Annotated in this window: 48 protein-coding genes and 4 pseudogenes (1 of these 52 running past the window's edge); 22 read left to right on the top strand and 30 right to left on the bottom strand. The window is 67.5% G+C overall.

Annotated elements, in window-relative coordinates:
• The 12 genes and pseudogenes from AC099J_RS17510 to benA form a co-directional block, all read right to left on the bottom strand.
• Positions 1-415 carry the start of a TRAP transporter substrate-binding protein gene (locus AC099J_RS17510; RefSeq protein WP_479616552.1) on the bottom strand. 575 nt of this gene lie to the left of the window's left edge, so 415 of the gene's 990 nt are visible here — the first part of the coding sequence; it begins with the start codon at positions 413-415; its stop codon lies beyond the left edge, outside the window.
• Between the two features lie 46 nt (positions 416-461).
• Positions 462-4,048 (bottom strand): annotated as a pseudogene (locus AC099J_RS17505) (indolepyruvate ferredoxin oxidoreductase family protein).
• A gap of 102 nt (positions 4,049-4,150) precedes the next feature.
• On the bottom strand, positions 4,151-4,342 hold the full coding sequence (locus AC099J_RS17500) for a 2-hydroxymuconate tautomerase (protein ID WP_326537199.1): 192 nt from the start codon (positions 4,340-4,342) through the stop codon (positions 4,151-4,153).
• 12 nt (positions 4,343-4,354) lie between these two features.
• Positions 4,355-5,146 carry a 2-oxo-3-hexenedioate decarboxylase gene (gene dmpH / locus AC099J_RS17495; RefSeq protein ID WP_479616551.1) on the bottom strand — a complete coding sequence of 264 codons (792 nt, stop codon included), beginning with the start codon at positions 5,144-5,146 and terminating at the stop codon, positions 4,355-4,357.
• Between the two features lie 19 nt (positions 5,147-5,165).
• Positions 5,166-5,948, bottom strand: a pseudogene (gene dmpE / locus AC099J_RS17490) (2-oxopent-4-enoate hydratase).
• A 9-nt stretch (positions 5,949-5,957) separates the two neighbouring features.
• A complete protein-coding gene (locus AC099J_RS17485) occupies positions 5,958-7,421 on the bottom strand; it encodes a 2-hydroxymuconic semialdehyde dehydrogenase (RefSeq protein WP_479616550.1) in 1,464 nt (487 codons plus the stop codon).
• 2 nt (positions 7,422-7,423) lie between these two features.
• Entirely contained in the window at positions 7,424-7,867 is a 444-nt protein-coding gene (locus AC099J_RS17480; RefSeq protein WP_479616549.1) for a GlcG/HbpS family heme-binding protein, read from the bottom strand.
• Positions 7,867-8,811 (bottom strand): catechol 2,3-dioxygenase, encoded by a 945-nt coding sequence (locus AC099J_RS17475; RefSeq protein ID WP_479616548.1) that lies wholly within the window; start codon positions 8,809-8,811, stop codon positions 7,867-7,869. The genes AC099J_RS17480 and AC099J_RS17475 overlap by 1 nt, the downstream gene beginning before the upstream one ends.
• A 1-nt stretch (position 8,812) precedes the next feature.
• Entirely contained in the window at positions 8,813-9,193 is a 381-nt protein-coding gene (locus tag AC099J_RS17470) for a 2Fe-2S iron-sulfur cluster-binding protein (protein WP_479616547.1), read from the bottom strand.
• A gap of 235 nt (positions 9,194-9,428) precedes the next feature.
• Positions 9,429-10,214, bottom strand: coding sequence for a 1,6-dihydroxycyclohexa-2,4-diene-1-carboxylate dehydrogenase (locus tag AC099J_RS17465; RefSeq protein ID WP_479616578.1), 786 nt, complete (start codon positions 10,212-10,214; stop codon positions 9,429-9,431).
• Positions 10,215-10,235: 21 nt separating this feature from the next.
• Positions 10,236-10,724: a benzoate 1,2-dioxygenase small subunit gene (gene benB / locus AC099J_RS17460; RefSeq protein WP_479616546.1), complete on the bottom strand. Its 489-nt coding sequence runs from the start codon at positions 10,722-10,724 to the stop codon at positions 10,236-10,238.
• A 1-nt stretch (position 10,725) separates the two neighbouring features.
• Positions 10,726-12,099, bottom strand: a complete 1,374-nt coding sequence (benA, locus tag AC099J_RS17455) for a benzoate 1,2-dioxygenase large subunit (protein ID WP_479616545.1) — start codon at positions 12,097-12,099, stop codon at positions 10,726-10,728.
• 515 nt (positions 12,100-12,614) lie between these two features.
• Between benA and AC099J_RS17450 the strand changes: the two genes are divergently transcribed.
• The 3 genes from AC099J_RS17450 (at position 12,615) to AC099J_RS17440 (ending at position 17,024) form a co-directional block, all read left to right on the top strand.
• A complete protein-coding gene (locus AC099J_RS17450; RefSeq protein ID WP_479616544.1) occupies positions 12,615-14,468 on the top strand; it encodes a sigma 54-interacting transcriptional regulator in 1,854 nt (617 codons plus the stop codon).
• Positions 14,465-15,727 carry a benzoate/H(+) symporter BenE family transporter gene (locus AC099J_RS17445; protein ID WP_479616543.1) on the top strand — a complete coding sequence of 421 codons (1,263 nt, stop codon included), beginning with the start codon at positions 14,465-14,467 and terminating at the stop codon, positions 15,725-15,727. Before AC099J_RS17450 ends, AC099J_RS17445 begins: the two co-directional genes overlap by 4 nt.
• Before the next feature lie 280 nt (positions 15,728-16,007).
• Complete coding sequence (locus AC099J_RS17440; protein ID WP_479616542.1) at positions 16,008-17,024, top strand: AraC family transcriptional regulator; 1,017 nt, start codon at positions 16,008-16,010, stop codon at positions 17,022-17,024.
• A gap of 69 nt (positions 17,025-17,093) precedes the next feature.
• Here the strand turns inward: AC099J_RS17440 and AC099J_RS17435 are convergent, their stop codons facing one another.
• The 7 genes from AC099J_RS17435 to AC099J_RS17405 all read right to left on the bottom strand — a co-directional run bounded on the left by AC099J_RS17435 (position 17,094) and on the right by AC099J_RS17405 (position 23,929).
• The gene (locus tag AC099J_RS17435; RefSeq protein ID WP_479616541.1) at positions 17,094-17,879 is read right to left on the bottom strand and encodes a 1,6-dihydroxycyclohexa-2,4-diene-1-carboxylate dehydrogenase; all 786 of its coding nucleotides are present in this window, start codon (positions 17,877-17,879) and stop codon (positions 17,094-17,096) included.
• 33 nt (positions 17,880-17,912) lie between these two features.
• On the bottom strand, positions 17,913-19,304 hold the full coding sequence (locus AC099J_RS17430) for an MFS transporter (protein WP_479616540.1): 1,392 nt from the start codon (positions 19,302-19,304) through the stop codon (positions 17,913-17,915).
• A gap of 59 nt (positions 19,305-19,363) precedes the next feature.
• Complete coding sequence (gene antB, locus AC099J_RS17425; protein ID WP_479616539.1) at positions 19,364-19,855, bottom strand: anthranilate 1,2-dioxygenase small subunit; 492 nt, start codon at positions 19,853-19,855, stop codon at positions 19,364-19,366.
• Positions 19,852-21,249, bottom strand: coding sequence for an anthranilate 1,2-dioxygenase large subunit (antA, locus tag AC099J_RS17420; protein WP_479616538.1), 1,398 nt, complete (start codon positions 21,247-21,249; stop codon positions 19,852-19,854). The genes antB and antA overlap by 4 nt, the downstream gene beginning before the upstream one ends.
• Before the next feature lie 47 nt (positions 21,250-21,296).
• A complete protein-coding gene (locus tag AC099J_RS17415) occupies positions 21,297-21,752 on the bottom strand; it encodes a bacteriohemerythrin (RefSeq protein WP_479616537.1) in 456 nt (151 codons plus the stop codon).
• A 12-nt stretch (positions 21,753-21,764) separates the two neighbouring features.
• Positions 21,765-22,784: a benzoate 1,2-dioxygenase electron transfer component BenC gene (gene benC, locus AC099J_RS17410; protein WP_479616536.1), complete on the bottom strand. Its 1,020-nt coding sequence runs from the start codon at positions 22,782-22,784 to the stop codon at positions 21,765-21,767.
• A 200-nt stretch (positions 22,785-22,984) separates the two neighbouring features.
• Positions 22,985-23,929, bottom strand: a complete 945-nt coding sequence (locus AC099J_RS17405; protein WP_479616535.1) for a LysR family transcriptional regulator — start codon at positions 23,927-23,929, stop codon at positions 22,985-22,987.
• A 103-nt stretch (positions 23,930-24,032) separates the two neighbouring features.
• Between AC099J_RS17405 and ilvD the strand changes: the two genes are divergently transcribed.
• Complete coding sequence (gene ilvD, locus AC099J_RS17400; protein WP_479616534.1) at positions 24,033-25,724, top strand: dihydroxy-acid dehydratase; 1,692 nt, start codon at positions 24,033-24,035, stop codon at positions 25,722-25,724.
• A gap of 12 nt (positions 25,725-25,736) precedes the next feature.
• Here the strand turns inward: ilvD and AC099J_RS17395 are convergent, their stop codons facing one another.
• Positions 25,737-25,979 carry a TIGR04438 family Trp-rich protein gene (locus AC099J_RS17395; RefSeq protein WP_479616533.1) on the bottom strand — a complete coding sequence of 81 codons (243 nt, stop codon included), beginning with the start codon at positions 25,977-25,979 and terminating at the stop codon, positions 25,737-25,739.
• Positions 25,980-26,074: 95 nt separating this feature from the next.
• Between AC099J_RS17395 and AC099J_RS17390 the strand changes: the two genes are divergently transcribed.
• The 3 genes from AC099J_RS17390 to AC099J_RS17380 all read left to right on the top strand — a co-directional run bounded on the left by AC099J_RS17390 (position 26,075) and on the right by AC099J_RS17380 (position 27,854).
• On the top strand, positions 26,075-26,377 hold the full coding sequence (locus AC099J_RS17390; protein ID WP_479616532.1) for a c-type cytochrome: 303 nt from the start codon (positions 26,075-26,077) through the stop codon (positions 26,375-26,377).
• A gap of 89 nt (positions 26,378-26,466) precedes the next feature.
• Complete coding sequence (locus AC099J_RS17385; RefSeq protein WP_479616531.1) at positions 26,467-27,180, top strand: helix-turn-helix transcriptional regulator; 714 nt, start codon at positions 26,467-26,469, stop codon at positions 27,178-27,180.
• 59 nt (positions 27,181-27,239) lie between these two features.
• Positions 27,240-27,854, top strand: coding sequence for a glutathione S-transferase family protein (locus AC099J_RS17380; RefSeq protein WP_479616530.1), 615 nt, complete (start codon positions 27,240-27,242; stop codon positions 27,852-27,854).
• 24 nt (positions 27,855-27,878) lie between these two features.
• Here AC099J_RS17380 and acs read toward each other — a convergent pair whose 3' ends face one another.
• Entirely contained in the window at positions 27,879-29,879 is a 2,001-nt protein-coding gene (acs, locus tag AC099J_RS17375; protein ID WP_479616529.1) for an acetate--CoA ligase, read from the bottom strand.
• 145 nt (positions 29,880-30,024) lie between these two features.
• On the opposite strand from acs, the gene AC099J_RS17370 reads away from it, so the two are divergent.
• On the top strand, positions 30,025-30,630 hold the full coding sequence (locus tag AC099J_RS17370) for a TIGR00645 family protein (RefSeq protein WP_479616528.1): 606 nt from the start codon (positions 30,025-30,027) through the stop codon (positions 30,628-30,630).
• Between the two features lie 24 nt (positions 30,631-30,654).
• Here AC099J_RS17370 and AC099J_RS17365 read toward each other — a convergent pair whose 3' ends face one another.
• Positions 30,655-32,229 carry a winged helix-turn-helix domain-containing protein gene (locus tag AC099J_RS17365; protein ID WP_479616527.1) on the bottom strand — a complete coding sequence of 525 codons (1,575 nt, stop codon included), beginning with the start codon at positions 32,227-32,229 and terminating at the stop codon, positions 30,655-30,657.
• Positions 32,230-32,362: 133 nt separating this feature from the next.
• On the opposite strand from AC099J_RS17365, the pseudogene AC099J_RS17360 reads away from it, so the two are divergent.
• A pseudogene (locus AC099J_RS17360) lies at positions 32,363-33,247 on the top strand (sterol desaturase family protein).
• A 77-nt stretch (positions 33,248-33,324) separates the two neighbouring features.
• Here AC099J_RS17360 and AC099J_RS17355 read toward each other — a convergent pair.
• Together AC099J_RS17355 and AC099J_RS17350 are read right to left on the bottom strand one after the other, a co-directional pair.
• A complete protein-coding gene (locus tag AC099J_RS17355) occupies positions 33,325-34,503 on the bottom strand; it encodes an alpha/beta fold hydrolase (protein WP_479616526.1) in 1,179 nt (392 codons plus the stop codon).
• 171 nt (positions 34,504-34,674) lie between these two features.
• On the bottom strand, positions 34,675-35,577 hold the full coding sequence (locus AC099J_RS17350) for a LysR family transcriptional regulator (protein WP_479616525.1): 903 nt from the start codon (positions 35,575-35,577) through the stop codon (positions 34,675-34,677).
• Positions 35,578-35,652: 75 nt separating this feature from the next.
• Here AC099J_RS17350 and AC099J_RS17345 point away from each other — a divergent pair, with 75 nt between their 5' ends.
• Both AC099J_RS17345 and AC099J_RS17340 read left to right on the top strand, forming a co-directional pair.
• Positions 35,653-36,090 (top strand): PACE efflux transporter, encoded by a 438-nt coding sequence (locus AC099J_RS17345; protein WP_479616524.1) that lies wholly within the window; start codon positions 35,653-35,655, stop codon positions 36,088-36,090.
• A gap of 257 nt (positions 36,091-36,347) precedes the next feature.
• Positions 36,348-37,613 carry a GGDEF domain-containing protein gene (locus tag AC099J_RS17340; RefSeq protein WP_479616523.1) on the top strand — a complete coding sequence of 422 codons (1,266 nt, stop codon included), beginning with the start codon at positions 36,348-36,350 and terminating at the stop codon, positions 37,611-37,613.
• 33 nt (positions 37,614-37,646) lie between these two features.
• Here the strand turns inward: AC099J_RS17340 and fumC are convergent, their stop codons facing one another.
• From fumC to AC099J_RS17325, 3 genes are all read right to left on the bottom strand, one after another.
• Complete coding sequence (gene fumC / locus AC099J_RS17335; protein ID WP_479616522.1) at positions 37,647-39,032, bottom strand: class II fumarate hydratase; 1,386 nt, start codon at positions 39,030-39,032, stop codon at positions 37,647-37,649.
• Between the two features lie 74 nt (positions 39,033-39,106).
• Positions 39,107-41,995 (bottom strand): response regulator, encoded by a 2,889-nt coding sequence (locus AC099J_RS17330; RefSeq protein ID WP_479616521.1) that lies wholly within the window; start codon positions 41,993-41,995, stop codon positions 39,107-39,109.
• 24 nt (positions 41,996-42,019) lie between these two features.
• Complete coding sequence (locus AC099J_RS17325) at positions 42,020-43,336, bottom strand: ATP-binding protein (RefSeq protein WP_479616520.1); 1,317 nt, start codon at positions 43,334-43,336, stop codon at positions 42,020-42,022.
• 277 nt (positions 43,337-43,613) lie between these two features.
• On the opposite strand from AC099J_RS17325, the gene AC099J_RS17320 reads away from it, so the two are divergent.
• Positions 43,614-45,167, top strand: coding sequence for a fumarate hydratase (locus AC099J_RS17320; protein ID WP_479616519.1), 1,554 nt, complete (start codon positions 43,614-43,616; stop codon positions 45,165-45,167).
• Complete coding sequence (gene murI / locus AC099J_RS17315; protein ID WP_479616518.1) at positions 45,164-46,012, top strand: glutamate racemase; 849 nt, start codon at positions 45,164-45,166, stop codon at positions 46,010-46,012. The genes AC099J_RS17320 and murI overlap by 4 nt, the downstream gene beginning before the upstream one ends.
• On the opposite strand, the gene AC099J_RS17310 is transcribed toward murI, so the two are convergent.
• Positions 46,009-46,644, bottom strand: a complete 636-nt coding sequence (locus AC099J_RS17310) for a DUF6806 family protein (protein ID WP_479616517.1) — start codon at positions 46,642-46,644, stop codon at positions 46,009-46,011. The two genes, murI and AC099J_RS17310, sit on opposite strands and share 4 nt — an antisense overlap.
• Positions 46,645-46,827: 183 nt before the next feature.
• On the bottom strand, positions 46,828-47,295 hold the full coding sequence (locus tag AC099J_RS17305) for a surface-adhesin E family protein (protein WP_479616516.1): 468 nt from the start codon (positions 47,293-47,295) through the stop codon (positions 46,828-46,830).
• A gap of 269 nt (positions 47,296-47,564) precedes the next feature.
• Here AC099J_RS17305 and AC099J_RS17300 point away from each other — a divergent pair, with 269 nt between their 5' ends.
• The 7 genes from AC099J_RS17300 to AC099J_RS17270 all read left to right on the top strand — a co-directional run bounded on the left by AC099J_RS17300 (position 47,565) and on the right by AC099J_RS17270 (position 54,480).
• Positions 47,565-49,352, top strand: a complete 1,788-nt coding sequence (locus AC099J_RS17300) for a nitrite/sulfite reductase (protein ID WP_479616515.1) — start codon at positions 47,565-47,567, stop codon at positions 49,350-49,352.
• A gap of 23 nt (positions 49,353-49,375) precedes the next feature.
• Positions 49,376-49,768 (top strand): DUF934 domain-containing protein, encoded by a 393-nt coding sequence (locus AC099J_RS17295; protein ID WP_479616514.1) that lies wholly within the window; start codon positions 49,376-49,378, stop codon positions 49,766-49,768.
• A gap of 87 nt (positions 49,769-49,855) precedes the next feature.
• The gene (locus AC099J_RS17290; RefSeq protein ID WP_479616513.1) at positions 49,856-50,668 is read left to right on the top strand and encodes a phosphoadenylyl-sulfate reductase; all 813 of its coding nucleotides are present in this window, start codon (positions 49,856-49,858) and stop codon (positions 50,666-50,668) included.
• A complete protein-coding gene (gene cysD, locus AC099J_RS17285) occupies positions 50,665-51,627 on the top strand; it encodes a sulfate adenylyltransferase subunit CysD (protein WP_479616512.1) in 963 nt (320 codons plus the stop codon). The genes AC099J_RS17290 and cysD overlap by 4 nt, the downstream gene beginning before the upstream one ends.
• Entirely contained in the window at positions 51,627-52,979 is a 1,353-nt protein-coding gene (locus tag AC099J_RS17280; protein WP_479616511.1) for a sulfate adenylyltransferase subunit 1, read from the top strand. The genes cysD and AC099J_RS17280 overlap by 1 nt, the downstream gene beginning before the upstream one ends.
• A gap of 80 nt (positions 52,980-53,059) precedes the next feature.
• Entirely contained in the window at positions 53,060-53,389 is a 330-nt protein-coding gene (fdxA, locus tag AC099J_RS17275) for a ferredoxin FdxA (protein WP_479616510.1), read from the top strand.
• Between the two features lie 29 nt (positions 53,390-53,418).
• Positions 53,419-54,480, top strand: coding sequence for an NAD(P)/FAD-dependent oxidoreductase (locus tag AC099J_RS17270; RefSeq protein ID WP_479616509.1), 1,062 nt, complete (start codon positions 53,419-53,421; stop codon positions 54,478-54,480).
• A 27-nt stretch (positions 54,481-54,507) separates the two neighbouring features.
• Here the strand turns inward: AC099J_RS17270 and AC099J_RS17265 are convergent, their stop codons facing one another.
• The gene (locus tag AC099J_RS17265) at positions 54,508-55,212 is read right to left on the bottom strand and encodes a YceH family protein (protein ID WP_479616508.1); all 705 of its coding nucleotides are present in this window, start codon (positions 55,210-55,212) and stop codon (positions 54,508-54,510) included.
• A gap of 183 nt (positions 55,213-55,395) precedes the next feature.
• On the opposite strand from AC099J_RS17265, the gene AC099J_RS17260 reads away from it, so the two are divergent.
• Together AC099J_RS17260 and AC099J_RS17255 are read left to right on the top strand one after the other, a co-directional pair.
• On the top strand, positions 55,396-56,640 hold the full coding sequence (locus AC099J_RS17260; protein WP_479616507.1) for a serine hydrolase domain-containing protein: 1,245 nt from the start codon (positions 55,396-55,398) through the stop codon (positions 56,638-56,640).
• An 86-nt stretch (positions 56,641-56,726) separates the two neighbouring features.
• Positions 56,727-56,968: pseudogene (locus AC099J_RS17255) on the top strand (3-keto-5-aminohexanoate cleavage protein); the annotation flags it as partial.
• Positions 56,969-57,033: the final 65 nt, after the last annotated feature.

Genomic DNA, 57,033 nt, shown 5'->3' with positions numbered 1-57,033 from the left:
CCACGCCGACGGCCTTGGGCAGCACCTCCAGCATCTTCTTCGCCTCGGGCGTGCGCAGCAGTGCGCCGGCCTGTGCGATGTCCTTGACCAGATAGGGCGCGTACCAGGCGCCGAAGTTGGGCACCCGGTTGGACAGCTCGGCCATGGTCATGAAGGCCATGTCCAGCGCGCCGGTCTGCATCTGCTGCAGCATCTGCGCCTCGTTGCCCAGTTGGGCCGAGGGGAATACGGTCACCGAGTGCTTGCCGCCCGAAGCGGTCTTCAGCTCGGCGGCGAAGTCGTTGGCCGCCAGCGTCCAGCTCTGCGTCGGTGGCGTGATCAGGCCCAGGCGGAAATCCTTGGCCCATGCGGGCATCGCCAGCAGCGATGCGCTCAACAAGGCACCCATCCAGGTGCAAAAGCGTGTGTTCAACATATCAGTGTCTCCATCGGTTTGTCGTGGGGGCTTGCGCCCCCGGGGGTCATGCCGGCTGGCGCTCGGCCTGTGGCGCCGGCTGTGCAACGCCAGTGGCACCGGCGCGCGGCGCCGGCGGTGCGCGGAATGCCTGCAGCCGCTGCGCGCGCAGCACTTCGGCCTGGGCCATGCTCTTTTCCTTCACATGGCCGTAGCCACGGATCTCGTCCGGCACGCTGGCCAGCGCCACGGCTGCGGCGTGGTTGCCCGCGTCGAGCCGCGTCAGCACGTCGTCCAGCATGCGTTCGTAGTCGGCGATGAGTTGGCGCTCCTGCTGGCGCTCGGCCGTCTTGCCGAACACATCCAGCGCCCCGCCGCGCAGGCCCTTCAGGCGCGTCAGCCACGCGAACGCGCTGCGCATCCACGGCCCGAACTTCTGCTTGACCAGATGGCCCGTCACCGGGTCCTTCTTGGCGATGCTGGGCGGCGCCAGGTTGTATTGCACCGTGTAGCCATGGGGAACTGCGCATCGAGCTGGGCCAGGAAAGCCGGGTCGCTGTGCAGCCGGGCCACCTCGTACTCGTCCTTGTAGGCCATCAGCTTGTACAGATAGCGCGCGGTGGCCTCGGCCAGCGCGCTGGACCCCGGGGTGGCCTTCTTCTCGGCCGCCATCACGCGCTGCACCTGGCTGGCGTAGCGGCGCGCGTAGGCGGCGTCCTGGAACGCGATCAGCTCGGGCACGCGCACCTGCAGCAGCCGCTTGAGCTCGCCCGTGGCCGCCACGCTGTCCACGATGGCGCTCGCCTCGGCGGTCAGCGGCGCCTGCACGCTGGCCGTGCCCTTGGCCTTGGCGATCTCGGCCTGCACGAAGCTCAGGTCCACCACGGCCATGCGGCCCCAGCGGAACGCAGCAATGCCCATCTCCACACCCACGCCGGCGTTCTTGATGGCCGTCTCGATGGACGCGGCCTTCAGCGGGATGGTGCCGGCCTGGTAGGCCACGCCTACCATGAAGGTGTTGGTGGCCATGGCGTCGGCGAACAAGCCCTCGGCCAGCGCCTGGCCGTCCAGGAACACGTTGTCGGCCTTGCGCGTCACGCGGTCGATGCCGGCGGTCAGCACGCGCGGGGCGGGGAACAGCACATGGCGGTCGGCCACCATCTGGCCAGTGGGGGTCTGGGTGGTGGAGACCACCGCGATGGTGCGCTCGGGGTGGCACTTGTCCAGGTTCTTGGGGTCGGTGGCGTTCAGGATGTCGAAGCCCAGGTACAGGTCGCTGCGCCCGTCGCTGACCTTGTTGGAGCCGTCGAACGGGGCGTTGGTGACCTTGATGTCGGAGATCACCGCGCCGCCCTTTTGTGCCAGGCCGGTCTGGTCCAGCCCCATCACGTGCTTGCCTTCCAGCCGCGCGGCCGCCGCGATGGTGGCGGTGACCGTCACCGAACCGGTGCCGCCGATGCCCATGATGTGCACCGAGAAGCCGAAGCTGGCGTCGATCTTGAACACCGGGTCGGGCAGCGCCCGGTCCAGCGCCGGGATGCGGCCCTTCTTCTTTTTCTTGCCGTCGGCGCTGGGCTCGGGGTTGGGCGTGATGGTCAGGAAGGACGGGCAGAAGCCCTTGACGCAGCTGAAGTCCTTGTTGCACGAGCTTTGGTGGATGCGGGTCTTGCGGCCGAACTCGGTGGGCACCGGCTCCACGCTCATGCAGTTGCTCTTCTCGCCGCAGTCGCCGCAGCCCTCGCAGACGCGCTCGTTGATCACGGTGACCTCGACCGGTTCCTCGGCCTTGCCCCGGCTGCGGGCGCGGCGCAGCTCGGCTGCGCATTCCTGGTCGTGCAGCAGCACGGTGGTGCCGGGGGTGGCGGCCAAGAGGCGCTGGGCTTCGTCCAGCCGGTCGCGGTGCCAAGCTTCGGTGCCGCCGGGCAGGCTGAGGTCCTTGTACGGCCCCAGGTCGTCGGTGGTGACGATGACCTTCTTGACGCCATTGGCCAGCAGGTCGGCCACCATGGCGGCGACGGGGTGGGCGCCCATGATGGCCTGGCCACCGGTCATGGAGGTGTGGGCGTTGCGCAGCAGCTTGAAGGTGATGTTGCTGTTGTTGGCGGCGGCGTAGCGGATGGCCAGGCTGCCGGAGTGGGCGTAGGTGCCGTCGCCCATGTTCTGGAAGATGTGCGGGGTGTCGGTGAACGGCGCCATGCCGATCCACTGCGCGCCCCCGGCGCCCATGTGGGTGCCCATCACCACGTTGCGGTCCATCCACATGGCCATGGTGTGGCAGCCGATGCCGGCGGAGACGATCGCGCCATCGGGCGCCTGGGTCGAGCTGTTGTGCGGGCAGCCCGAGCAGAACCAGGCGGTGCGGGTGGTGGTCTCGGTGAGCTTGCCGCGCGCGTGCACTTCGTCCAGGCGGCGCAGCCAGGATTCGGCCGATTCGATGCGGGCCTTTTGCGACAGGCGGGCGGTGAGCGCGCGGCCGATGATGTCGGACTCGAACTCGCCGTAGTGCGGCAGCAGCTCTTTCTCGTGCTCGTCGAACTTGCCGACGATGCGCGGGGCGTTGGCCATGCCGTAGAGCACGTTCTTGGCGAACATCTCCAGGAAGGGGCGCTTCTCTTCGATGACGAAGATCTCCTCCAGGCCCCGCGCGAAGTCGCGCACGACAGTGGGCTCCATCGGGAACAGCATGCCCATCTTCAGGATGCGGATGCCGCAGCGCCGCAGGGCGGCGTCGTCCAGGCCGAGTTCCAGGAAGGACTGGCGCAGATCGTTGTAGGTCTTGCCGGCGGTGATGATGCCCAGCCAGGCGTCGGGGTTCTCGAAGACGACGTGGTTGAGCTTGTTCGCCGCCACGTAGCGCTTGGCCACTTCCAGGCGGCGTGTGTAGAGCGACTGCTCCATCTCCAGCGCCTGGGCGCGCACGTTCATGCCCAGGTTCATGTTGGGGGTGAACACCTGGCCGTCGAACGTGAGGTCGGGGGTGGCGAAGTGCATGCGGCCGGGGGAGATGTCGGCGCTGCCCGAGCCGTCGGCCACGTTGGTGACGATCTTCATGCCCACCCACAGGCCGGACAGGCGCGACATCTGGTAGCCGTGCAGGCCGTAGTCCAGGATCTCCTGCACATTGGCCGGGTACAGGCTGGGGATGCCCACGTGCATCAGCATGGGCTCGGACTGGCTGGCCAGCGAGCTGCTCTTGCAGCTGGGGTCGTCGCCGGCAATGGCCAGCACGCCGCCGTTCTTGCCGATGCCGGTGTAGTTGGCGTGCTTGAGCGCATCGCCCGAGCGGTCCACGCCGGGGGCCTTGCCGTACCACAGGCCGGTGACGCCGTCGAACTTTTGCTTGCCCACGGTGTGCAGCATCTGCGTGCCCCACACGGCGGTGGCGGCCAGGTCTTCGTTCAGGCCATCGACGAAGTGGATGTTGCTGGCCAGCAGCGCCTTTTGCTGCTTGATGAGCGCTGCGTCCAGCATGCCGACCGGGGAGCCCCGGTAGCCGCTGACGAACATGCCGGTCGAAAGGCCCCGGCGTGCATCGGTGCGCACCTGGTCCAGCGTCAGGCGCACGATCGCGTCGATGCCGCCGATGTTGATCTGGCCTTCTTCCTGCAAGAAGATGCTGGGGGCTTGTTTTTTTTCGGGCTTGGGGTCTGCCATGGCGGCCTCTCGTGGTTTGTCTCGTGTGGGTGCGGGCAGGGCTGCGCCCGGGCGCCTCGCATGGGCGCCTTGCATTCGCTTTCGCGTTGGCGTCAGGGCTTGCTAGCGGCCCAGGCTCTTGGCGGTCTGGCCGGCGATGCCCCAGTTCTCCTTGGGCAATTCATGGATCCAGACGCGCACGTTCTGTTGCGGTGCGTCGATGGCATCGACCAGGGCCTGCGTGACCTTCTCGATCACGGCGCGCTTCTGCTCTTCGGTGCGGCCTTCGAGCATGTAGATCTGAGCGAATGGCATCGTGGCCTCGGCTCACACAAAGCGCATGCTGACGCTGCCCAGGTCCTGGAACCGCACCGACACGTTGTCGCCCGCTTCCACGCCAATGGCTTCGGTCACGCCGCCGGTCATGATGAAACTGCCTGCCGGGATCTCCTGGCCGCGCGCGCCCAGGTGATTGGCCAGCATCGCGACGGCCGCCAGCGGGTTGCCCAGCACGGCAGCGCCGGCCGCCATGCTGACGATCTCGCCGTTCTTCTCGAGCACCACGCCCAGCGTGCGCAAATCCAGGTCGGCCAGATCGCGCATCAGCCCGCCGGTCACGAAACGCGAGGACGAGGTGTTGTCGGCGATCACGCTCTTGAGGTCGAACTTGAATTCGCGGTAGCGCGAATCGATGATCTCCACGGCCGGCACGACGAAGTCAACGGCGGCCATCACAGCCGCCAGGTGGCAGCCCGGGCCCTTGAGCGGCGCCTTGGTGACGACGCAGATCTCGGCCTCGACCTTGGGGTGGATCAGCGCCGAGGTCTGGATCTCGCCGCCATCGGGCACGGCCATGTAGTCGGCCACGAAGCCGAACACGGGGCTGGTCACACCCATCTGCTTCATCTTGGCGAACGAGGTCAGGCCGGCCTTCAGGCCCACGATCCTGTGGCCACGCGATTCCTTGCGCCGGCGGATCTCGTCCTGGATGTCATAGCAGTCTTCCCAGTCCAGGTCGGGAAAATCGTTGGTGATCTTGGTGACGTCGTGGGCCTGCAGCTCGGCGTTTTCCAGGTGCTCGGCCAGCTTGGCGACGGTGTTCTTGTCGAGGGTGCTCATTGCAATTTCCTTGTGATCTTCAGACGAAACGGACGGACGTGCCGCCCAGGCCGCCCACGCTGCAGACCAGGTTGTCACCGGCCTTGACCGGCACCAGTGGCGACTGCGAGCCCGACAGGATGATTTCGCCGGCCTTGAGCCCGATGCCCAGGCGGCCCAGCGTGTTGGCCAGCCAGGCCACGGCGTTGACGGGCGAGCCCTGCACCGACGCGCCGGTCGAGGTGCTGATGATTTCGCCGTTCTTCTCCAGCACCATGCCGGCCAGGGCCAGGTCAAGCTGGCGCGGGCTGCGGCGCTGCCCACCCAGGGTCAGCACGCCGCACGAGGCGTTGTCGGCCACTGTGTCCTGGATCTTGATCTTCCAGTCGCGGATGCGCGAGTCGACGATCTAGAAGCAGGGCATCACGCATTCGGTGGCACGCAGCACGTCGACCGCGGTGACGCCCGGGCCTTGCAGATCGCGCTTGAGCAGAAAGGCCACCTCGGCTTCGGCCTTGGGCGCGATCATGCTGGCGGCCACGATGGGCTCGCCCTCGTTGAACACCATGCCCGAGAGCATCTGGCCGAAGTCCGGCTGGTCCACGCCCAGCATCTCCATGACGATGCGGCTGGTCACGCCGATCTTCTTGCCCACCACGGTCTCGCCGGCGTCGATGCGGCGCTGGATCATGCGCAGCTGGATCTGGTAGGCGTCTTCGATCGTGATGCCCGGCTCGCGGTCGGTCAGCGGGTCGACAGGCGTGCGGCTCAACAGCGCCTGGTACAGCTCATCGCCGTAGTGTTCGATCTTGGTTTGTTGCATCGTGCTCTTTCAATACTTGACCATGACGTTGCGCAGGTCGGTGTAGAACTCCAGCGAGTGGAGTCCACCCTCGCGGCCGATGCCCGACTGCTTGGAGCCACCGAACGACGTGCGCAGGTCGCGCAGGAACCAGCTGTTGACCCAGCACAGGCCCACCTCGATGGCGCTGGCCAGGCGCATGGCGCGGGCGATGTCCTGCGTGTGGATGGACGTGGCCAGGCCGTAGCGGTTGGCGTTCACCATGTTCAGCACTTCCTCTTCGGTGTCGAAGGGCTGGATGTGGCAGCACGGGCCGAAGATTTCTTCCGTCACCACGGTCGCGGTTTCGGGCAGGCCGGTCCAGATGGTGGGCTGCACCCAGCAGCCGTCCTTCAGCTCGTCGGGCATGTCGGGAATGCCGCCCCCGGTCACGATGGTGGCGCCCTCCTCCTTGGCCTTGGCGTACAGGCCCAGCACCTTTTTCTGGTGCACCTTGCTGACCAGCGGGCCGATCTTGGTGTCCTTGTCGAACGGCCGGCCGGGCTTCATGGTTTCGGCCTTCTCCTTCAGCGCGCTGACGAACTTCTCGAAGATCGGGCGCTGCACATAGACGCGCTCGGTACCCAGGCAGACCTGGCCGGCGTTCTCGAAGCACGAGCGGGTGACGGTGGCGACCGCGTTGTCGAAGTCGCAGTCGGCAAACACCAGGGCTGCGTTCTTGCCGCCGAGCTCCAGCGACACGGGGCGGATGCCGTTGGCACCGGCCTTCATGATCGCGGTGCCGGTCTTGGTCTCGCCGGTGAAGGTGATGCCGTTGACGTCGGGGTGCTCCGTCAGGAACGAGCCGGCCGACTCCACGCCGAAGCCGTTGACCACGTTGTAGACGCCCTTGGGCACGCCCACCTTGTTCATCACCTCGCCCAGCAACGTGGCCGTGCTCGGGGTGACCTCGGACGGCTTGACGACCACGGTGTTGCCGCAGGCCAGCGCCGGGCCGGCCTTCCAGGTCATCAGCAGCAGCGGCAGGTTCCAGGGGCAGATGATGGCGATGACGCCGCGTGGCACGCGCACGCCGTAGCTGCGCGCGGTCTTGCCGTCGGGCGTGCGCATCTCGAACGACTCGGTCGAGGCGTTCTTGATGGTGTCGGTGAAGGCCTGGAAGTTGGCCGCACCGCGCGGAATGTCCACGTGCGAGGCCAGGTGCGCGGGCTTGCCGGTGTCGGCGATCTCGGCCTGCAGGAAGTCGTCGAAGCGGTGGTTGATCTCGGCCACCAGGCCGTCCAGCATGGCGCAGCGCTCCACCACCGACAGCTTGCCCCAGGGGCCGCGCAGGGCCGCCTTGGCCGCCGCGACGGCGGCGTCGACCTCGGGCTTGCCGGCCTCGTGCACCATGCCGATCAGGCTGTTGTCGACCGGATTGCGCTTCTCGTAGGTCTTGCCGCTGCGGTTGCCCACGTATTCGCCGTTGATGAAGTTCAGGATGTCTTTGCTCATGTTCATTTCCTGGTTGTCTCTGTGATTCCCATGGCGGCCAGCCCGGCGCGTGCACAGGCTTCGTCTTCGAGTTCGGAGCCACCCGACACGCCAATGCCGCCGATCAGATGCCCTTGGTGCCGCATGGGCAGCCCGCCGCCGAAGCACACCATGCGCGGGCGCAACGGGATGCCCTGGCGTACAGCGGGGGAGTGCGCGGCCAGGGCATCGGCCCAGGCCCCGGTGGCCATGCCGAAGCCGGCAGCCGCGTAAGCCTTGTCGATAGCGATGTCGATGCTGTGCAGAAAGGCCTGCGGCATGCGCAGGAACGCCGCCAGGTTGCCCCCCGCATCGACCACCGCCACATTGACGGCGATGCCTGCCTCCTCGGCCCATGCCACGGCCGCGCGCACGGCAGCGTGTGCTGCCTCCCAATGCACGACATGCTGAACGGATGCCGTGCGCATCAGGTGAACACCGACAGGAAGGCTTCGTTGAGCTTGCGGTCGTGGTAGAAGATCGCAGGGCCCAGCTGGTCGTCGTGCCAGGTGATGGCCGGCTTGTCGGGGTAGTAGATGTAGCCGCCGGCGAACACCTCGTTGCGGTTGCCCGAGGGGTCGAAGAAGTAGATGGTCTCGCCGCGCGTGATGCCGTGGCGCGTGGGGCCGATGTCGATCGAGGTCTTGTTGCGCGAGAGGATGTCACCGGCGCGCAGCACCTTCTCCCAACTGCCCAGCTCGAACGACGCGTGGTGGAACTTGCCCTTGACCGGCTGGCGGATGAAGGCCACGTCATGCGCCTTGTTCGAGCAGCTCAGGAACGCGCCGATCATGAAGTCCTTGTCGGGCCCGGCCATCACCTGCTCGGCGATGCCGAAGCCCAGCACCTGGGTGAACAGCTTGACCGTGCCGTCCAGGTCGTCGCCATACAGCAGGCAGTGGTCGAAGCGCGAAGGCGCGATGCCCTTCATGCCGTCCGGCCAGGGGTTGGGGTTGATGTTGGGTCCGTCGGTACCGCAGTCGTTGCCCAGCTTTTCCTTCTCGGCAAACAGCTCCATCACGTGCCCGGTCGGAATCGTGAAGCGGAAGCGCTCACCCGTGGCCGGGTGCTCGCCGGCCGGCACCCAGCACAGGTCGGTGCACAGCCCAGATTCCTGGATGTCACCGGCCAGCTTCTTCAAGGTGGCGGGCGAATCCACGCGCCAGCCCATGTAGTCCATGCCGGCCTCGTCGGCCTCGCGCAGCACCACGCTGTGGTGGTCGTGTTCGTCCCAGGCCTTGAGGAACACACGGTCGCCCTTGCGCGCGACCTCCTTGAGGCCCAGCACGTCGATGTAGTGCTTCAGGGCGGGACCCATCTCCAGCACGCGAATCGCCACGTGCCCGGGGCGTAGAACACCGGTCAATGCCATGTCATGTCTCCTTGTTGTCAGATTGTTTGAATTGCATCGCTTCGAAATCGAAACGAAAGCCACCGGCCGCAGCGCCCCTTGGCGCCACCACGGCCCGCACCATGCCGCCTACGACCTCGACCTCCATGTCGCTGGTCGGAAAGGTCTTGCAGGCCAGCGCGCAGGCTTGCGCCTGCTCTTGTTCGCTCAACACGGCGCGGCTCATGCGTGCCGTGCTGTAGCAACCCTGCAGCACACGCACCTTGCACACCCCGCATCCACCGTTGCGGCAGCCCACGGGAATGCCTTTGCGCCGCAACTGCTCCATGGCCGCCAGCAGACTCTGGTCGGTGCGGCAGCCAAAGCGCTCGCCTGTGTTGCTGATGGTCACCTCGAACGGCATGTGATTCCTTGTGGCGCCAATGCTAGGAATGCAGGGGCCGGCGAGCTATCCGCTTCTTGCACAGGGTCTGGCGGCAGGTGTCCGCTTCTTGCGGGTGGCCACGCGCACGCCCCCCGTGCCGTTCCCTTCCCGCTGCGCCGGGCGCTGCCGCCAGCTCCGCCAGCTCCGCCAGCGAGGAGACGCTCAGCTCGGCGCGCAGCTGTCGTCTCCTCGGGCACGCGCATCTGTGAGCGCTTCAGCCCAGGTCGCCGCCGCCGACCGGCAGCACCGTACCGGTGATGTAGGAGGACTCGTCGGACGCGAAGAACAGGATCGGCGCGACCTGCTCGGCGATCGTCCCGTAGCGGTGCATCAGGCTGGAGGCTTTGGTCTGCCCGACGATGCCGCTGTACCAGGCCGCTTCGCGCGCCGTGGGCTTGGCGGTGTTGCGTGGGATGCGACGCACCGGCGCCTCGGTCCCGCCGGGTGCGGTGGCGTTGATGCGGATGCCGTTGTCCGCCTGCTCCATCGCCATCGAAGCCGTCAGCGCGTTGACACCACCCTTGGCCGCCGCGTAGGGCACGCGGTAGATGCTGCGCGTGGCAATGGAGGAGACGTTGACGATCACGCCCTTCCTGCGCTTGACCATGCCGGGCAGCACGGCGCGGCAACACCACAGCGTGGGGAACAGCGAGCGCCGGATCTCCTGTTCGATCTCGGCCTCGCCATAGTGCTGGTAGGGCTTGGTCCAGATCGTTCCGCCCACGTTGTTGACGAGAACGTCCACGCGCTTGAACTGCGTAAGCGCCGCGTCCACGGCGCCCTGGGCACCGGCAAAGGTCTCCAGGTCGGCTTCATGCCCGCAGGCGGTTCCACCGGCGGCGGTGATCGCCTGTGCGACTTCGTGCACCAGCGGTGAACGGTCGACGGCGAACACACAGCCGCCCTCGGCGGCGACGGCCTCGGCAACGCCACGGCCGATGCCTTGGGCGGCGCCCGTGACGATCACGATCTTGCCGACGAAGCGGGGCTCGTGGCGCATCGATGCGGTCATGCTGCGCCCTCAGACGTGGTAGACGTCAAGCATGTGGTGGATGTAGTCGTTCTTCAGAACGATGTACTTCTTCTTGATCAGCGGCTTGTCGCCGCTGGTGTCGATCTCGCAGCGGCAGGTGCCGAAGTACACGTCCACGATGTCGTAGCGAAAGCTGTGCGTCGTCCAGTTGAAGCAGACCACGACGCGCGCATCGTCCTGCTCCAGGATCTCGACGTTGGAGATCGCGCGGTTGTAGCGCGTGTCCGGCGTCGAGGCGCTGGAGCGGTCGGTCTCGATGCGGAACACACGGTCCTCCAGCCCCTGCCGGTTCGGGTAGTAGATCAGCGAGACCTCGTTGTGCGGGTCGCTCGTGAGCTCGTCGTCGTCGTCCCAGGATGGCATGTAGTAGTCCACATCCTGCGCATAGAACGCGAGCCAATCCGACCAGCGCTGCTCGGCCTGCGCACGCGCCTCGGCGTACAGGAAGGCGACAAGGGCTTCGTAGGAAGTCTTCATGTCACCGGCCCCCATTGGCCTGCTCGGCCATGTAGCTCTTCTTCATCGTCTGCAGCCAATACGCGTGCTGGCCGATGTACAAGCCCTCGTCCTCGGTCTTGCTGCAGCTGAGCTCGGGCTTCAGGCCGATCAGTTCGGCGGTCTCGTCCGCCCCCCGGACCCAATGCACGGCGCCGCGCGACAGATCGTTCCATCGCACGGCCCGTGCCTCGAAGCCGCGCTGGCAGGAGCGGAACTCCTCCAGATCGTCCGGCGTCGCCATGCCGGTGGCGTTGAAGAAGTCTTCGTACTGCCGCAGCCGGCGTTCACGGGCTTCGGCCGGCTCGCCCTTCGGTGCGATGCAGTAGATCGTGGCCTCGCTCTTGTTCACCGAGATCGGCCGCACAACGCGGATCTGCGAGCTGAACTGGTCCATCAGATACACGTTCGGGTACAGGCACAGGTTGCGCGACTTGCGCAGCATCCAGTCGGCCCGCGCCTCGCCGAACTTCTCCACCCACTCGGCGCGCCGGGCATACAGCGGCCGGTCTTCGGGGTTGGACCAGTTGGTCCACAGCAGCATGTGGCCGTACTTGAACGAGTAGGAGCCCCCGCCCTGCTTGGCCCAGGCGCCGGCGTTCATGGCCTTGACGTTGTCGACCTTGCCGTCGCGGCCGCGCCGCGAGGTGGTGGCGGCGTAGTTCCAGTGCACGGCCGAGACGTGGTAGCCGTCGGCGCCGTTTTCGGCCTGCAGCTTCCAGTTGCCGTCGAAGGTGTAGGTCGATGCACCGCGCAGCACCTCGATGCCGTCCGGCGCCTGGTCCACGATCATGTCGATGATCTTGGCCGCTTCGCCCAGGTGCTCTTCCAGCGGCACCACGTCGGCGTTGACGCTGCCGAACAGAAAGCCCCGGTAGTTGCCGAAAGCGCCGAGCTTGACCAGGTCATGGCTGCCTTCGCAGTTGAAGTTCGACGGGTAGCCTGCGTCGGGCGTCTGGTCCTTCACCTTGAGCAGCTTGCCCGTGTTGCTGAATGTCCAGCCGTGGAAGGGGCAGGTGAAGCTGGACTTGTTGCCCTTCTTGAAGCGGCACAGGACGGCGCCCCGGTGGGTGCAGGTGTTGGCCAGCGCGTTGAGCTTGCCGTCCTTGCTGCGCGTGATCACCACGGGCTGGCGGCCGATGTGGACAGTCAGGTAGTCGTTGACGTTGGGGATCTGGCTCTCGTGCGCCAGGTAGACCCAGTTGCCTTCGAAGATGTACTTCATCTCCAGTTCGAACAGCTGCTCATCGGTGAAGGCGGCGCGGTCGAGCCGGTAGAGATGCCGGGACGGGTCGTCCTGCAGCATGGCGTCGAGGCGGCTGAGGTGGGTCGCGTTGTCTTGGTGGATCTGGATCACACGTGTCTCCTGGCGGTCGGTTCTTGGATTGGTGCGAGGGCGCTCGCGTCCGGCGCCGGCCACGCGGGGTGGGGCGTGGTCTGCATAAGGCCTCGTCAACCATCGCGCATGGCTCGCTCAAATGCTTGTGGTTGGATGCGCGACAGAGCCTCGAGTGCAAACCGTGTGCCAGTCGACGGGGGCGCGGCGGACGCGCGGAGCGCTGCGATGGAGAGCGGCGGCGCGCTCGGTGCAAACCCTGAGGCTGCCGTGCCTGCACGGCCCGTGGCGAATGCAGCAATTGATGCAAAGTACCTGGCCGAGCGCGACGCCACGATGCATCAATTGATCACGCCCTGGCGCTGCCCGCTGCACGCGTCCAGCCGGACTTCCGCCCGTCGCCGGGAAGCATGCATCGCGCGACGCACCCACGCGGGGTGGCACGCGCCGTGCTCACAACGACGACATTCCACGCGACAAGATGTGGGCAGCAGCCGCCCGGGCTGGTCCACGAACAAGATGACGGAGACACTCAGATGAAATCCACCAACGGCAAGCGTCCCCCGGGGCGAGCCGCCCGTGGCGCGACCATGCCGATGCTGCGCAGCGCGAACGCCGAGATCGACGGCGTGCGCTTTCCAGATCTCACCGACCTGATGGCCAAGCTGCGCTTTTCCACGAGCGACGGCAGGATCTGGCTGGACGATCAACGCATGCTGCTGGTCCATGCCAGGGCGCTGGGCACGATGCGGCACGAAATGATCGAGACGCTGGGGCTGGACGTCGCTCGCCGTCTGTTCACGCGCATGGGCTACCAGGCCGGCATCTGCGATGCGCAGATGGCGCGGCGCGTGCGCGCCAAGACCAATCCCAAGGACATGTTCGTGGTTGGTCCGCAAATGCATTGCCTGGAGGGCATCGGCCTGTCCGAGCCGGTGCGGCTGGAGTTCGACGTCGAGACCGGCCGGCACTATGGCGAGTTCCTATGGACGCACCAGGTCGAAGACGAAGAGCACGCGCGGCACTTTCCGATCGGCACCGAGCCCTCGTGCTGGATGCAGGTCGGCTACGCCTCGGGTTACTCGACCGAGTTCATGGGCCGGCAGATCCTCTACCGCGAGGTGGAGTGCCTGTCGATGGGCCAACCGGCGTGCCGCATCATCGGCAAGCCGGTGGCCGAATGGGGCGATGAGGCAGCGCACGATCTGCAGCATCTGATGCCGCCCGTGCTGACCAGCAAGCCGTTGGCCGTGGCCGCGGCCCCCTCTGCCATGCCTGCCGCACTGCAGGCCGAACCTGGCCACGATCCGGCGCGGCCGGTTGGCATCTCGCCCGGGTTCAACACCGTGATGCACATGGTGCACAAGGTGGCACCCACTAACGCGACCGTGCTGTTTCTTGGCGAAAGCGGCGTCGGCAAGGAGGTGTTCGCACGCATGCTGCACCGCGGCAGCGCACGCCGCGAGCGCCCGTTCGTCGCCGTCAACTGCGCGGCCATTCCGGAGCAGTTGATCGAGTCCGAGCTGTTCGGGGTCGAGCGCGGCGCCTTCACCGGCGCCAGCGCCAGCCGCGCGGGGCGCTTCGAACGCGCCGACGGCGGCACGCTGTTTCTCGACGAGATCGGCACCTTGTCGTACGGCGCGCAGGGCATGCTGCTGCGCGCGTTGCAGGAGGGCGAGATCGAGCGGCTGGGCGACACGCAGACGCGCCGCGTCGATGTGCGGGTGATCGCGGCCACGAACGTGGATCTGCGTGAAGAGGTGCGCCTGGGCCGGTTCCGCGAAGACCTGTATTTCCGGCTCAACGTGTTCCCGATCCGCATCGTGCCGCTGCGCGAGCGGCGCGAGGACATTCCGCTCTTGATGACGCACTTCCTCGCCAAATTCAACCGCCTGCATGGGCGCCGCCTGTCGGGCTTCACCCAGCGCGCTGTCGACGCGGTGATGTCGTATGCCTGGCCGGGCAACATCCGCGAGCTGGAGAACGTGGTCGAGCGCGGCGTGATCCTGGCCAGCGAGAACACGGCCATCGACGCGTCGCAACTGTTCACCAGCGGCGAGCGCTTCGATGCCCGCCACTACCACGTGGGGCGCCATGGCGATCTGGTCTGCGACAACCCGGCCGACCTGATGGACGAGCCGGCCCAGAACAGCCAGATCGAGCGCGTCTCGCGGCACCTGACGCATCTGCTGCTCGGCGCCGAGACCGATGCGCCCGCCGACGGCCAGATCTCGCTGGACGACATCGAAACCATGCTGCTCCGGCGGGCCATCGAGCGCGCCCATGGCAACGTGGCAGCGGCCGCGCGCGTGCTGGGCATCACGCGGCCCCAGATGGTCTACCGGCTCAAGAGCCGGGGCATCGTGCAGCCCGGCGAGGTGGTGCGATGAACCCTGCAGCCCCGGCCATCCTCGAACGACCGGAGCAGGCGCCGCCGACCTGGCGCGAATTGCGCGCAGACATCGGGCTGCGCTATGTGGCCAATGGCTTCATCGGCTGGATGTTTGCCGCCACCGCGCCGGTGGCCGTCATCCTCTCGGTGGCGACACAGGGCGGCCTGAGCGAAGCACAGCTGGCGTCGTGGATCTTCGGCGTGTTCTTCATCAACGGCTTGCTGACGCTGTTGTTCTGCTGGCTCTACCGCCAGCCACTCGCCTTCTTCTGGACCATTCCGGGCACGGTGCTGGTGGGGCCGGCGCTCACGCACCTGCGTTTCGAGGAGGTGGTCGGTGCCTATCTGGCCACCGGCGTGCTCGTGCTGTTGCTGGGCGCCACGGGCTGGGTGCGCCGCGTCATGCAGGCCATCCCGATGCCCATCGTGATGGCCATGGTGGCCGGGGTCTTCCTGCGCTTCGGGCTCGACCTGGTGCGCGCGCTGCATGCGGATTTCTGGATCGCAGGGCCAATGGTGATGGCGTGGCTCGTCCTTGGCGTGGCGCCGCGCATCGGCCGGCGACTGCCGCCGCTGATCGGCGCGCTGCTCGTGGGCGCGCTTGCCTCCGTGCTGCTGGGCCGCATCGATGCGGCGGACCTCGGCGCGTTCGAACTGGCGCGGCCTCTCGTGCAGACGCCGGCGTGGTCGTTCGCCGCGATGGTGGAGCTCGTCATCCCGCTGGCCATCACGGTGGTCGTGATCCAGAACGGCCAGGGCGTGGCCGTGCTGCGGGCCAGCGGCCACAGCCCGCCGGTCAATGCCATCACGGTGGCCTGCGGCATCGGCGCGCTGGCCAGTGCGCTGGTGGGCGCCGTCAGCACCTGCCTGACGGGGCCGACCAACGCCATCCTCACCGCGTCGGGCGAGCGCAGCCGCCAGTACACGGCCGGGCTCTGCACCGGGCTGTTCGCCATCGGCTTCGGGCTGCTGGCGCCCGGTTTCACGCGGCTCATGCTGGTCACACCGAAGGCGTTCATCATGGCGCTGGCAGGCCTGGCCATGCTGCAGGTGCTGCGCACGGGCTTCGTCGCAGCCTTCAGCGCGCGTTTCACGCTTGGCGCGCTGGTGGCGCTGCTGGTGACGGTGGCAGACCTGGCACTGCTGAACATCGGCTCGGCCTTCTGGGGACTGGTGGCCGGCATTGCGGTGTCGTGGCTGCTCGAACGGCCGGACTTCGCGGCCGCGCAGGCCGAGGCGCGGGGCGGGTCACGCTGATGGCTGCGCGCAGGTCAGCCTGGTCGTCACGTGACGGTTCGCGCCGCTGGTGGGCGTGAACAAATGTCCGATTCCGGCAAAACGGATCCTCGCATTCAGCCGACTCTTGCAACGATCGCTCGACAATTACGCCGAACTGCTTGCATTGACGCGCTTCACCCGGGTAATTGCCGAGTCAAGGCGCCCGCAGCCCCGGGAAAATTGACAGGAAGCAAGACCGAGAGCTTGCCGCCTTGCCGCGCGATCGCCACCGCGGCCTCACGATGAAAGAGAAACGACCATGCTGTTGCGACGAGGCTCGGAAGCCCTGCTGCCCATCTACCAAAACCGGCTGTTCCACTCGGATGAACGTGCCATGTCGCACTGGCAGGTGGCACAGGAGCTGGCCGACCACACGCTGGAATGGAAGCGCGGCGCTGCGGACGTGGCCATGTACAAGGGCCAGTTGCGCCGTCTGCACGCGTATGTGTTGCGCTATGGCGCAGAAGTGGAGATCACGCCCCGGCCATTCAACGACTTCGTGCTGGTCCACATGTCGCTGCGCGGCGCGGCCGAGATCGAGTCGGACGGCCACCGGATCGAAGTCGCAGAAGGCCGCGCCGCCGTGATCGCCCCCACCAAAAACATCCGCCTGCGCTGGCATGCGGGCACCGAACAACTGATCCTGAAAGTGCCGCACGCACTGGCCCACGAGGTGCGCGCGCGGCAAGGCTGCGAGGACTTGGGCTTTTCGCCGGGTGGCCTCATCCCCTCCAAGTTGGGGCCCCAGTGGGACATGCTGATGCAGTCGGTGCTGGGTGTGATGCGCCTGCCGCCGGATGCGGGCATCAGCCAAGTCTGGCTCGACGACCTGGAACGCAACATCGCCCTGTTCGCCATGGCGCACCAGTCGGGCACCCGGCACGACGCCACCTCCAGCCTGCTGGCGCCGACCGGCTTTTCCATCGATGGCGAAGGCGGCACGAGTAGCGAAGCGCGGCGCGTGGACGCGGCCCTGCAATTCATGAAGCAGCGCATGTCGGCGCCGCTGTCGCTGGATGACATCGCCACGGCGGTCGGCGTCAGCGTGCGCACGCTCAATTCCCTGTGCAACCGCCACCTGGGCGCCACGCCCATGGAGGTGCTGCGCAATCTGCGGCTGGACAGCGTGCGCGGCAAGCTGCGGCTGAACCCCCACGCCAGCATCACCGAGACCGCACTGGAAGCCGGCTTCGGCAACCTGGGGCGCTTTGCCTCGTACTACCTGGAGCGCTTTGGCGAACTGCCGCGTCAAACGGCCGGGCACCGCGACGACTGAGGCAGCTGAGGCAAGCGAGGGAACTGGGGCGACGAAGGGGAACGCGCGCCTGTTGCAGCGGGCGGGCCCTCAACCCTGGTCGCCACCGCCCACGGGCAGGACGGAGCCCGTGATGTAGGCCGCCGCGTCGCTGGCCAGAAACAAGATGGGCGCGACCTGTTCGGCGACCGTGCCATAGCGGTGCATCAGGCTGGAAGACAAGGTCTGGTCGACCACGTCCTGGTACCAGTCCAAGTCCATCTCGCCGGCAGCGTCGGGGTTGCGTTCAACCCGGCGCGCTGGCGCCTCGGTGCCACCGGGTGCGGTGGCGTTGACACGGATGCCGTGGCGCGCATGCTCCATCGCCAGTGAGGCGGTCAGGGCGTTCACGCCGCCCTTGGCTGCGGAGTAAGGCACACGGTGCACGCCGCGCGTGGCGATGGAGGAAACGTTGACGATGGCGCCGCTGCCCTGCGACACCATGCTGGGCAGCACGGCACGGCAGCCCCAGAGCGTGGGAAACAGCGAACGCCGGATCTCCGCTTCGATCTGCGGCTCGCTGTACTGCACGAAGGGCCGGGCCCAGATCGTGCCGCCCACGTTGTTGACCAGCACATCGACCCGGCCGTGCAGCGACAGCGCCTGCACCACCATGGCCTGTGCGCCGGCCCAGGTTTCCAGATCGGCCTCGAAAGCCACGAGCGAGCCTGGCTGCGCGGCGAACGCCTGCGGCAGTTCCTGCACGAGGGGGCTGCGGTCTACCGCCAGCACGCTGGCCCCTTCGCTCGCCAGGGCCAGCGCGACACCGCGCCCGATGCCCTGTGCGGCACCGGTCACGATGGCCACCTTGCCACTGAAGCGTTGGGCGGGAAGCATGGCGATGCAATGCGAGCGCGTGCGGCCCCGCTGCTACTTGTGGGCCAGGCCCGCGGCGCGGCCCACGGGCACCTGGCTGGCCGCCGCATGCAACGTGGCCTGGTGCTGCACCGCATCGGAACGGCTGTGGTTCACGAACAGGATCGTGATGGCCGCGATGGCCGCGGGGATCGAGATGGCCATGAAGTTCTGCTCCAGCGGCAGGTTCATGCCCACGATGGTGCCGATCGCGATCGGCGCCAGGATGGCCCCGGCCCGGCCCACGCCCAGCATCATGCCCACGCCGGTCGAACGGCAGGCCATGGGGTAGAACTGGCTGCAGTAGGCGCAGGTGACGATCTGGGTGCCGATGGTGGACGCACCGGCCAGGCCCACGAGCACGAACAGCAGCTCGGTCGGCACCTTGTAGCCCAGGAGCGTGATGGACACGGCCGCCAGCGCGTACATGACGGCCAGCACGTACTTGATGTGGAAGCGGTCGGCCAGCCAGCCGCCGCCGATGGCGCCGAACATGGCGCCGAAGTTCAGCACCAGCACGAAGGTCAGAGCCGAGCCCAGGCTGTAACCGGCCGACGCCATGAGCTTGGTCAGCCAGGAGCTGAGCGCGTAGACCATGAACAGGCACATGAAGCAGGTGACCCAGAACATGGCCGTGGAGAAGCCTCGCCCGTCTGCGAACAGCGCGCCGAACGAGGACTCGTTGCTGCTCTTGGCCTTGCCCGGCGCCGCGACGATGAACTGGTCACCGGCCTGCGGCACGTAGCTGGGCGACATGCGCTGCACGATGCTTTTCAGTTCGTCGATGCGGCCCTTCTTGAGCAGGAACGGCATGGACTCGGGCATCTGCTTCCACACCAGCGGCAGCAGCAGCACGGGGGCCGCTGCGGCGATGAACACGCCCTGCCAGCCGTAGTTGGCGATCAGCCCTTTGCCCAGCACGGCGGCCAGCATGCCGCCTACCGAGTAGCCCGAGAACATCAGCGTGACCAGCGTGGCACGCATCTTGAGCGGCGAGTATTCGGTCATCTGCGCGATCACGTTCGGCATGACGCCGCCGATGCCCACACCCGCCAGGAACCGCATGGCGCTGAAGCTGATGGGCTCCGTGGTCAGCCCGGCGGCGGCCGTGAACACGCTGAAGAGCAGGATGCAGATCACGATCACCAGGCGCCGGCCGATGCGGTCGGCCACCGCACCGAAGATGATGTTGCCGAACATCATGCCGAACAGCGCCGAACTGACCATGAAGCCAGCCTGCGTGGCGTCCACACCCATCTCCTTCATGATGGAGGGCAGCGCGATGCCGGCCACGGCAAGGTCGTAGCCGTCGAAGATGATGACCATCGCGCACCAGAAGAGCACGAGGCCATGGAAGCCGTTGAACTTGGCCTCGTCGGCCAGCTTGTGGACGTCGATCTGGCGCATGGTGTTGTCTCCGTTATTGATTGTGGGGAACCACGGGCCGGCTGGCCCGTCATGTCAGGTCACACGTGGTAGAAGTCCAGCACCGAATCGATGGTGTCGTTCATGAGCACCACATGCTTCTTCAGAATCACCCAGCTGCTGCCCATGGGCTTGAGCTGGTAGGTCGCGTCACCGAAGAACATGCTGGCCTGGGCGAAGCGGTAGACATGCGTGGTCCACTTGCAGGTGACTTCCAGTTGCGAATCGGACACCTGCTGGATCAGTACGTTGTTGATGGAGTGCTGCGTGCGCGGCATCGGCGTCGAGGCCGCGGACTTGCCGGTCCCCAATCGAAACACGCGGTCTTCCAGGCCTGCGCGGTTGGCGTAGTACATCAGCGACATGCCGCGCTTGGGGTCGGTGGTGTAGGAATGTTCCGAATCCCACTGCGGAATGTGGAACTCGGAGTTCTCGTCGAACAGTTCGAGGTAATCCACCCACTGGCGCCGGTCGCACAGATCGGCCTTGCGGTAGAGAAAGCGCTCGACGCTCAGTTGCAGATCGCCGCTCATGACTTGGCTCCTTCGGTTTGCTTGATCTTCTGGTCCAGGCCGCGCAGCAGCGACTCGCGCCACGCGGAATGCTGGTTCACGTACAGGCCCTCGTGGGTCAATTCGCCGCCGGTCAGCACCGGCTGGATGCCCAGCACCTCGGCGTTGGGCGTGTTGCCGGTGATCCACTTGTCACAGCCGCGCGAGATGTCGTTCCAGCGCTCCATGCGGCCCTGGAATCCACGCTGTGCTTCGCGGAACTCGGTCAGGTCGTCCGGCGTGCCCATGCCCGAGACATTGAAGAAATCCTCGAACTGGCGGATGCGGTTTTCGCGGTCTTTGTCGGACTCGCCCTTGACGCCGATGCACTGGCTCAGGATCTCGGTCTTGTTGTGCGCCACGGGCCGGATGATGCGCAGCTGCGAGCTGATCTGGTCCATGAAGAACAGGCTGGGGTAGACGTTCAGGTTGCGCAGCCGCTGCATCATCCACTCGGCCTTCTTCTCGCCGTATTCCTTAACCAGGCGCGGCATGATGGTGGCGTAGCCGGGCCGCACTTCGGGGTTGGGCATTTCGCTGTACAGCACGCTGTGGCCGTTCTTGAACGAGAACCAGCCGTCGTCGGTGGTGGAGTCGCCGGCGCCGAGCTTGCGGTAGTCCAGCGTGTTGGGCATCTCGCCGCCCTTCTTGGCGTTGATCTCCATGCGGTGCGTGACGGTGGCCACGTAGTTGTAGTGCACGGTGCTGACGTGGTAGCCGTCCAGCCCGTTCTCGTTCTGCAGCTTCCAGTTGCCGGCAAAGGTGTAGTGGCCCTTGCCCGGCAGCACTTCCAGTTCACCCGTGGGCGACTGCGCGACCATGAGGTCCAGGAACACCTTGGCGTCGCCCAGGTAGTCTTCCAGCGAGAGCGTGCCCTCGGTGTCCAGGTTCACGAACACGAAGCCCTTGTAGCTGGCCACGCGCGCCTTCTTCAGGTTGCGGTTGGACAGGTCGAAGCCTTCCGGGTATTCGGACGGGGCCTTGACCTTGAGCAGCTTGCCGTCCGAGCGGAAGGTCCACGCATGGAACGAGCACACGAAGGTGGACTGGTGGCCGCGGCTGACCCGCGTGAGCGTGGCGCCGCGGTGCGCGCAGGCGTTGACCAGCGCGTTGATCTCGCCGTTGCCCCCACGCGTGATGATCAGCGGCTGGCGGCCGGCCTTCATGGTCACGTAGTCGTGCGGCTGGCTGATCTCGCTCTCGTGGCAGGCGTAGATCCAGTTCTTCTCGAAGATGAGTTCCATCTCCAGGTCGAACAGGTCGGGCTCGGTGAACATCTGGCGCGAGACGCGGTAGGCGCGGTCTTCGGGCCGAAAGTCCAGGCTGTCCTTGACGAAGTCGCGCCAGTCCTGCGCGCTTCTTGCGATGGTGGTCATGGTGTTGTCTCCCTAGCGTTGGGTGGTGGGTTGGGTGGTGGTGCGTGTCATGCGGAGGCGGCCAGCGGGCGCAGGTCGCGCCGCAGCACCACAGGGGCGCCGCCGAGCGTCTTGCGCGCGACCCAGATGGCCAATGCCGCGTCCATGTTGTCGGAGTGGCCGGGAAACCAGTCGGCCAGTGCCTGCGCCAGTTCACGGCCGATGTCGATGTCGCCGGCGGCCACCAGGGCCTGCACTTCGCTGACCGATGCACGCACCTTGGCGTGTTCCTCGGCATGGCAGGCGCCGGCCGGGAAGCGGTGCTCCTCGATCAGCCGCTCTTCCAGTGCGAAATGCGTGGTCACGTGGTCGGCAAAGGCTTGCAGCGCGGCGGCGAAGCGCAGGTCGTCGGCGCCCAGCATGGCGTTGACGCAGGCGGTGAATTCCTGGTGCTCGCGGTCCATGGCCGGGTGGCCCACCAGGAAGCGGTCGTTCCAGTCCAGCGTTGGGGCAGTCGTCAGCACACGCGACTCCGTTCAGCTGATGCTGGCGTTGAACTTCTCGAAGTGGAACGAGGCCGACTTCACGTTGACGTCGCGCAGGTATTGCGAGACGGCCTCGACCATGGGCGGTGGGCCGCACAGGTAGATGTCGACATTGCCTTCGTTCAGATGCGCCGGCGCGATGTGGTGCGTGACGTAGCCCTTCTTGGGCTGCTCGCTGTTGGCGTCGACCACGCAGACGGCGTAGGTGAAGTGCGGCAGGCGCTTGGTGAAAGCTTCGAGCTTCTCCTGCTCGACGATGTCGCGGTCGGTGTTGACGCCGTAGATCAGATGGATGGGATGGGCCGGGGCACCACCGCGCGCCAGCTTGTCCAGCATCGCAAGGAACGGCGCCAGGCCCGTGCCGCCGGCCAGCATCAGGATGGGGCGTTCGACGCTGCGCAGGTAGAAGCTGCCGAACGGCCCGGTCATGGTCAGCGTGGCGCCAACCTGCGCGCGCTCCTTCAGGAAGCCGCTCATGAGGCCGCCGGGCACGTTGCGGATCAGGAAGCGCGCGCGTCCGTCATCGCTGCCCATGGTGCTGAAGGAATAGGAGCGGTGGTGGCCGCCCTCGCCCGGCACGTCCAGGTTGGCGTACTGGCCGGGCAGGAAGCTCAGCGACTTCAGCGCGTCGCCCTGCAGCTCCAGCGCGAAGGTGCTGTCGGACAGGCGGCGCACTTCGGTGATCTGCGTTGTGAACGCCGCCTGCTTGGTGTTGCAGGCGGCCGAGCTGGAGCTGACCAGCACCACGCAATCGGACTTGGGCCGCATCTGGCAGGCCAGTGCGTAGCCGCGGTCGGCCTCGTCCTGGCTCAGTGCGTCCTCGATGTAATCGCCCAGCGAATACTCACCCGATTCCACGCGGCATTTGCAGGTGGAGCAGGCGCCTTCACGGCAGTCCATCGGGATGTTGATGCCTTGGCGGTAGGCCGCGTCGACGACGGATTCGCTGCCGCTGCAGTCGACAAAGCGCGTGGCGCCGTCTTCGAAGTTGAGCGCGATGTTGTAGCCCATGGAATCGGTCTCCTGTTCCAGCGCGGACCGGGCGGCCCGTGCGTGTTCTCGTTGGTGTGCGAGAAGTGTGGAGGCGCGACTTGCGCGCAGCTATCCGAAATCTGCGTCCGCGCGGCGCGCGAATGGCCAGTTCTGGCAACACGGCCCGGCGCACGACCTGGGGCGCGTGGAGGCGCCCCACGGCCCGCAAGCGCACAGGCTTACGTGCTCACGCGCGCCCGCACGAAGGCCACGAACCGCCCCAGCGCGGGCGCCATCGGCACGGCGGGCACCTCGGGCCACACCAGACTGGTCTCGCAGCCGGGCAAGGCGGGCGCGCGCCGAGCGACAGGCGTGAACTGAGACGCCTCGCGGTACACCACCCCCGCCCGCCGGAATTGCCGGACACTGGCCGGCACCCAGGCCAGGCCGATGCCGCCGGCCACCAGGTTGACGATGGTCTGCATCTGGATCGCCTCCTGCGCCACGCGCGGTGCTGCACCGTGTGCGCGGTACAGGTCCACCACGGCATCGTGCAGCGAGGGCAGGATGCGGCGCGGGAAGAGCACCAGAGGCTCGGCCAGCACGTCGGCCAGCTTGAGCGCGCCACTGCGTGCCAGCGCATGGCGCGCCGGCAGTGCCAGCACCAGCGGCTCGGTGCCCACGGACAGCCTGGCCAGCCCGGCCGGCGCCTGGCCGGGTGAATGCAGCATCAGCCCGGCATCGATGCTGCCGCGCGCGAACGCGTCGAGCTGCACGTCACCGGTGGCCTCCACCAGCTCCAGCGCCACGCCCGGGTTCTGCGCGTGAAAGTCGCGCACCCAGGCCGGCAACTGCGCAAAGCCAACCGTGGAGACGAAGGCCAGCCGCACCCGACCCAGCTCTCCGGCAGCAGCGGCGCGGGCGCGGGCCGGCAGCGCCGCGGCGCGGGCCAGCAGGTCGCGCACTTCAGGCAACAGCGCCTCACCGGCCGGCGTCAGCGCCACATGGCGGCGCGTGCGTTCGAACAGCGCAACGCCCAGGCTGCGCTCCAGCTGGGCGATGGCCTGGGTCAACGGCGGCTGCGTCATGTGCAGGCGCTGGGCGGCGCGGCCGAAGTGCAGCTCTTCGGCCAGCATGGCGAACTGGCGCCACACGCGCAGGTCCGGAACGGCGGATTCTTTCATCCGCGCAGCATATCAATCACAAGCCCAAAAGCGATTGGAACCAATCAGCCAATGGCGGCATACTCGGCTCCCCGCCCGATCTACCCCCAACGAGAGAGACCAGATGGAAACCAAGACCATCCAGATCAACCGCCGCTCGGCCAACATCACCGAAGGCAAGTCGCGCGCGCCCAACCGCTCGATGTACTACGCCATGGGCTACGAGGAGGGCGACTTCAAGAAGCCCATGGTCGGCGTGGCCAACGGCCACAGCACCATCACGCCGTGCAACAGCGGCCTGCAAAAGCTGGCCGATGCAGCGATTGCCGGCATCGAAGAAGCCGGCGGCAACGCCCAGGTGTTCGGCACGCCCACCATCTCGGACGGCATGGCCATGGGCACCGAGGGCATGAAGTATTCGCTGGTCAGCCGCGAAGTCATCAGCGACTGCATCGAGACCTGCGTCGGCGGCCAGTGGATGGACGGCGTGCTGGTGGTCGGTGGCTGCGACAAGAACATGCCCGGCGGCATGATGGGCATGCTGCGCGCCAACGTGCCGGCGATCTACGTCTACGGCGGCACGATTCTGCCGGGCCGCTACAAGGGCCAGGACCTGAACATCGTCAGCGTGTTCGAGGCCGTGGGCCAGAACGCAGCCGGCAACATGAGCGACGAAGACCTGCGCGAGATCGAGATGCGCGCCATCCCCGGCACGGGTTCATGCGGCGGCATGTACACGGCCAACACCATGTCCAGCTCGTTCGAAGCGCTGGGCATGAGCCTGCCCTACTCGTCCACCATGGCGAACCCGCACGACGAGACGCAGAACTCGGCCAAGGAATCGGCCAAGGTGCTGATCGAGGCGATCAAGAAGGACCTGAAGCCACGCGACATCGTGACCAAGAAGTCGATCGAGAACGCGGTCGCCGTGATCATGGCCACCGGTGGCTCGACCAACGCCGTGCTGCATTTCCTGGCCATCGCCCACACGGCCGGTGTGGACTGGACCATCGACGACTTCGAGCGCATGCGCAAGAAGGTGCCGGTGATCTGTGACTTGAAGCCCAGCGGCAAGTACCTGGCGGTGGACCTGCACAAGGCCGGCGGCATTCCGCAGGTCATGAAGGTGTTGTTCGATGCAGGCCTGCTGCACGGCGACTGCATCACCATCACCGGCAAGACGATTGCCGAGACACTGGCCGACGTGCCTGCGCTGCGTGCCGACCAGGACGTGATCCGCCCGATCGACAAGCCCATGTATGCCGAGGGCCACCTGGCCATCCTGAAGGGCAACCTCTCGCCCGAAGGTGCGGTCGCCAAGATCACGGGCCTGAAGAACCCCGTCATCACCGGCCCGGCGCGCGTGTTCGACGACGAGCAGTCGGCGCTGGCCGCCATCCTGGCCGGCAAGATCGTCGCCGGCGATGTCATGGTGCTGCGCTACCTGGGCCCCAAGGGCGGCCCCGGCATGCCCGAGATGCTGGCGCCCACGGGTGCGCTGATCGGTGCGGGCCTGGGCGAGTCGGTCGGGCTCATCACCGATGGCCGATTCTCCGGCGGCACCTGGGGCATGGTGGTGGGCCACGTGGCACCCGAGGCGGCGGCCGGCGGCACCATCGCATTCGTGCAGGAGGGTGACTCCATCACGATCGACGCGCACCAGCTGGTGCTGGAGCTGAACGTGCCCGACGCTGAAATCGCCAAGCGCCGCGAGGGTTGGAAGGCCCCTGCCCCACGCTACACGCGCGGCGTGCAGGCCAAGTTCGCGTTCAACGCGAGCACCGCCAGCAAGGGCGCGGTGCTGGACGACTATTGAACGCGGGGGTGGTCAGCGCGGCTTCTTGGGATTCAGCCCCAACCGGTCGCGCTGACGGTCGACGCGCCGTGCCTTGCGTGCATCGTCGCGCGCCATGGCCCTGCGCTTGGTGTAGCCGCTCTGGTCGGCCCATGTCCACCACAGCACGGCCAGGCCGAAAGGCGCGCCGATCACCCACCAGCTCCAGCCGGCCACGGGGCCGATCTCCAGAACCTTGAGAAGCAGCAGAACGATGCCGACGCCGAGCAGGTACATGGTGTTGACCGTTGAGGTTTTGAGGGGACAGCGGGTTTGTCAACCCGGTCCCTAAAATGGCGTTGCCACTGTACCCCCAACCCACGAGGAACCACATGAAACACGTGCTGACGACCCTGGCCATCGCCTGCTGTGCCGCCGCGCCGGCCTGGGCCGATCAGGCGCTCGCCACTTCCAAGAACTGCATGACCTGCCATGCCGTCGACAAGAAATTGGTGGGGCCTTCCTACAAGGACATCGCCGGCAAGTACAAGGCCGACAAGACCGCGGCCGACAAGCTGGCCGTCAAGATTCAAAAGGGTGGCTCGGGTGTCTGGGGGCCGGTGCCGATGCCGGCCAATCCGCAGGTCAACGAGGCCGATGCCAAGAAACTGGCAGCCTGGGTGATGACGCTGTAGGCCTCACGCCCGCCCCCACCGAAAAGCCCGCTTGCAGCGGGCTTTTTTGCGGGTGCCAGGCCTGCACAGACGCTCCTTACACTGCGGCCATGTCGAGAGCCGCCCGCCTGCTGCACCTGCTGGAACATCTGCGCGCACAACGCCGGCCGCTTCCCGGCCAGCGGCTGGCAGCGCAGGCCGGCATCAGCCTGCGCACGCTCTACCGGGACATCGCCAGCTTGCGCGAACAGGGGGCGCGGATCGAAGGCGACCCGGGCGTAGGCTATGTCTTGCGGCCGGGCTTCACCTTGCCGCCGCTGATGTTCAGCGAGGAGGAACTGGAGGCCCTGGTGCTCGGTGCGCGCTGGGTCGCCAGCCAGTCTGCCGACCCAGCCCTGGCGCAAGCCGCCCGGGGCTTGATGAACCGCATCGGTGGCACGCTACCCGAGGCCTTGCGCCTGGCGGTGGAGACCAGCGGCCTGTTCGTTCCCCCAAGGTTGGACTCGCGTCCCGCTGCGCCCTGGCTGCCGGCGCTGCGCCAGGCCGTGCGGGCCGAACACGCCGTGTGGCTGGACTACCTCGACGAGGCCGGGCAGACCACCAGGCGGCGTGTCTGGCCATTCGCCCTGGCCTTCTTCGACCACGCGCGGCTGATGGCCGCCTGGTGCGAGCTGCGGCAGGACTTCCGGCATTTCCGCGCCGACCGCGTGCAGGACCTGACGGACACGGGCGAACGCTATCCCGAGCGCCGTCATGTGCTGATCCGCCGCTGGAGCGTCCGCATCGGCCATGCGCCGCACGCCGACACTGCTGACAGAAGCTGACACCCGCCCGCGCGACACTGGTGCCGCACTTTGCTCCATCACGACGAAAGGATCGCACCATGACCGCACCACTGACCTTCTATACCAACCCCATGTCGCGTGCCCGCGTGACGCGCTGGATGCTCGAGGAGACCGGCCTGCCCTACCAGACCGAGATCCTGCAATACGGCTCGAGCATGAAGGCGCCGGCCTACCGCGCCGTCAACCCCATGGGCAAGGTGCCGGCCATACGGCACGGCGACACCGTCGTGACCGAAAACGCGGCCATCTGCATGTACCTGGCCGACCTGGTGCCCGAGAAGAAGTTGGCACCGCCCGCGGGCAGCCCGGCGCGCGGCCCCTACTACCGCTGGATCAGCTTCATGGGGCCGCTGGAGCAACTGATGGTGACCAAGTCCGCCGGGGGCAAGCTGCCCGATCCGGCCATGGCCGGCTTTGGCACCGAGGAGGATCTGGTGCAGACGCTGGCAAGCGCCGTGCAGGACCGCGACCACCTGGCGGGTGACAGCTTCACGGCGGCCGATCTGCTCGTCTCGTCCTACATCGGCTGGTACCTGCAGTTCCAGCTGCTGCCAGCGCTTCCCGCGTTCACGCGCTTTGTCGAACTGCACCGCGACCGCCCGGCGGCGGCGCGTGCGTACGAACTGGATGGGCCGATCCCGCAACGCAGCTGATGGTGGGCTGACTGGCGGCCTGGATCAATACGCCTGACCCAGCTGATCCAGGATGGCCGGGTTCTCCAAGGTGCTGGTGTCCTGCGTGATCGCCTCGCCCTTGGCGATCGAGCGCAACAGGCGCCGCATGATCTTGCCGCTGCGTGTCTTGGGCAGGTTGTCTCCGAAGCGGATGTCTTTGGGCTTGGCGATGGGCCCGATCTCCTTGGCAACCCACTCGCGCAACACCTTCGCAATCGCCCGGGCCTCGTCGTCGGTGGGGCGCGAGCGCTTGAGCACGACGAAGGCGCAGACCGCTTCGCCCGTCACGTCGTCGGGCCGGCCGACGACGGCTGCCTCGGCCACCAGATCGGTCTTGGACACCAGGGCCGACTCGATCTCCATCGTGCCCAGCCGGTGGCCCGACACATTGAGCACGTCGTCGATGCGGCCGGTGATGCGGAAGTAGCCACGGTCGGTGCTGCGCACGGCGCCGTCGCCGGCCAGGTAGACGGTGCCGCCCATCTCTTCGGGGAAGTAGGATTTCTTGAAACGCTCGGGGTCGTTCCAGATCGTGCGGATCATCGACGGCCAGGGCTTCTTGATGACCAGCATGCCGCCGGCGCCGTTCGGCATGTCCTTGCCGGTCTCGTCGACGATGGCGGCGGCGATGCCCGGCAGCGGCAGCGTGCACGAGCCCGGCACCAGCGGCGTTGCGCCCGGCAGCGGCGTGATGACGTGGCCGCCGGTCTCGGTCTGCCAGAAGGTGTCGACGATGGGGCAGCGCTCGCCGCCCACATTCCGGTGGTACCACATCCACGCCTCGGGGTTGATCGGCTCCCCCACCGAACCGAGGATGCGCAGGCTGGTCAGATCCCAGTTCTTCGGATGCACCTTGGCATCGCTGTCGGCCGCCTTGATCAGCGAGCGGATGGCCGTGGGCGCGGTGTAGAAGATGCTGACCTTGTGCTGCTCGATCATCTGCCAGAAGCGCCCGGCATGCGGGAAGGTCGGCACGCCCTCGAACACGACCTGCGTGGCCCCCGCCGCCAAGGGCCCGTAGGCCACATAGCTGTGGCCGGTGATCCAGCCGATGTCGGCCGTGCACCAGAACACGTCGTCCGGCCGCAGGTCGAACGTCCAATCCATCGTCAGCTTGGCCCACAGCAGGTAGCCGCCGCTGGCGTGCTGCACGCCCTTGGGTTTGCCGGTGGAGCCGGAGGTGTAGAGGATGAACAGCGGGTGTTCGGCATCGACCGGCACCGGCGTGCATTGCGTGGACTGGCCGGCGAGCGCTTCGGTGAAGCTGAGGTCGCGCCCGGCCACCTGGTTCCAGGCCGTCGGCGTGCGCTCGTAGACCAGCACGGTCTTGAGCGGCCCACCGTCGTCCACGCTGCAGCCGCCCTGCGCGATCGCGTCGTCGACGATGGCTTTGAGCGGCAGTTCCTTGCCGCCCCGCAGCTGGTAGTTGGCGGTGATGACGGCCACGGCGCCGGCGTCGATGATGCGCTCCTGCAGCGCCTTGGCCGAAAAGCCGCCGAACACCACCGAGTGCGTGGCGCCGATGCGTGCGCAGGCCTGCATGGCGACCACGCCTTCGATCGTCATCGGCATGTAGATGACCACGCGGTCGCCCTTGCGGATGCCCTGCGCCTGCAATGCGTTGGCGAACTGCGAGACGCGTTCCAGCAGTTGCCGGTAGCTGACCTCGGTCACCGCGCCGTCGTCGGCCTCGAAGCGGATCGCCGTCTTGTGCTCGGCCGGCGTGCCCATGTGGCGGTCCAGGCAGTTGGCCGAGACGTTGAGCTGGCCGTCGTCGAACCAGCGGTAGAACGGCGCGTCGGAGGCATCCAACACGCGCGTGAAGGGCGTCGTCCAGACCAGGTTGTCACGCGCCAGCCGGGCCCAAAAGCCGTCGTGGTCACGCTCCGCCTCGTCGCACAGCGCCTGGTAGGCGGCCATGCTGTCGATGCGCGCGCCCTGGCGGGCGGCAGCAGGCGGCTCGAAGACTCGGGTTTCGACCAGCACGGATTCGATGGCGCTCATGGATCAGTCTCCTGGATGTGGGGGAAAACGGCTCGGCGCGACTGTCGACTCAGGGCTTGACAGCAGGCTGACATTCGGCCGGGCATTCATTTTGCGTGCACATCGCACTCCTACAATTGCGCGTTTTCCGCTCGTACCAACACCCATGCATGAACCACAACTGACCCCCGCGCGCCCCGCGATGCGCCTGCTGCCCAAGCTGATCTTTGCCAGTCGCTGGCTGCAGGTGCCGCTGTATCTGGGGTTGATCCTTGCGCAGTGCGTCTATGTGGTGCATTTTCTGGTCGAGTTGCTCCACCTGGTCGAAGCCGCGTTTGGCAGCCAGACCGCGCTGCAGGCGCTGGTCAGCAGCATCGGCTACCGAACCGACGCGCCGATCACCACGCTGAACGAGACCGTCATCATGCTGGTGGTGCTGGCGCTGATCGACGTGGTGATGATCTCCAACCTCTTGATCATGGTGATCGTGGGGGGCTACGAGACGTTCGTCAGCCGCATGAACCTGGAAGGCCACGAAGACCAGCCCGAGTGGCTGAGCCACGTGAACGCCTCGGTGCTGAAGGTCAAGCTGGCCATGTCGATCATCGGCATCAGCTCGATCCACCTGCTCAAGACGTTCATCAACGCCGACAACTACAGCGAGAAGGTGCTGTTCGCGCAGACCGGGATCCACATCGCGTTCCTGCTCTCGGCGATGGCGATTGCCTACACGGACAAGCTGATGTCCTCGGCCGGCGCGCGCGGCCACTGAGCGCACACCCGCGGTCGCCGAGCGTCAGCCGGGGATGCCCGCGCGTCTGAACAGCGCAGCGCTGGCCTGGCGAAGTTTCGCGTCCTGCAGCGGTGTCACCGCAAGAAAGCGTGCCACGGTGAACCGGGGCGCCAGCGCCAGCAGCTGCTGAGCCGCTTCCCGGGCCTCGGCTGTGCGACTGAGCGCGCCGAGCGCGACCACCTTGGTTCGGTGGGCCAGCGTGTTGCCCGGGCTCTCGCCGATCGCGCGCTCGGCCTCGGCCAGCGCATTCTCGTGGCGTCCGACCAGGAACTGCGCCTGCGCGATGCCCGCACTGTAGATGCCCGTGCCAAAGCCGATGGGGTGCAGGCGGCGGGCGCGTTCGAGATACGTGATCGCCGAAACCACCTCGCCCACGCAAAGCCGAACGATGCCGGCGGCGCCCAGCAGCATCGGCAGGTTGGGCGTCATGGCCAACGCCCGGTTCACGGCGGCACGGCCTTCGTTGTAGCGAAAGCCCACAACGTTGATCCCCAGCACACGGATACCCAGCAGGGCGACCGCCACGCCGGCCAGGCCCAGTGTGTACGGATCGTCCCGATGGTCGGCGAGTGCTTCGTCGGCCAGGCGCAAGCCCAGCCGCACATCCTGCACATCGCCCAGTCCGTCCGACAGACGCTGCATGTGCAAGTTGGCCAGCGTGGCCTTCACCAGCGTGTACCCGGGATCGCGCTCCAGCGCCTGCAACAGCAGCGCGCGGGCCTCGTCGCGCTCGGCCGGACTGGCGCCGGGATCCATCTTCGGTCCGGCGCGCATTTTCAGGTCATAGGCGTGAAGGTCTCGTGTCGGTTTGCGCCGCGCACGCTGCGATTCCGCATGGAACACGCGCAGTCCGACGGCCGCGACCACCTGCTCGCCAATGCGGTCCTGTAGGTCGAAGACGTCTTCCAGGGCACCTTCGAAACGCTCGGCCCAGAGGTGGCTGCCATGGCTCGCGTCCAGCAGCTGCACGTTGATGCGGACACGCCCGCCCGAGTTGCGCACGCCGCCCTCCAACACATAGCGCGCGCCCAGTTCGTTGCCCACCTGGCGGATGTCCACCGCGCGGCCCTTGAAGGCGAAGCTGGAGTTGCGGGCGATGACATCGACCACGCCGGTACAGGCCAACGCCGTGATGATGTCGTCGACCATGCCGTCGGCGAAATACTCCTGGACCGGGTCGTCGCTCATGCTGGTGAAGGGCAGCACGGCGATCCGCGGACGGACGACTTCGGCCGCTGGCGCGGCTGCCGCTGCAGGGGCCGGTGCCCGCAGGACGGGGCCTGCGGTGAGCTGGTAGCCGCGCCCGGGCACCGTTCCGATCGCCTTGGCCCCCAGCACCTTGCGCAGCGTGACGACCTGCACCTTCAGATTGTTCTCTTCCACCGCCAGCCCGGGCCAGGCGGCGTCGAGCAGTTCGGCCTTGGTCAATACCCGGTCTGCGCGCCGCGCCAGCGCCAGCAGCACGTCGAAGGCCCGAGCGCCCAGGTTCACCGGCGTACCGTCTACGCGCAACTGCCGTCGCGCGGCGTCCACCTCGAACCGCGCAAAACGCAGCACCTCGTCCCCTGACCCGCGCATGGCGCACCTCCATTTGTCCGGGCGCACTATAGGTGCACGCCGTCCTTAATAAGTTTTAACCCGGCTGAAGGACGCCGAGCCGCCTTCGAGCCGACAGTGCAGCCCTGCGGCTGACCGCCCCGGCTGCACGTCCATGAACACCTCTGAGAAGATTCTGCTCTTCGGCGTCGCGCCGGTAGTCGTGCTGCTGTCCTTGCTGGAGGCCGTGGTGCTGTCGCGCCGCCAGTCCTACGACTGGCGCGCGTACGGCGTCTCGCTGTTCGACTTTGCGGGACGCATCGCGGTGACGATCTTCCTGCCGCTGACCATCGCCGCACCGCTGATCGGCTGGGTCGAACAGCACCGCCTGACGACGATCAGGGTGGATTCCATCGGCACGGCGCTGCTGCTGTTCATCTCGCTGGAATTTTGCTATTACTGGCTGCACCGGGCCGCGCACCGCGTGCGCTGGTTCTGGTGCAACCACGCGGTGCACCACACGTCGAACCAGCTGAACCTGGGCGCATCGCTGCGCATCGGCATGTTCGGCAAGTTGACCGGCAACACGGTCTTCCTGCTGCCGATGGTTTGGATGGGGTTTGAGCTGCGGCTGGTGCTGGTGGCGCTCTCGTTCAACCTGCTCTACCAGTTCTGACTTCACGCCACCTGGATTCCCAGGCTGGGTTGGCTGGAAGCCGTGCTGAACACGCCGTCAGCCCACCGCGTGCACCACGCGGCCAATGTGGAGTACCTGGATGCCAACTATGGCGGTGTGCTGATCGTCTTCGACCGGATGTTCGGCAGCTACGTGGCCGAGCGGGACGACCTGCCGTGCCGCTACGGGCTGGTCCATCCGATGACGAGCCACAACCCATTCCATGTGCAGTTCGCGCAGTGGATAGCGCTGGCCCGCGACCTGTGGCGCGTGCGATGCTGGCGGGAACTGGTGGGCCTTCTGCTCATGCCACCGGGCTGGTCGCCCGACGGCCAGCACGACACCACCGAGGCGATGCGCCGGCGCACTGGCGCGACGCGCTGAGCGAAGGCTGGCGCACCGGCGTTCGACGCGCCCGCACTGGGCTGACCATGCCCGGTCGCGCCGGCCGCACTTCCCGATCAGTCCTTCAGGAACGCCAGCAACGCCTCATTGAATGCCGCGGCATGCGACACATTGAAGCCATGCGGCGCACCGGGCACCGTCACCAGCTGACTGTGGGCGACGGCACGGTGCGTCCGCTGGCCAGATCCTTCCAGCGGCACGATGCCGTCTGCATCCCCGTGGAGCACCAGCGTGGGCACGGTCACCTTGCGCAGATCGTCGCGGAAGTCCGTTGTGCCGAACGAGCCCATGCACGCCAGCGCCGCGTGCTGCGCCGACTGCTGGCATAGCGCCACGGCATCGGCCCGCTCCTGCTCGCTGACCTTGAGCACCCCGCCGGCCGAGAAGAAGTCGCGGGTGAACTGCTGGAAGAATGCATCGCGGTCGTTTTCCAATCCCGACTTCATCTCCTGCGCCTTCTCCGGTGGCAGCGGCCCCTCGGGATTGTCGGCCGTCTGCATCAGATACGGCGGCACCGCTGCCGCGAACACGACGCTGCGCAGGCGCGCCTCACCGTGCCGCCCGACGTAACGGGCCACCTCGCCGCCGCCCATCGAGAAGCCCACCAACGTCACATCCTGCAAATCGCACTGGTCCAGCACGCGCTGCAGATCGTCGGCCAACGTGTCGTAGCCGTAGCCCGCCTGCGGCTTGTCCGATCGGCCGAAGCCGCGCCGGTCGTAGGCCACCACGCGGTAGCCTGCTGCACGCAAGGCCGAGACCTGCGGCTCCCATGCCTGGGCGGACAGCGGCCAGCCATGGATCAGCACGACCGGCCGGCCTGAGCCGCCGCTGTCCTCGACATGCAGGTGGACCGCCTCTGTGGCAGCCTCCGCCGTGTCCGCGATGTTGTCTGTTGTGGCCTCGTTGGCGCTGTTGGCGCTGTTGGCGCTGGCCGCGATGCTGGCCGCAGCGGTGCCCAGTGCACCCGCTACGGCGCCGACCGCAGCGCCGATCACCACGCCCACCGGCCCACCCAGCGCGACGCCGATGGCGGCACCGGCCGCCGTGCCCGCCATGGCGCCACCGCCGACCAGCACCGAGTTCGCCTCGCGGGCGACCTCGAACGGTTCCAGCGGCATTTGCGCCTCAGGCCGCGGGTCCTGCGACGGAATGCCGAGGCCAGGGCGCGCCTGGGTGACCAGGTCCGTGTCGACGACGGCGGTATCGCCGGTGAGCTTGTCAGTCGTGTTCATGTGCATCTCCTTGGAGGCCGGGCGAGCAAGGCCACTCGCGATGCTTCGTTGTATGGCGAGCGGCGCGCCCGGCGCGCCATCGGGCGGGCCGTGCCGCTGTCGGACGGCGGCCTGTTCCACGCCGTCCAGCACGCCGTTCGTCACATGCTCCACACGCCGTTCAGGGGGCCGTCAGTCAATCGACGGGCCCGCTTCGGCGGACTGCGCCATCCCCTCGATCAGGTGTCGCGCGCCCAACCCCAGCGGCCGCTCGCGCGACCACACCACGTCGACCCACAGCGCTTGCGCGTTGGTAAGCCCCTGTAGCGGCAGCAGGCACAGCGTGCCGGCGTCCAGCCGCCACTGCACGATGCTGCGCGGCAGCCAGCCCCAGCCCAGGCCGGCTTCGAGCAGGCCACAGGCGGCTTCGGGGCTGTCGGTGTGCCACAGGTGCCGCGCGAACAGCACGCGCGTGTCGGCCACGCCGGCATCGCGCCCGGCAATCACGATCTGGCGCGTGGCGACCAGGTGCGACTCGCCCAGCGGCTCGGTCTGCCGCAGCAGGGGGTGCTGTGGCGCGGCCACCGCCACCAGCGTCTCGTCGCCCACCTGCTGAAAGCCTTCGCGACCGTCGAGCTTGGTGCGCTCGAACACCAGCGCCAGCTGCACCCGGCCGGTGTGCAGCAACGCCAGCGCGTCGGACTGCGGCGCCACCAGCACTTCCACATCCAGCAACGGGTACTGCGCCGCCAGACGCGCCAGCGGGGCGCTCCAGCGCGCCGACAGCAGCTCGGGCGCGATCGCCAGTGTGAGCCGCTCCTCCAGCCCTTGCGTTAGCGCCAGCGCGTGGGCGTCCAGCTCGCGCAACTGCAGCGCCAGCTGGCGGGCCTGCGGCTCCAGCGCACGGGCCGCCGCCGTAGGCTGGGGCTCACGCCCGCTGCGGTCGAACAGCTGCAGCGCCAGCTCTGCCTCCAGGTTCGCGATCGCCATGCTGACGGCCGAAGGCACGCGCTTCAATGACCGTGCGGCCGCCGAAAAAGAGCCGTAGTCCAGCACGGCGAGAAACAGGAGGACGTTGTCGGAGCTGAAGGCCATGTGGCCAATCTATCAGTCGAGTTGACATGAGCTGACTTTTTCTTTCAACACAAGGCCCATAAAGTTCAACCCATCATGCAAGGAATCCAACGCAAAGTCGTCTATGTCGCCCTCTACGAAGGCTTCGCCATCCTGTTCGCCAGCATCGGGCTGGCCGCGCTGTCGGGCGCCGGTGCCGGCAAGTCGACGGCGCTGGCCGTGGCCTGCTCCGTCATCGCCGTGATCTGGAACCTCGCGTTCAACACCCTGTTCGAGGCTTGGGAGGCGCGCCAGCCAGTGCGTGGTCGGTCGGTGAAGCGGCGCATTGCGCACGCCATCGGCTTCGAGGGCGGGCTGGCGGCGGTGCTGGTTCCGCTGTTCGCCTGGTGGCTGAACATCGGGCTGTGGGAGGCGCTGGTGTTCGACACCGCGCTGCTGCTGTTCTTCCTCGTCTATACCTTTGTCTTCAACTGGGGATTTGACCGGGTGTTCGGGCTGCCGGCGTCGGCCAGCGCGGCGGCGCAGCCGGCCTGAGCCCGCACGGCACCCGAACGTTCGCTTACGCATCGACATCTTGCTGTCGGCGCTTTTCGCATGGTTGCGGGCCATGATCGTCACATGGACCAGTGGCCAGCGCGTTCGTTGACCGAGTACCGGTGGGTGCGCGGCGGCGGCTCCCGCACCCGTATCCGGGCTCTCCGGGCCACGTTCGGCTGGCATACTGCAGCCGCCCTTGATCAGCTGCAGATTCGCATGAACTGACAGCGCATCCACCACCGGCCTGAGACTGGATGATGCACAGCGACCCCTTGCTCGTCGGCAATGCCGAGATCGATCCGTCAGCGCTCGACAGGCAGGTACTGGCCGAGCAGATGCAGCAGTACATGACGCGTGCGCGCATCACGGGGGCCAACGGGCCCATCGCGTCGGCCTATCTGGTGCTTCTCAAATGGGACGTGGCCGACCACTCCTGGTTGATCGGCTGGTGGTGCCTGCTGCTGTGCGTGGACATGTTCTCGTTCGTGCACAGTACCGTTTACCTGCGCCGCGCGACCCCGATGTCGACCGAGACGATGCTGCGCTGGCGCAACCGGCAGATGGTGAGCCAGACGTTGGCCGGTCTGGTCTGGGGCTGTTCCGCCATATTGAACCGGGATGTGGCACAGATCGAACTGCAGGCGGCCATGGTGCTGGTGGTGGTCCACAACGTGGTGGTGATCGGCATGTTGTCGTTCCCGCGCGCCGCCACCAGCTGGACGCTGGCCATCTGGTCCGTGCCGACCGCCGTGTTGCTGTGGCATGGCACCCCGCAGCACCTGCGCCTGGCGCTGGGCATCGGCGTGCTGGTCGGCTCGCACAGCTTTTACTTCTCGAGCGTTTCCAGCCGCGTGGTGGAGGGCATCCGCAAGCGGCTGGAGGCCGACGCCTTGGCCCTGGCGCTGAGGGTCGCTGCCGAGCGCATCCACGAACTGGCCACGCGCGACGATTTGACCGGTGTCTACAACCGCCGGCAGGGCATGAAGCTGCTCAACGACTGGACCTGCCAGCCTGGCGAGCGCCACGACGCCCGCGATGCGCAGCCCAAGGGCCTGGCCCTGTTGATGCTGGACGTCGATTTTTTCAAGCGCGTGAACGACGTGCATGGCCACCCGGGCGGCGACGAAGTGCTGCGGGAGGTGGCGCGCCGGCTGCGCACGGGCCTGCGCGACACGGACGCCATCGCGCGCGTGGGCGGCGAGGAGTTCATGGTGCTGCTGCCCCAGGTGTCGCCCAGCGACGCCATCGAACTGGCCGAGCGGTTGCGCTCGGTCGTTGCGCAGCAGCCCGTGCTGCTGCCTGCCGGAGTGCAGGTGACGATCTCGATCGGGTTGGCCCTGGTGCGCCCCGACGAAGACATCGATGCGGCCATGTCCCGGGCCGACAAGGCGCTGTACACAGCCAAGGAAAGCGGGCGCAACCGCGTCGTGCTTGCACCGGACCACAGCGCCGGACCGGGCCCCACCCCATCGCCGGCCGGCTCCAGGGGCATCGGCCCGTCTGCCGTACACGCTGCCTGAGGCCGGGCACGGCGCCTGGGCTTGCGGCACTGCTCAGCGCCCCACCATGTCCCCGGCCACCACCCACTGGTCGAACTGTTCGCCGGTCACGTAGCCCGAGGCGATGGCCGCCTCGCGCAGACTGGTGCCTTCCTTGTGGCCCTTCTTGGCGATGGCGGCGGCCTTGTCGTAGCCGATGTGCGGATTCAGCGCGGTCACCAGCATCAGCGACTGTTGGACCAGGTCGGCAATGCGCTCGACGTTGGGCTCGATGCCCACCGCGCAGTGGTCGTTGAAGCTGCGCATGCCGTCGGCCAGCAGGCGCACGCTTTGCAGGAAGTTGTGCGCCACCAGCGGGCGGAACACATTCAACTCGAAGTTGCCGGAGGCGCCGCCGATGTTGATGGCCACGTCGTTGCCGAACACCTGCGCGGCCAGCATGGTCACGGCCTCGCTCTGCGTGGGGTTGACCTTGCCCGGCATGATGGACGAGCCGGGTTCGTTCTCGGGGATGCTCAGCTCGCCGATGCCACTGCGCGGGCCGCTGGCCAGCCAGCGCACGTCGTTGGCGATCTTGTTCATGCTGGCAGCCAGCGTTTTCAGCGCCCCGTGGGCATGCACCAGTGCGTCCTGCGAGGCCAGCGCTTCGAACTTGTTGGGTGCCGTCACGAACGGCAGGCCGGTGATGCTGGCCAGCTCTTGTGCCACGCTCTCGGCATAGCCCTTGGGCGCGTTGAGGCCCGTGCCTACGGCGGTCCCGCCGAGCGCCAGCTCGTACAGATGCGGCAGCGCGGCCTGCACGTGCCGCTGGCCGTGTGCGAGTTGCGCCACCCAGCCCGAGATCTCCTGGCCCAGCGTCAGCGGCGTGGCGTCCTGCAGGTGCGTGCGGCCGATCTTGACGATATGGTCGAACGAACGGGCCTTGTGGTCCAAGGTGTTCTTGAGCAGCGCGATGGCGGGCAGCAGCTGGTTGGTCAGCGCGTCGACCGCGGCCACATGCGCGGCGGTCGGGAACACGTCGTTGGACGACTGGCTCTTGTTCACATCGTCGTTGGGGTGCACCAGACGGCCTTCGCCGCGCTCGCCACCCAGCAGCTCGCTGGCGCGGTTGGCGATCACCTCGTTCAGGTTCATGTTGGTCTGCGTGCCGGAGCCGGTCTGCCAGACCACGAGCGGGAATTCATCGGCGTGCTGGCCGTCGATGACTTCCTGCGCGGCGCCGACGATCGCGTCCTTCTTCTGCGCGTCCAGCAGGCCCAAGGCATGGTTGACGGTCGCCGAGGCCCGCTTGACCTGGGCCAGCGCACGGATGATCTCGCGTGGCTGGCGCTCACCGGAGATGTCGAAGTTCTGCAACGAACGCTGCGTCTGCGCGCCCCACAGCTTGTCGGCAGGCACCTCGATGGGGCCAAAGGTGTCGCGTTCGGTACGGGTGGACATGAGGGTGTGCGCTCGAAGATTCGGGAGCAAATGGTAGCGATTCTCAATCTCGCACCGACCCGTGGCCGGGGCGGCTACGGCGACAGCAGGGTCATGTCGTCCAGCCTTCGTTCCGCCGCGTCGAAGTCGAATTCCGCCAGCGCGGCGCACACGCGCTGGGCGGCACGCGCCTGCGCGCTGCCTTGCAGCAGGGCCGCCAGTTCCGTCGCAGCCTGTGCCGCCAGGACATCGCTGTCCACAATCATGGCGCGCCGCTTGGCGACCAACGTCTGCAGAACGGCCGGATCGGGCAGCTCGGCATCAGGCTTGTCCGTGTCGGTCAAGCGAAGCAGGCCGGGCTGCACCTGTGCGATGGCCTGCAACGCCTCGACCTGCAAGGCATCGATCCGCGCGGCCGGCTGGCCCTGTGCACACGCAGCCTCCAGTTCGGCGGCCGCCCGCTCCACGGCCTGCGCCCCCAGGTTGCCTGCCATGCCCCGCAGCGTGTGCGCGCAACGCGTGGCGCTGGTGGGGTCGGCATCGCTGCGGGCCTGCGCGAATTGCTCGGCGAACCGGCCCACCGCAGCGCTGAGGCGACCCAGCAGCCTGCGGTACAGGGCCGTGTCGTTCAGGCAGCGCTGCAGACCGCGCGCCACATCGATGCCGGGCAGCGGCGGCAATCCGTGTGCGGGCTGGCCATGCGCGGGCATGGCGCTCGGCGTCTCGGCGGCCGGCGCCGCAGCGCCTGCCGGCGGTGCGGCCGGGGCCACCCAGCGGGCGATGGTGGCAAACATGCTCTCCACGTTCAGGGGCTTGGCGATGTAGTCGTTCATGCCGGCAGCGATCACCTTGTCGCGCTCGTCCAGCATGGCATTGGCCGTCATGGCGATGATGGGCAGCTGCGCCCAGGCCGGGTCGCGGCGGATCTGCGCTGCGGCCGTGTAGCCGTCCATCACCGGCATCTGGCAGTCCATCAGCACCCCGTCGAACGCCATGCCCTGTGCGCTGTCCCGGTGCAGGATGTCCAGCGCCTCCTGGCCATGCTGGGCCACCACCACCCGAATGCCCGCACCGGTCAGCAGATGCGTGGCCAGTTCCTGGTTCAGCGCGTTGTCCTCCACCAGCAGCAGCCGCGCACCGCACAGTTGCTGCCGGGCGCCGGTGTGCGGGTCGCGCGGCTCGCGCAGGGCGTCGTCGCCGGACGAGCGCAGGCCCAGCGCCACGCCCACGGCCTGCCGCAGGCTGGCCAGGGTCACAGGCTTGTGCACCACGGCGCGAAGCGGCACCTGCTGACGGGCGGCCAGGCTCTGGATCTCGCCGGCCGAGCCGGTCGTCAGCAGCACCACGGCAGGCAGCGCCTGCAGGTGCTGCTGTTGCATGGCAAGCGTGCACTGCAGCCCGTCCATCGATGACATGTGGTGGTCGATCAACACCAGCTCGAAAGGCTGGCCATCGGCCACGGCCTGTGCCACCTGGCGCAAAGCATCGGGTCCATCGACGGCCAGGGCAGCCGCCACGCCCAGGCTGCCCAGCAGGCGCTGCAGGATGTCGCGCGCCACCGCGCTGTCATCCACCACCAGGACGCGCCGCCCTTGCAACGCAGGCATCGGCTCGGGGCCCGGGCTGTTCGCCTCGCGTCGCTGGAACCCGCAGGAGACCTGGAAGTGGAAGGTGGAGCCGATACCGGCTGCACTTTCCACCCAGATACGCCCGCCCATCTGCTCCACCAGGCTTCGGGAGATGGCCAGACCCAGCCCCGTGCCGCCGTATTTGCGGGTGATGGAGGTGTCGGCCTGGCTGAACGACTGGAACAGGCGGGCGCATTCGGCCTCGGTCATGCCGATGCCGGTGTCGCGCAGCCAGAAATGCAGACCGCCGGGCCTGCCAGCCCCGCCCGCGTCATCGGCAATGCGGCGCACGCCCACCACGATGTCGCCGGTCTCGGTGAACTTGACGGCGTTGTTGCCCAGGTTGAGCAGAATCTGGCCGAGGCGCAGGGGGTCGCCCACCAGGGCCGTGGGCAGGTCGGCGGGGATGTCGAAATGCAACTCCAGGCCTTTGTCCACCGCCTTCTGCCCGACCAGGTTGGCCAGGTTGTCCAGCACGTCCTCGAGCTGGAAGTCGAGCGCTTCGATGTTCAGCTTGCCGGCCTCCATCTTGGAGAAGTCCAGGATGTCGTTCAGGATGCCCAGCAGGTTCTCGGCCGCCCGGTGCACCTTGGTGATGTAGTTGTGGGCATCGGGCGCCAGGTCGAGCTGCAGCGCTAGGTGCGACATGCCGATGATCGCGTTCATGGGCGTGCGGATCTCGTGGCTCATGTTGGCCAGGAAGTCGCTCTTGGCGCGGGTGGCCTCCTCGGCCTGGTCCTTGGCCACGGCCAGAGCGGTGTGCGCCGCCTGCAGCCGGGTTTGCGCTTCGGTGCGCTCGGCCACCTCCCGCGTCAGCTCGGCGGTGCGCTCCTGGACGCGCCGCTCCAGGCTCTGGTTGAGCGCGCTGTAGCGCTCGTCGGCCAGGCGCAGCTGCGCGATGTCGTGGTAGGCCCGCAGCGAGGCCAGTGTGGCGGTGTAGAGCTTGTCTGCCGACAGGTTGGTCTTGTTGATGTAGTCGTTGATGTCGAAGTCGCGGATCACCTGCCGCTCGGGCGCCTGGCCGGGCTGGCCGGTGCGCAGGATCAGGCGCACCGCGGTGTTGCCTAGCGTGTGGCGGATGTGGTTGACCAGGTCGAGCCCGGCGGTGTCGGTCTCCATCACCACATCGATGAACGCCACCGCCCAGTCGCCATGCAGCGCCAGTTGCGCGCGCGCCTCGGCCGCGCTGTAGGCGCTGACGAAGTGAATCGGACGGCCCAGGTACGCGCAGTCGCGCAGCGTCAGCCGCGTGATCACATGCACCTCGGGCTCGTCATCGACCAGCAGCACGCGCCAGGGCGCTTCAAGTGCTGCTGCAGGGGCCAGCGCACTGGTGGCGGTCGACCTCTTAAACATGCCGCCCTTCGCCCTCGACCCCTTTCACGCGGCTGCCCGTTGTTGCGGCAGATGGCAGGTGAAGACTGCCCCCTGGCCCGGTGCGGTCTGCAGGTGGATGCGGCCCCCGAGCTTTTGCGACACGAGGTTGAAGACCACGTGCATGCCCAGCCCGCTGCCCCCGCCTTGCCGGTTGGTGGTGAAGAACGGGTCGAACACCTTGCGGGCGACCTCCTCGGACATGCCGCGCCCGTTGTCGCGGTAGGTCAGCACCCATTCGGCGCCTGCATCGGCCAGCGCGATGTGGATCTGGGGATCCGCCTGGCCCGGCGTGAAGCCGTGCACCAGCGAATTGCTGATCAGGTTGGACAGGATTTGCGACCAGGCGCCGGGGTAGGTGGTCACGACCAGATCGGCCGGGCAGTCCACCTGCGTGGCCACGCTCGCATGGCGCAGCGCCTGCTTGTGCGTGAGCAGCACGTCCTGGATGTAGGTGAGCGGCTGGAAGCTGCGGATCTCGTCGTGCGTCTGGTCCACCGCCACCAGCTTGAAGCTCTTGACGAGGTCGGCCGCCTTCTCCAGGCTGATGAAGATCGAGTGCGACAACTGCTTGGCATCGGCCAGGAACTGCTCGAACTCGGACTCCTCCAGCTGGCCCGCGCGGAACTTGGTCTCCAGCTGCTCCACCATGTGCTTGAAGTGCGACGAACCGGTCAGCCCCAGGCCCACCGGAGTGTTGATTTCATGGGCGATGCCAGCCACCAGGCCACCCAGCGCCGCCATTTTTTCGGCCTGCGCCAGATCGTGCTGCGCCGTCTGCAGCTGCAGTTCGGCGGCCTGGCGTTCCTTGACTTCCTGGGCCAGCGCCTGGTTGGCCTGCACGAGCTCCTGGTTGTGCCGGATGACGAGGAAATCGGCTTCGATGCTTTTCTTGATCTCCCACATCAGCTCGATGTACTTCTGGGGATAGTCGCGGGTCTTGCTGTCCAGCACGCAGATGGTGCCGAACACGTCCTTGGGGCTCCATTCCAGCGGCACGCCCAGGTAGGAGATCATGTTCAGCGCGATGTCGGGGTTCTTGTCCCACTGCGGGTCCTGCAGCGCATTGGGCACATGCAGCAACTGGCGCGTGGCCATCACGGTCTCGCAGTACAGGCCGGTGTTGAGCTGCGCCTTTTCGGCATGCTCGTACGGATTGCCCTCGGTGTCGCTGGACAGCAGCACCTCGATCTGTTCGGGCAACACGCGCATCATCAGACCCGCTGGCACATCGAAGATGCGGGCCATGACATCGATCGTGTCTTGCCACTTCTGCAGGAATTCCGGCGGAATCCGGGGTTGGTCAAGGGACATGGTGGGCATGGAGCGGCTCTCGGTGGGGCCAAGCCGTGGACTTGGGTCTTGGCAAGGACTGACAGATTGCGTGGGCATGACGGACCCGGCTGGCCGGACCACCCGCCCAGCTGCCACGTTATAGCGCCCAGCGGCCCCGTCAAGCACCTGCGGGCGGCCCTGCGCGCCCGGCTGTCTGCGGATGCGGGGAGAAGCTGCCACACCACGGCATCCCCCGCTCCCGTGCACTGGCCGAGCGGCAGCGCGCGATAATTTGTCCGCCTTCCACAACGACTCCCCACGCCCCATGACCACGACCATCCGGCAGGCGGACTTGATCGAATCGATCGCCGCCGCGCTGCAGTACATCTCCTACTACCACCCGACCGACTACATCGCCCATCTGGCGCGCGCTTACTCGCGCGAGCAGAGCGCGCCGGCCAAGGACGCCATCGCGCAGATCCTGACCAACAGCAAGATGAGCGCGACGGGTCAGCGCCCCATCTGCCAGGACACCGGCATCGTCAACGTGTTCCTGAAGGTGGGCATGGACGTGCGCTGGGAAGGCTTCACCGGCAGCCTGGACGACGCCATCAACGAAGGCGTGCGCCGCGGCTACAACCACCCGGACAACACGCTGCGCGCCTCGGTTGTGGCCGACCCGCACTTCGCGCGCAAGAACACCAAGGACAACACGCCGGCCGTGATCTTCACCGAGCTGGTGCCCGGCAACACCTTCGACGTGACGGTGGCGGCCAAGGGCGGCGGCAGCGAGAACAAGAGCAAGATGGTCATGCTGAACCCCAGCGATTCCATCGTCGACTGGGTGCTCAAGACCGTGCCGACCATGGGCGCCGGCTGGTGCCCGCCCGGCATGCTGGGCATCGGCATCGGCGGCACGGCCGAGAAGGCGGTGCTGATGGCCAAGGAATCCTTGATGGACGACCTGGACATGTACGAACTGCAGGCCAAGGCCGGCCGGGGTGAGAAGCTCGACCAGGTCGAAGAGCTGCGGCTGGAGCTGTTCGAGAAGGTCAACGCGCTGGGCATTGGGGCGCAAGGGCTGGGCGGCCTCACCACCGTGCTGGACATCAAGATCAAGATGTACCCCACGCATGCGGCCAGCAAGCCGGTGGCGATGATCCCGAACTGCGCGGCCACGCGGCATGCGCACTTCGTGATGGACGGCTCCGGCCCGGTGTACCTCGACCCGCCCAGCCTGGACCTGTGGCCGCAGGTGAACTGGGCGCCCGACTACAACAAGAGCAAGGCCGTCAACCTCAACACCCTGACCCGCGACGAGGTCGCCGCCTGGAAGCCTGGCGAGACCCTGCTGCTCACCGGCAAGATGCTGACCGGCCGCGACGCCGCGCACAAGCGCATCCAGGACATGCTGGCCAAGGGGGAAAAGCTGCCAGTGGACTTCACTAACCGCGTCATTTATTACGTCGGCCCGGTCGACCCGGTGAAGGGCGAGGCCGTGGGCCCGGCCGGCCCGACGACCGCCACGCGCATGGACAAGTTCACCGACATGATGCTGGCCGAGACGGGCCTGATCTCCATGATCGGCAAGTCCGAGCGCGGCCCGGTCGCCATCGAGGCCATCAAGAAGCACAAGAGCGCCTACCTGATGGCCGTGGGCGGCGCCGCCTACCTGGTCAGCAAGGCCATCAAGACCGCCAAGGTCGTGGGCTTTGCCGACCTGGGCATGGAAGCGATCTACGAATTCGACGTGGTCGACATGCCGGTCACCGTGGCGGTGGACTCCGGCGGCACCAGCGCCCACATCACCGGCCCGGCCGAGTGGCAAAAGCGCATCGCCAGCGGCGAATTCAAGGGCATCGAGGTCGCCTCGGCGTGAGCGGCCCGGGCTGGCCTGCGGGCGAGTCCATGGGCGATGGGCGGCCGATCGGCGTGTTCGACAGCGGCACCGGCGGCCTGTCGGTGCTGCGGGCACTGCGCGCGGCGCTGCCGCACGAAGACTTTCTCTACTGCGACGACAGCGGCTTCGGCCCCTACGGTGAACGCGACGAGGCCTTCGTCGTCGAGCGCACGCGCGCCAACACAACAGTCTTGCGCGGCCACGGCATCAAGGCGCTGGTGATCGCCTGCAACACCGCGACCGCCGCCGCCGTGGAGGGCGTGCGCGCGCTGCATCCGGATCTGCCGGTGGTGGGCGTGGAGCCGGCCCTCAAACCCGCCTTGAGCGTCAGCCGCACCCGGCGCGTGGGCGTGATCGCCACACGCGGCACGTTGGCCAGCGGCCGGTTCCAGAAACTGCAGGCGTCCGTCGGGGGCGATGTGCAATGGCTGCTGCAGCCCTGCGACGGCCTGGCCGCAGCGATCGACGCCTCGGCACAGAACGGCGACGACCGCCCGGTGCAGGCGCTGTGCGCGCACTACCTGGCGCAGATGGGCGCGTTCGGATGCGGCCCGGGCGAGATCGACACGCTGGTGCTGGGCTGCACCCACTACGTGCTGGTGCAAACCCAGCTCCAAGCGCTGGTCGGTCCCTGGGTGCGGTTGCTGGACAACGGCGAGGCCATTGCCCGCCAGACCGTGCGCCGTCTGGGGCCTGGCGGCCTGGCGCACCGCGCTGAACCCGGGCGGCTGGGCTTGCTCAGCAGCGGCGATGCGGCCCAGCTGAGCCGCGCCGTGCGGCACTGGCTGCGGGGCACGCAGCCGCTGGCCGGCGCGCTGGCCTAGTGCAGATGGCGCGGCCGCCGGCCGCCGCCATGGCCGCCGGCGCCGCCGGAGCCTGGGCCGCCGCGCGAGGGCTTGCCCAGATCGAGTGAATTGGTCAGCGCGTCGAACCGCTCACCGAACAGCTTGTCAATCTGGTCGACCACACCGCTGAGCTCGCTGGCGTCGAAGTGACGCTCCATCGTGTGGATCACGTCCTGCACCAGCAGGTCGCGCTGCACCTGCATGATTGCGGCCGGGTTGGGCCCGACGAACAGCATCAGGAAATCGTCGCGCGACTCGTCGTCGTCCGCGCCCTCCTCGTCCTCGTCGAAGTCGGTGTCGTAGAACGTCACCTCGATCGCCGCACCCAGCTCGGACAGCTCGTTCAGGCTCATGCACATCTCGTCGAGCGCCTGCTTGAAGTCTTCATCGCCCGGGACGGTCCAGCACATGTCCAGCATGCGGTCCGCCGGCTCGAAGCGGATGCCGGGCTCTTCCTCGTAGGAACTGGCGGCAGCTGCCGCGAGCGAACGCGCGCCAGCGTACTTCCACAAGGGCTTCAGTGCCTCCTGGATGAGTTCATAGGTCACGTCGGGGCGCAGTTGCACCTGGCCATGCACGTGGATCTCGAAGGGGGCGTGGTAGCGTGACATAAGAGGCATGGTAATCGTGTGCGGCTGATGTGCCAATCCGCGCATCAGGCCATCCGCCCGCAGGTGGGGCAGCTCGCGTCGGGGGTGTCGAATGCCGGGTCGAACCGGCCATCTTCCTTGCGCGAAACGTGCGATTCTAAGTCCCCGCGCCAGCTCGCCAAGGCCGCGCCAGCGCCCCGCACCTCAGCGCAGGAGGCGCGATCCGCCGGCGTCGGCCGTGCTCGTGCGGCTGCAGGCAGCCTGGATGATGCGATCGGCGGGATTCGGCTCGATGCCGCGAAACGCCATGGGCCGGATGTCGGACGCCGGATAGGCCATCCACCGCCCTGGCGCGCGCCACAGCGGTGCGTCGTAGAACTGGCTGTCGGCAAATCGGGCCGTCAAGCGCCGGCAATCGAATTGGACCGTGCCGACGAAGGAGCGGAAATGGATGCCGTCACCGGTCACGCGTTCCTGGCCGCGGCTGACCCGGACGGCCATCGTGCGCGTCCGTTCGCCCCGGGCAATGGACACGGGGTCGAACTGGATGGTGTCGACCTCCGGGCGCGTCGGGTCGCCAACGATGGTCAGCCAGTGACCCGAGGCCGCAGACACGACCACTGGCACAAACGCCAGCAGCGAAAAAACAAACCTCATGGTGGGAGCGTGCACGAAGAACGTCCCACAACGCTGGGACGGGGGCGCAATGTACTACGTCCGGGGGTGCCACGCTCGGGGCTGGCCACCCGTCTATCCGCTCGGCAGGCCGACATGTCGCGCCAGCCTGAGCGCGTGGCACAGCCGGTCCGCCGACAATTGCTTATAACCAGATGCACATAGCGCCCCAACAAACAGTTAGTTTGGTTCTATAGCTTCAGCCTGTAGAGTTCGGGTTTCCCCCGAATCCGACCGGTTTCTGCACGACCGAATTGCCGACCACGATGTACCAATACACCTCTTTCGACCGCGAATTCGTGCAACTGCGCGCTGCCCAGTACCGCGACCAGCTCGAGCGCTGGCAGCGCGGCGAGTTGGCCGAAGACGAATTCCGGCCGCTGCGCCTGCAGAACGGCTGGTATGTGCAGCGCTTCGCGCCCATGCTGCGCGTTGCCGTTCCGTACGGCGAGCTGTCCTCCGCCCAGCTGCGCGTGTTGGCCACGATCGCGCGCGACTACGACGACAAGAGCGGGCACGACCTGGCCAAGGCCAACGCCGGCCTGTCCGACCTGACCAGCCTGCCCGACCACGTCGCGCACTTCACCACGCGCCAGAACGTCCAATACAACTGGATTCCGCTGGACAAGAGCGCCGAGGTGATGGATCTCCTGGCCAGTGTGAACATGCACGGCATCCAGACCAGCGGCAACTGCATCCGCAACATCACCAGCGACGAGCGTGCCGGCATCGCGGTGGACGAGATCGTTGACCCGCGCCCGTTCGCCGAGATCCTGCGCCACTGGAGCACGCTGCACCCCGAATTCGCCTTCCTGCCGCGCAAGTTCAAGATCGCCATCACCGGCGCCACGGACGACCGCGCCGCCACGGCCTGGCATGACGTCGGCCTGCACGTGGTGCGCAACGAGGCTGGCGAGGTCGGCTTTCGCGTGCTGGTGGGTGGCGGCATGGGCCGCACGCCGATCGTGGGCACGGTGGTGCGTGAATTCCTGCCGTGGAACCAGATCATCAATTACCTGGAAGCCGTGGTCCGCGTCTACAACCGCTGGGGCCGGCGCGACAACATCTACAAGGCGCGCATCAAGATCCTGGTGAAGGCCGAGGGCCAGCGCTACATCGACGAAGTCGAAGAGGAATACGCCGGCATCCTGGCGCACGATGGCGCCGCGCACACCATCAGCCAGGCCGAGCTGGACCGCGTGGCGGCTTCGTTCGTGCCCCCGGCGCTGCCCCAAGGCGATGCCATCGATGCGGAGCGCAAGCTGTCCAAGGTGCTGCACGCGGCCGACGAGAGTCTGGAGTTTTCGCGCTGGCTGCAGCAGAACGTGGCGCCGCACCAGAACCCGGACCTGCGCATCGTCACGCTGTCGTTCAAGCGCATGGGCTTTGCCCCCGGCGACGCCACGGCCGACCAGCTGGACCGCGCGGCCGAACTGGCCGACCAGTTCAGCGCCGGCGAGGTGCGCGTGACGCACGACCAGAACCTGGTGCTGCCCTGGGTGCGCAGCGACGCACTGCCCGCACTGTGGAAGGCGGCCCGTGCATTGGGACTGGCCAAGTCCAACGTGCGCTTGCTGACGGACATGATTGCCTGCCCGGGCGGCGATTTTTGCGCGCTGGCGAACGCCCGTTCGCTGCCCATCGCCCACGCCATCACGGCGCGCTACCAGGACATGGACGAACTGCACGACCTGGGCGAGATCGACCTGCACATGAGCGGCTGCATCAACTCCTGCGGCCACCACCACACCGGCCACATCGGCATCCTGGGCGTCGACAAGGACGGGCAGGAGTGGTATCAGATCACGCTGGCAGGCTCGGACGGTTCCGATCTATCCGGCCCGTCGCTGGCCGGCAAGGTGGTCGGCCCCTCGTTCGCCGCGGCCGAAGTGCCCGAAGTGATCGAGGCCCTGCTGGACACCTACCGCGCCCAGCGCACCAGCGGCGAGACCTTCATCGGCACGCTGCAGCGCGTCGGCCATGACCCGTTCAAGGCTGCTGCCAACGGCGCGCGTGTCAGCACTGCGCGCAAGCAGGACGCCCAGCCGGCCTGAAGACCGACGAAGAAAGCTCCCCCATGAAGATCCTCAAATTCGAAGACCACCAGGCCCCCGCCGAAGGCGATGCCGGCACGCTGGTGGTGGACAACACCGTCGACCCGCGCGACCTGGCGCTGGACGGCGTGCAGCGCATCGACCTGCACTTCCCCAAGTTCACCGACGGCCGCGCCTACAGCCAGGCCTACCTGCTGCGCCGCCGCCTGGGCTTCGCGGGCGAGCTGCGCGCCACCGGCGATGTGTTGATCGACCAGCTGGTGCAGATGGCCCGCTCGGGTTTTACCGTTGCGGTGCTGCGCCAGGGCCTGGGGCCGGACGCTGCGCAACGCCAGTTCGACCGCTTCAAGGCGTTCTACCAGGGCGACGCGGTGCACGCACAGCCGCATTTCGTGGCCGAAGCCGAGAGCGCCTGAACATGACACCCCCACGCTCATCGCTTCGCGTAACGCTGCCCCCCGAGGGGCCGCGCCAATGCCTCCGGGCGGCCGAGCGGCACTGACATGTCCGCCGTCGACCTGCACGCCAAGCCCTCGGCCACGTACGAGACCAAGCTGGCCACCACCCGCAACCTGCTGCGCGAAGCCGCCGCCGCCCATGCCCGCACGCCAGGCAACGCGGCGGTGACGCAGGCCAACAGCCTGGGCGCCGAAGACGTGGTGATCGGCCACCTGATCGACGCCCTGCACCTGGACATTCCTTCCTTCGTGCTGGAGACCGGCATGTTGCACCCCGAGACGCTGCAGCTGATGGAGCGGCTGCGCGCCAGCTCCGGCCGCAGCATCCAGGCGCTGCGCCCGCAAGAAGAGGCCGTCATCCAGTTCGTCAAGCGTGAAGGCCCTGACGCCATGTACCGCAGCATCGAATTGCGCAAGGCCTGCTGCGACATCCGCAAGATGGGGCCTTTGGACCGCGCGCTGGCCGGCAAGGAAGCCTGGATCACCGGTCTGCGCCGCGAGCAATCCGGCGCCCGCGCCGACGTGCCGCTGGTCGACCGCAGCACGCCCGGGCGCCTGAAGTACAACCCGCTGGCCGAGTGGACCTGGGGCGATGTCTGGCACTACATCGGCCAGCACAAGGTGGCCTATAACCCCCTGCACGACCAGTTCTTCCCCAGCATCGGCTGCGCGCCCTGCACCCGTGCCATCAGCCTGGGCGAGGATTTCCGCGCCGGTCGCTGGTGGTGGGAAGAAGCCTCGGCCAAGGAGTGCGGCCTGCACGTGGCCGATGCCGCGGCACCGGTCTCGGCTCTTCCTGTCTCGTCCCTCCCCCTTTCGTCGACCCCGGCCGAACAGGCCGCACGGAGCACTGTGTGAACGCGCGTACCCGATTCGAAGACCAGCCCGAGCTGCTGCCCATGCCCGCCCACGCCGCCCCGCTGGCCAACGCCCAGCTCGATGCGCTGGAAGAAGAAGCCATCTTCATCCTGCGCGAAGTGGCCGCCGCCTTCGAGCGGCCCACGCTGCTGTTCTCTGGCGGCAAGGATTCGCTGGTGCTGCTCAAGTGCGCCGAGAAGGCCTTCGGCGCCGGCCGCCTGCCCTACCCGCTCTTGATGATCGACACCGGCCACAACTTCCATGAAGTGACCGATTTCCGCGACGCGCGCGCCAAGGAACTCGGCGCCGAGTTGATCGTGCGCAGCGTCGAAGATTCGATGGCCCGCGGCACCGTGCGCCTGGCCCACCCGGGCGAATCGCGCAACGTGCACCAGTCGGTCACGCTGCTCGAAGCCATCGACGAATTCCGCTTCGACGCGCTGATCGGCGGCGCCCGCCGCGACGAAGAAAAGGCCCGCGCCAAGGAGCGCATCTTCTCCCACCGCGACAGCTTCGGCCAATGGCAGCCCAAGGCCCAGCGGCCCGAGCTGTGGACGCTGTTCAACACCCGCCACCAGCCCGGCGAGCACTTCCGCGTGTTCCCGATCTCCAACTGGACCGAGCAGGACGTGTGGCAATACATCGCCCGCGAAAACATCGAGCTGCCCTCGCTGTACTACAGCCATGAGCGGCTGGTGGTCGAACGCCGCGGCCTGCTGGTGCCTGTGACCGAGCTGACCCCTTTGAAAGAAGGCGAAACCGCCGAACGCCGCCAGGTGCGCTTTCGCACCGTGGGCGACATCACCTGCACCTGCCCGGTGGAGAGCCTGGCCACCACGCCGGACGAGATCGTCGTGGAGACGCTGCTGTCCGACGTGAGCGAGCGCGGCGCCACCCGCATGGACGACAAGACCTCCGACGCCTCGATGGAGAAGCGCAAGAAAGACGGGTACTTCTGATGAGCACGAACACGCTGGAACAGCCCCTGGCCCACGCCATGCCCCATGCCCAAGCCGCCAACGACGCCGCCCCCGCGGCCGCGTTGAAGTTCATCACCTGCGGCTCGGTCGACGACGGCAAGAGCACGCTGATCGGCCGCCTGCTGGTGGACAGCAAGTCCGTGTTGTCGGACCAACTGGCCGGCGTGCAGCGCCAGGGCCAGGACGGCCGCGAGACCGATCTGGCCCTCTTGACCGACGGCCTCTCGGCCGAGCGCGAGCAAGGCATCACGATCGACGTGGCCTACCGCTACTTCTCCACCAGCCGGCGCAAGTTCATCATCGGCGACACGCCGGGCCATGAGCAGTACACCCGTAACATGGTGACGGCCGCCTCCAGCGCGGACGCCGCCGTGCTGCTGGTCGACGCCACCAAGCTGCAGTGGCAGCAAGAGCAGTTCCCGCTGCTGGAGCAGACCCGCCGCCACGCGCTGCTGGTGCAGCTGCTGCGCGTGCCGGCCATCGTGTTCGCCGTCAACAAGCTCGACGCCGTGACCGACCCTGCGCTGGCCTTCACCCGCATCTCGGCCGCGCTGGTGGCGTTCGCCGCCGAGGCCGGCATCCCGGTCGAGGCGATCGTGCCGATGTCCGCGCTGAAGGGCTGGAACGTGGTCGACGAGGCGCCCGAGGCCGACTGGTGCGGCTACACCGGCCACAGCCTGCTGCACATCCTCGAAGAGCTGGGCAACACCCCGGCCGAGACGCGGCTGCCGCTGGCCTTTCCGGTGCAGTGGGTCGAGAAGTTCTCGTCCTCGTCCGACACCTCGCAGGGCCGCCGCGTGTTCTGGGGCCGAGTGGCCACCGGCACCGTGCAGCCCGGCCAGCGCGTGCGCGTGCTGCCCAGCGGCCAGAGCGCCACCGTGGCCAGCGTGCTCGACCATGTGCGCCAGCCGGGCGACGTGGGCGCCGGCCACAGCGCCGGCATCGTGCTCGACCGCGAGCTGGATGTCTCGCGCGGCGACTGGCTGCTGGCCGATGGCGACGAGAGCGCCGCGCTGCGCACCAGCCGCGAGCTGCTGGCCACCGTCGCCTGGATGGACGACGAACCCCTGGTGCCCGGCCGCGCCTACTGGGCGCTGCACGGCCACCGCTGGATCAAGGCCAAGGTGCGCCGCATCGTGCACGCGCTCGACATCCACACCCTGGAAGAGTGCGACGCCACGCAACTGGAGCCCAACGCCATCGGCGAGGTCGAGCTGGTGCTGCAGGACGCCATTGCCAGCCTGCCCTACCTGCAGTCGCGCGCGCTCGGCGCCCTGGTGCTGGTCGACCAGGCCTCGCACAAGACAGCGGCGGCCGTGCTGCTGAAATGACGGCCCGGCGCGCTTTCGAAACTTCCTTAAAATCGCGGGTTTTCCCCTGCGGCGGCGCCTGCCCGCACCCCCCTAGCACCATGACCCACGTCGTCTCCGAATCCTGTATCCGCTGCAAGTACACCGACTGCGTCGACGTGTGCCCCGTGGACTGCTTCCGCGAAGGGCCGAACATGCTGGTGATCGACCCGGACGAGTGCATCGACTGCGCGGTCTGCATCCCCGAATGCCCGGTCAACGCCATCTATGCCGAGGAAGACCTGCCGGCCGACCAGCTCGCCTTCATCAAGCTGAACGCCGACCTGGCGCTGGCCGACGGCTGGAAGAGCATCACCAAGCGCAAGGCTCCGCCGGCCGACGCCGACGACTGGAAAGACAAGTCGGGCAAGATCGCCGAGCTGGTCAAGTAAGCCTGGGCCTGCGAGCCGATTGCCCGCGCGTGACCGAGACTGACGCGCTGATCATCGGGGCCGGCCCGGCCGGCCTTTTCCAGGTCTTCCAGCTGGGCCTGCAGGAGATCCGCAGCCATGTCGTCGACGTGCTGCCCCATGCCGGCGGCCAGTGCGCCGCGCTGTACCCCGACAAGCCCCTCTACGACATCCCCGGCACGCACGTCTGCACGGGGCGTGAGCTGGTGGCGTCGCTGCAGACGCAGATGGCGCCGTTCCAGCCGCAGCTGCATCTGGGGCAGGAAATCACCACGTTTGCCGCGCAGGCCGATGGGCGCTACCTGCTGGCCACCGGCACAGGTCAGCAATTTCTGGCCAGGAGCGTGTTCATCGCCGCCGGCATCGGCGCCTTTCAGCCGCGCCGGCTGCGCATCGAGGGCATCGAGCGCTTCGAGGGGGGCGCCCTGCACTACCACGAGCCCGAGGACGCGCATGTTGCCGGCCGCGACCTCATCGTCGCCGGCGGCGGTGAGGAGGCGGTGGCCTCGGCCCTGCGCTACGCGCTGTCGCCCCTGCCGCCGCGCAGCCTCACGCTGCTGCACCGGCGCGATGGCTTCGAAGGGAGCGAGGCGCAGTTGGCCCAGCTGCAACAGCTGCGCGACGCGGGCCGAATCCGGGTTGCGATCGGCCAGCCGACGGGGTTCACAACGCCTCCCAGTGGCAATGGCGGTGGTGACGGCGATACGCCCCGCCTGGCCGCGCTGACCCTGAGCCACGCGGACGGCGCCGACACGGCGTTGCCGCTGGACCTGCTGCTGGTGCGCCAGGGCCTCTCGCCACGCCTCGGACCGATCGCCGGCTGGGGCCTGGCGCTGGAGCGCAAGCAGCTGGCGGTCGACCCTGCCACCTGCATGACGGCGCTGCCCTGCGTCTACGCCGTCGGCGACGTGGCCCACTACCCGGGCAAGAAGAAGCTGATCCTGTGCGGCTTCCACGAAGCCACGCTGGCCGCGTTCGATGCGGCAGAGCGGCTGCAGAACGCGCGCAAGGTGGTGGTCGAGTACACGACCACCTCGACACGGCTGCACCGCCTGTTGGGCGTCGGCGGCTGAGCGCGCGGCGCCAAGCGCTGGGAAGCCTCAGTCGCCTTGCACTTCGCCGGCTGCCGCGGGCTCGACCCCCAACTCGCTGCACAGCCGCGCCACCGTCGCCTGCAACTGCGCCACCTCACCCTGCAGCCGGTTGACCTGCGCGCGCAGCGCCGCCACCTCGCCGGGCGGCGCATCACCGCCCCCGGACGCGCGCCCGGCTGAGCCCTGGTCCAGCATCTGCGCCTCGGTCGGCGCGCCGCTCAGCAGGTGCATCCACCGGCTCTCACGCGCGCCCGGCAGGCGCCCCAGCTTGACCACCAGCGCGCCGGCCGGCCGCTCGGCCATCTCGTCCAGAAAGCCTTCGACCGAGGAGATGTCGGCGAAGTTGTGCATGCGGTCGCAGGCGATGCGCAACTCGCCCGCTGTCTGCGGCCCGCGCAGCATCAGCACCGCCAGCAGGATCACCGACTGCGAGGGCAGCCGCAGCGCGCGGTCGGTGTTGTGGGCATAGCGCATGGCGCGCCCGCCGCTGGTCTCGTCCACCAGGCTCAGGCCACGCAAGGTGTCCAGCGCGTCGTGCACCTGGGCCTCGGCCAGCTCCAGCACCGGGTTGCGGCTGGTCTTCTGGTTGCAGCCGGACAGCAGGGAGTTGATCGTCAGCGGATAGCTGTCCGGCACGGTGCGCTGCTTTTCGATCAGCACGCCGAGCACGCGCGATTCGGCCAGGGAAAGGAGGGGAAGAGTCGAGGTCATGTGGGGCAGGATCCAGCAGGGTTGTCGCCTGCGCGACCGTCTAAACAGTGGTGCCAATAGGCCGCGCCATAGGCAGAACTATAGGAGCGAATCCGCGCAGCCCGTCCCCACGGGTTAACCCGTTCACGCTCGCGAATGCACGCCCAAAGAATCGGGCGCTTTCAACCAGACGGAGGATTCGGCATGACCATCACGCGGCGTCAACTCGGCTTGTCGGCATTGGGCAGCACCTTTCTCACAGGCTGCGGCAGCATGGCGCACCACCACCAGCACAGCATGGCCGCGCCCGACCGCCTGGCCCGCATCGCGCCGGCGCTGCAGGGGCAGGTGCAGCGCGGCACCTTTGCCGGCGCGGTCTCGCTGGTCTCGCAGGGCGGCAACCTGGTGCACCACGAGGCCGTGGGCTTTCTGGACGCCGCCAAGACCAAGCCCATGCCACGCGACGCCATCTTCCGCCTCGCATCGATGACCAAGCCCATCACCTCGGTCGCCACCATGATGCTGGCCGAGCGGGGCATGCTGAAGATCAACGACCCGGTCAGCAACTGGCTGCCTGAGCTGGCCAATGTGAAGGTGGAAACCCCGCAGGGCGAGGTGGCGCTGGCACGGCCCATCACGGTGCAGGACTTGCTGATGCACACGGCCGGCCTGGCATATGGGCCGGCCAGCCCCTCGCCGCGCGTCAAGCAGATGTACACCGACCTCAACATCGAATCGCTGGAGACCGACATCAGCGGCGACGAGATGCTCAAGCGCCTGGGCACCATCCCGCTGCTCTACCAGCCGGGCACAACCTGGTTCTATTCCATCGCCACCGACGTGCTGGGCCTGCTGCTGGAGCGCGTGTCCGGCAAGCGCCTGGACGCGCTGACGCACGAGTTGCTCACCGGCCCGCTGGGCATGCTTGATACCGCCTGGTGGGTGCCACCCGCCAAGCGTGGCCGCCTGGCCGAGACGCTGGACAGCGACCCGCTGAAGGCCGCCATGACCCGCTCGTACCGCCAGGACAGCGACCCCGCGCCGCGCCAATACCTCAAGGGCGGGGCTGGCCTGGTCGGCACCGGCATGGACTACCTGAAGTTCGCGCAGATGGTGGTCAACGGCGGCACCGACGGCACGACGCGCTACCTGTCGCGCAAGACGACCGAGTTCATGCTGTCGGACCATCTGGTCGGCAAGGCCGGCGTGCCGAATGCGACCACCGGCCCGGGCTACGGTTTCGGCCTGGGCTGGGGCGTGCGTGTGCACCCCGGTGTCGGCTGGACGCCCGGCAGCGTGGGCGATGCGATGTGGGCCGGCGCCTGGGGCACCAGCTTCTGGATCGACCCGCGCGAGCGGCTGGTGGGCGTGCTGATGGCGCAGTGCCCGTCGAACCGGATCCACACGCGGATGCTGTACAAGAACCTGGTGTACGGGGCGGTGTCGTAAGGGGCAGCTCGGGCCTGGTGCCAGTTGATCCACTGCAGGCCCGGCACGCGTGAGAACGCGCGTACGGTCTGCGTCACCAAAAGTGGATCGCCGGCGTGCGCAAGGCCGTGTCCGAGATGGTGATCCAGGTCGGCGGCTCCATCAGCTGCGCGCCCGAGTGCGAAGACGCTGCCGCCAAGTGGCTCAGCGACGACACGCGCCACATGCTGGCCGATCCCGTGCCCGACCAGGTCACCGTGACCGTGACACCTCGCAGATGAACGTGACCGAGCAGGCCGAGGACGCCGACTGCAAAGGCACCTCGCGCGAGAATCCGGCCATCTTCAACCAGGGACACGGGCGGCGTGTTGCGATCTATTGCGCCGTCGGGCTAAAGGAAGCCGGAGCGGTCCG

Source organism: Rhodoferax sp. RT4P68 (genome assembly GCF_056521305.1).
Note: the sequence above shows the minus strand (reverse complement) of the source record. Positions and strands in the feature narration are given on the sequence as shown.

Excerpts from the sequence above, each read along its gene's own strand:
- AC099J_RS17430 (WP_479616540.1), bottom strand. The coding sequence starts at position 19,304 with ATGCGCCAGATCGACGTCCACAAGCTGGCCGACGAGGCCAAGTTCAAC.
- AC099J_RS17440 (WP_479616542.1), top strand. The coding sequence starts at position 16,008 with ATGCTGTTGCGACGAGGCTCGGAAGCCCTGCTGCCCATCTACCAAAAC.
- AC099J_RS17380 (WP_479616530.1), top strand. The coding sequence starts at position 27,240 with ATGACCGCACCACTGACCTTCTATACCAACCCCATGTCGCGTGCCCGC.
- AC099J_RS17500 (WP_326537199.1), bottom strand. The coding sequence starts at position 4,342 with ATGCCATTCGCTCAGATCTACATGCTCGAAGGCCGCACCGAAGAGCAG.
- antB (WP_479616539.1), bottom strand. The coding sequence starts at position 19,855 with ATGAGCGGCGATCTGCAACTGAGCGTCGAGCGCTTTCTCTACCGCAAG.
- AC099J_RS17330 (WP_479616521.1), bottom strand. The coding sequence starts at position 41,995 with ATGTTTAAGAGGTCGACCGCCACCAGTGCGCTGGCCCCTGCAGCAGCA.
- AC099J_RS17290 (WP_479616513.1), top strand. The coding sequence starts at position 49,856 with ATGTCCGCCGTCGACCTGCACGCCAAGCCCTCGGCCACGTACGAGACC.
- AC099J_RS17345 (WP_479616524.1), top strand. The coding sequence starts at position 35,653 with ATGCAAGGAATCCAACGCAAAGTCGTCTATGTCGCCCTCTACGAAGGC.
- AC099J_RS17390 (WP_479616532.1), top strand. The coding sequence starts at position 26,075 with ATGAAACACGTGCTGACGACCCTGGCCATCGCCTGCTGTGCCGCCGCG.
- AC099J_RS17350 (WP_479616525.1), bottom strand. The coding sequence starts at position 35,577 with ATGGCCTTCAGCTCCGACAACGTCCTCCTGTTTCTCGCCGTGCTGGAC.
- AC099J_RS17480 (WP_479616549.1), bottom strand. The coding sequence starts at position 7,867 with ATGCGCACGGCATCCGTTCAGCATGTCGTGCATTGGGAGGCAGCACAC.
- antA (WP_479616538.1), bottom strand. The coding sequence starts at position 21,249 with ATGACCACCATCGCAAGAAGCGCGCAGGACTGGCGCGACTTCGTCAAG.
- benB (WP_479616546.1), bottom strand. The coding sequence starts at position 10,724 with ATGAAGACTTCCTACGAAGCCCTTGTCGCCTTCCTGTACGCCGAGGCG.
- AC099J_RS17320 (WP_479616519.1), top strand. The coding sequence starts at position 43,614 with ATGACCACGACCATCCGGCAGGCGGACTTGATCGAATCGATCGCCGCC.
- AC099J_RS17300 (WP_479616515.1), top strand. The coding sequence starts at position 47,565 with ATGTACCAATACACCTCTTTCGACCGCGAATTCGTGCAACTGCGCGCT.
- AC099J_RS17445 (WP_479616543.1), top strand. The coding sequence starts at position 14,465 with ATGAACCCTGCAGCCCCGGCCATCCTCGAACGACCGGAGCAGGCGCCG.
- AC099J_RS17475 (WP_479616548.1), bottom strand. The coding sequence starts at position 8,811 with ATGGCATTGACCGGTGTTCTACGCCCCGGGCACGTGGCGATTCGCGTG.
- AC099J_RS17325 (WP_479616520.1), bottom strand. The coding sequence starts at position 43,336 with ATGCCCACCATGTCCCTTGACCAACCCCGGATTCCGCCGGAATTCCTG.
- AC099J_RS17405 (WP_479616535.1), bottom strand. The coding sequence starts at position 23,929 with ATGAAAGAATCCGCCGTTCCGGACCTGCGCGTGTGGCGCCAGTTCGCC.
- AC099J_RS17260 (WP_479616507.1), top strand. The coding sequence starts at position 55,396 with ATGACCATCACGCGGCGTCAACTCGGCTTGTCGGCATTGGGCAGCACC.
- dmpH (WP_479616551.1), bottom strand. The coding sequence starts at position 5,146 with ATGAGCACCCTCGACAAGAACACCGTCGCCAAGCTGGCCGAGCACCTG.
- AC099J_RS17465 (WP_479616578.1), bottom strand. The coding sequence starts at position 10,214 with ATGCGCCACGAGCCCCGCTTCGTCGGCAAGATCGTGATCGTCACGGGC.
- AC099J_RS17280 (WP_479616511.1), top strand. The coding sequence starts at position 51,627 with ATGAGCACGAACACGCTGGAACAGCCCCTGGCCCACGCCATGCCCCAT.
- AC099J_RS17450 (WP_479616544.1), top strand. The coding sequence starts at position 12,615 with ATGAAATCCACCAACGGCAAGCGTCCCCCGGGGCGAGCCGCCCGTGGC.
- fdxA (WP_479616510.1), top strand. The coding sequence starts at position 53,060 with ATGACCCACGTCGTCTCCGAATCCTGTATCCGCTGCAAGTACACCGAC.
- AC099J_RS17395 (WP_479616533.1), bottom strand. The coding sequence starts at position 25,979 with ATGTACCTGCTCGGCGTCGGCATCGTTCTGCTGCTTCTCAAGGTTCTG.
- AC099J_RS17485 (WP_479616550.1), bottom strand. The coding sequence starts at position 7,421 with ATGAGCAAAGACATCCTGAACTTCATCAACGGCGAATACGTGGGCAAC.
- AC099J_RS17370 (WP_479616528.1), top strand. The coding sequence starts at position 30,025 with ATGCATGAACCACAACTGACCCCCGCGCGCCCCGCGATGCGCCTGCTG.
- benC (WP_479616536.1), bottom strand. The coding sequence starts at position 22,784 with ATGGGCTACAACATCGCGCTCAACTTCGAAGACGGCGCCACGCGCTTT.
- AC099J_RS17365 (WP_479616527.1), bottom strand. The coding sequence starts at position 32,229 with ATGCGCGGGTCAGGGGACGAGGTGCTGCGTTTTGCGCGGTTCGAGGTG.
- fumC (WP_479616522.1), bottom strand. The coding sequence starts at position 39,032 with ATGTCCACCCGTACCGAACGCGACACCTTTGGCCCCATCGAGGTGCCT.
- AC099J_RS17355 (WP_479616526.1), bottom strand. The coding sequence starts at position 34,503 with ATGAACACGACTGACAAGCTCACCGGCGATACCGCCGTCGTCGACACG.
- ilvD (WP_479616534.1), top strand. The coding sequence starts at position 24,033 with ATGGAAACCAAGACCATCCAGATCAACCGCCGCTCGGCCAACATCACC.
- AC099J_RS17470 (WP_479616547.1), bottom strand. The coding sequence starts at position 9,193 with ATGCCGTTCGAGGTGACCATCAGCAACACAGGCGAGCGCTTTGGCTGC.
- AC099J_RS17310 (WP_479616517.1), bottom strand. The coding sequence starts at position 46,644 with ATGTCACGCTACCACGCCCCCTTCGAGATCCACGTGCATGGCCAGGTG.
- AC099J_RS17265 (WP_479616508.1), bottom strand. The coding sequence starts at position 55,212 with ATGACCTCGACTCTTCCCCTCCTTTCCCTGGCCGAATCGCGCGTGCTC.
- AC099J_RS17435 (WP_479616541.1), bottom strand. The coding sequence starts at position 17,879 with ATGCTTCCCGCCCAACGCTTCAGTGGCAAGGTGGCCATCGTGACCGGT.
- AC099J_RS17295 (WP_479616514.1), top strand. The coding sequence starts at position 49,376 with ATGAAGATCCTCAAATTCGAAGACCACCAGGCCCCCGCCGAAGGCGAT.
- AC099J_RS17340 (WP_479616523.1), top strand. The coding sequence starts at position 36,348 with ATGATGCACAGCGACCCCTTGCTCGTCGGCAATGCCGAGATCGATCCG.
- AC099J_RS17385 (WP_479616531.1), top strand. The coding sequence starts at position 26,467 with ATGTCGAGAGCCGCCCGCCTGCTGCACCTGCTGGAACATCTGCGCGCA.
- acs (WP_479616529.1), bottom strand. The coding sequence starts at position 29,879 with ATGAGCGCCATCGAATCCGTGCTGGTCGAAACCCGAGTCTTCGAGCCG.